This is a genomic window from Streptomyces sp. CG4 (genome assembly GCF_041080655.1).
In the GTDB taxonomy this organism is placed as follows: Bacteria; Actinomycetota; Actinomycetes; order Streptomycetales; family Streptomycetaceae; genus Streptomyces.
This window is the reverse complement of the sequence record NZ_CP163525.1, coordinates 2864970-2921842: the sequence shown is the minus strand read 5'-3', so window position 1 is coordinate 2921842 and position 56873 is coordinate 2864970. Positions and strand designations below refer to the sequence as shown.

The window sequence follows — 56873 nt, the reverse complement described above, 5'->3', positions numbered from 1 at the left end:
CGGCACCGACGTCGACCGCTCGGTGAAGACCGAGCCCGAGGACCGCAAGCCCGGCATCGTGATGGTCGTCGGCGTCAACGGCACCGGCAAGACCACCACCACCGGCAAGCTCGCGCGCGTGCTCGTGGCCGACGGCCGTACCGTCGTCCTGGGTGCCGCCGACACCTTCCGTGCCGCCGCCGCCGACCAGCTGCAGACCTGGGGCGAGCGGGTCGGCGCCCACACCGTGCGCGGCCCCGAGGCCGGCGACCCCGCCTCCGTGGCCTTCGACGCGGTCAAGGAGGGCAAGGAGATGGGGGTCGACGTCGTCCTCATCGACACCGCCGGCCGGCTGCACACCAAGACCGGTCTCATGGACGAGCTGGGCAAGGTCAAGCGGGTCGTGGAGAAGCACGCGCCGCTCGACGAGGTGCTGCTCGTCCTGGACGCCACCACCGGGCAGAACGGCCTGGTGCAGGCCCGCGTGTTCGCGGAGGTCGTGGACATCACCGGCATCGTGCTGACCAAGCTCGACGGTACGGCCAAGGGCGGCATCGTCGTCGCGGTCCAGCGCGAGCTGGGCGTGCCGGTCAAGCTGGTCGGTCTCGGCGAGGGCGCGGACGATCTCGCGCCGTTCGAGCCGGAGGCGTTCGTGGATGCCCTTATCGGCGACTAGTCACCCACCCGGGAATTTCCCTGGGTGGTCAGTCGCGGTCAGCGAAGAAGTGCCCGCCCTCAAGATGCAGTTGAGGACGGGCACTTCGCTTTCTCCGGATGGGCTGCTGCGAGGGGCTGCTGCAAGAGGCTGCTGCGAGGGGCTACGGCGGAGTCACGCCCGTTCCCGCGACCGGTGCGCCACATACGCCAGCGTGCCCAGCAGCAACCGTGCCGCCGGTGGCCGTGTCGCCGAGTCCAGCGCGGGCGGGCGCAGCCAGCGCACCGGGCCGAGGCCGCCCCGGTCGGAGGGCGGCGCGGTGAGGTGCGTACCGGGGCCGAGGCCGCGCAGGTCCAGGGCCGAGGCGTCGTCCCAGCCCATGCGGTAGAGCAGCCGGGGGAGTTCGGCGGCGGCGCCGGGGGCGACGAAGAACTGGGCGCGGCCGTCGGGGGTCGCGATGACCGGGCCGAGGGGGAGGCCCATGCGCTCCAGGCGGACCAGGGCGCGGCGGCCGGCGGCCTCGCAGACCTCGATGACGTCGAACGCCTGGCCCACCGGCAGCATCACCGCGGCGCCCGGGAACTCGGACCAGGCCTTGCTCACGTCGTCCAGCGTGGCCCCGGCCGGCACAGAGGGAGCGAAGTCGAGCGGATGCGCGCCCGGCGCGGGACAGTCGGCGTGCCCGCACGAACAGGCGCCCGCCGCGGCGCGCGCCCCCGGCACCACGTCCCAGCCCCACAGCCCGGTGAACTCGGCGACAGCGGTGCACTCCGACGTACGGCCGCGCCGGCGCGTACCGGAGCGGATCTCGCGAATGCCTCCGATCGTGAAGCCCATGCCCCCTCCAACGGGTCAGCGCGCCGGTGGTTACGACACGGAACGAGGCGAAAGCGGAATGTAACGCTACGGCTCCGCCTGCCCGTGCCGACGCGAGGTCAGGCGGCGCCTTGAAGCGCGGCCAGTGGCGCGTCGGGGCCTGTGCGCCCCCAGTGCGCGTCACTCCGCCCACTTCCGGCCGTCCTATGTCAAGTGAATCGCGTGCGGGCGGGCGTGAGTTCATTCGAAGGGGTGGCGAATGGTGGCGTTTCCGGGATCCCCGTGGCTGAGCGGGTGATCGTAGGATTACTGTGAGTGTGCGAGTCCGGGAGGCATATGCATCCAGGGGTATGCCGGAGGCGAGTCGTCAGCTCGTTCGACGGGTGAGAACCGGCGGACGGGAAGCCGTATTTTCCGGCATTCTGATAGGGCTTGGCGCGTGGCGGTCTCCCTGACGGGCGACCCAGGATCGCAACGACGACAAGTGGTCTCAGGGATGGGGGCGTTCCAGTGAGCGGCAACGGCGGTAGCGGGGTGAACGCTGACAAGCGCCCCAACGAGCTGCTCGGCTCGTGGTTCGTGCGCAGCGGCTGGTCCAAGGGCGAGCTGGCGCGCCAAGTGAACCGCAGGGCCCGCCAGTTGGGGGCCAACCACATCTCCACCGACACCTCGCGCGTGCGACGCTGGCTGGACGGGGAGAACCCGCGGGAGCCAATCCCGCGCATCCTCTCGGAGCTGTTCTCCGAGCGCTTCGGCTGTGTGGTCTCCATCGAGGACCTCGGCCTGCGCGCCGCCCGGCAGTCACCCTCCGTGTCCGGAGTCGACCTGCCCTGGACGGGCCCGCAGACGGTCGCCCTGCTCAGCGAGTTCTCGCGCAGCGATCTGATGCTGGCCCGGCGCGGCTTCCTCGGCACCTCCCTGGCGCTGTCCGCCGGCCCGACCCTCATCGAGCCCATGCAGCGCTGGCTCGTGCCGACGCCCGCCTCCGCGGTCCCCGTCGCGCCGGAGCCCGTGCTCGACTCCCGCAGGCCCGGCCGGCTGTCCCGGCCCGAGCTGGACCTGCTGGAGTCCACCACGCGGATGTTCCGGCAGTGGGACGCCCAGTGCGGCGGCGGCCTGCGCCGCAAGGCGGTCGTCGGCCAGCTGCACGAGGTCACCGACCTGCTCCAGGAGCCGCAGCCCGAGGCCACCACCCGCAAGCTCTTCAAGGTCGCCGCCGAGCTGGCCGAGCTGGCCGGCTGGATGTCGTACGACGTCGGGCTCCAGCCCACCGCGCAGAAGTACTTCGTCCTGGCCCTGCACGCGGCCAAGGAGGCCGGTGACAAGCCGCTCGGCTCGTACATCCTGTCCAGCATGAGCCGCCAGATGATCCATCTCGGTCGGCCCGACGACGCCCTGGAGCTGATCCACCTCGCCCAGTACGGCAGCCGCGACTGCGCGAGCCCGCGCACCCAGTCCATGCTGTATGCGATGGAGGCCCGCGCCTACGCCAACATGGGCCAGCCCGGCAAGACCAAGCGCGCGGTCCGCATGGCCGAGGACACCTTCGCCGAGGCCGACGAGTGGGACGAGCCGGACCCCGACTGGATCCGCTTCTTCTCCGAGGCCGAGCTGTACGGCGAGAACTCCCACTCCTTCCGCGACCTCGCCTACGTCGCCGGGCGCAGCCCCACCTACGCCTCTCTCGCCGAGCCGCTCATGCAGCGGGCGGTGGAGCTGTTCGCCAAGGACAGTGAGCACCAGCGGTCGTATGCGCTGAATCTGATCGGCATGGCCACCGTGCACCTGCTCCAGCGCGAGCCCGAGGAGAGCACGGCTTTTGCCACCCGGGCCATGGACATCGCCAAGAAGGTCCGGTCCGAGCGTGTGAACACTCGTATTCGAAAGACCGTCGACACGGCCGTACGCGATTACGGCGACCTCGCGGTCGTCGTCGACCTCGGCGATCAGCTCGCCGTCGACCTGCCGGAGACCGCGGAAGCGGTCTGACACCCCCGGCCACCCGTCCCCGGCCGCGGCCGGTCCTCCCGAACTGCCCGACTCGGCTCCCCCGCGCCAGGTCATCGGAGAGGCCCGCCGCGGCCGGTTCGCCGCTCCGGCCGGATCACCCGGAGGAGGTTGCGTCACGATAACGATCGGCACGGCCGAGATCCGGCAGTTCATGTACGCGTAACACGCAAGGCGTCTTCGTCACTCCGGCGAAACAACGAGGGGCGTCCACCGAAACCGCGCTGCGCCAATCTCATGGCGCATAACCGGCCCACCCCCCGCCACCACCGGACCGCCCAGGCACCGCCCGCACGGGGCCGTAGAAACCGACGAGGAGACGCCGATGGCTCCAGCCATCACGCTTGCCGCGGAGGCACCCAAGCTGTCGTCCGCGAACACAGGCTTCATGCTCATTGCTTCCGCCCTGGTGTTGATCATGACCCCGGGACTGGCCTTCTTCTACGGAGGCATGGTCCGGGTCAAGAGCACCCTCAACATGCTGATGATGAGCTTCATCGCCATGGGCATCATCACGATCCTCTGGACGCTCTACGGCTTCTCCCTCGCCTTCGGCACGCACAACGGCCTGATCGGCTGGAACTCCGACTGGTTCGGGCTCAGCCACATCGGCCTGACGGAGCTGTGGCCCGGGTACACCATCCCGATCTTCGTCTTCATGGTGTTCCAGATGATGTTCGCCATCATCACCCCGGCCCTGATAAGCGGCGCGCTCGCCGACCGCGTGAAGTTCTCGGCCTGGTGCCTGTTCATCGCCCTGTGGGCCACGATCGTCTACGTCCCGGTCGCCCACTGGGTCTGGGGCGCCGACGGCTGGGCCTTCAAGCTCGGCGTGATCGACTTCGCGGGCGGTACGGCGGTCCACATCAACGCGGGTGCGGCGGCCCTCGGTGTCATCCTCGTCATCGGCAAGCGCGTCGGCTTCAAGAAGGACCCGATGCGCCCGCACAGCCTCCCGCTGGTCATGCTCGGCGCCGGTCTGCTGTGGTTCGGCTGGTTCGGCTTCAACGCGGGCTCCTGGCTCGGCAACGACGACGGCGTCGGCGCGCTGATGTTCGTCAACACGCAGGTCGCCACGGGCGCCGCCATGCTGGCCTGGCTCGCCTACGAGAAGATCCGGCACGGCGCGTTCACCACGCTGGGCGCTGCCTCCGGCGCGGTCGCCGGTCTGGTCGCGATCACCCCGTCCGGCGGCGCGGTCTCCCCGCTCGGCGCGATCGCCGTCGGCGCCATCGCCGGTGTCGCCTGCGCCGCGGCCGTGGGCCTGAAGTTCAAGTTCGGCTACGACGACTCCCTGGACGTCGTCGGCGTCCACATGGTCGGCGGCATCCTCGGCTCCCTGCTGATCGGCTTCTTCGCCACCGGAAAGGGCCAGTCCACCGCGACCGGCGTCTTCTACGGCGACCACTCCTTCACCCAGCTGTGGAAGCAGTGCGCCGGTGTCGGCGCGGTCCTCGCCTACTCGCTGGTCGTCTCCGCGATCCTCGCCTTCCTCCTCGACAAGACCATCGGCATGCGGGTCACCGAGGACGAGGAGATCTCCGGTATCGACCAGGCCGAGCACGCCGAGAGCGCCTACGACTTCAGCGGCACCGGTGGCGGTGTCATCGGCTCCGCCGCGCACTCCTCGGCCCTGGCCGCCGCCACGCAGACCAAGAAGGTGGACGCATGAAGCTCATCACCGCCGTCGTCAAGCCCCACCGACTGGATGAGATCAAGGAGGCCCTGCAGGCCTTCGGCGTGCACGGCCTGACGGTCACCGAGGCCAGCGGCTACGGTCGTCAGCGGGGCCACACCGAGGTCTACCGCGGTGCCGAGTACACCGTCGACCTGGTCCCCAAGATCCGCATAGAGGTACTGGCCGAGGACGACGACTCCGAGCAGCTGATCGACGTCATCGTCAAGGCCGCCCGCACCGGCAAGATCGGTGACGGCAAGGTCTGGTCCCTGCCGGTCGAGACGGCCGTACGGGTCCGCACCGGCGAGCGCGGCCCCGACGCGCTCTGACGGACAGCAGAAAAAGAACGGGAGCCACTGGGTGACGGGAACGGACGTGCGCACGGAAGCAGAGGACTCGGGACCCAGCGGCTACGCGGCGGCCCGGCTGCGCCTCCTCACCGAGGGGGCGCGGTCCGGGCCGCCGCGCCGTGCCGCCCTCGCGGAACTGACCGACGACTGGCTCGGCGGCCTGTTCACCGCGGCCGCCAAGGACCTCAGGGGCGCCTCCCTCGTCGCGGTCGGCGGCTACGGCCGTGGCGAGCTGTCCCCGCGCAGCGATCTCGACCTCCTGCTGCTGCACGACGGCTCCGACCCCGGCGCCGTCGCCGCCCTCGCCGACCGCCTCTGGTATCCGATCTGGGACCTCGGCCTCGCCCTCGACCACTCCGTGCGCACCCCCGCGGAGGCCCGGAAGACCGCCGGAGAGGATGTGAAAGTCCAGCTCGGCCTCCTGGACGCCCGCCATCTCGCCGGCGACCTCGGCCTCACCGCCGGGCTGCGCACGGCCGTCCTCGCCGACTGGCGCAACCAGGCCCCCAAACGCCTCCCCGAACTCCAGGAACTGTGCGCCGAACGCGCCGACCGGCAGGGCGAGTTGCAGTACCTGCTGGAACCCGACCTGAAGGAGGCCCGCGGCGGCCTGCGGGACGCCACCGCGCTGCGCGCCGTCGCCGCGTCCTGGCTCGCCGACGCCCCGCGCGAGGGCCTCGCCGACGCGCGCCGACGCCTGCTCGACGTACGGGACGCGCTGCACCTGGCGACGGGCCGCGCCACCGACCGGCTCGCGCTCCAGGAGCAGGACCAGGTGGCGGCCGAGCTGGGCCTGCTGGACGCGGACACGCTGCTGCGGCAGGTGTACGAGGCGGCGCGCGTCATCGCGTACGCCAGTGACGTCACCTGGCGCGAGGTGGGGCGCGTGTTGCGGGCGCGCGCCGTACGACCGCGCCTGCGCGCCATGCTGGGCGGCGGCAAGCCGGTCGTCGAGCGCTCCCCGCTGGCCGAGGGGGTGGTGGAGCAGGACGGTGAGGTGGTGCTCGCCCGTGCCGCGCGCCCCGATCGCGACCCCGCGCTCCCTTTGCGCGCCGCGGCCGCCGCCGCGCAGGCCGGCCTCCCGCTCTCCCTGCACGCCGTACGGCGCATGGCCGCGACCGTGCGCCCCCTGCCCACGCCCTGGCCCGCCGAGGCCCGCGAGCAGCTGGTCACCCTGCTCGGCTCCGGCCGCCCCACCGTCGACGTCTGGGAGGCGCTGGAGGCGGAGGGCCTGATCAGCCGCCTGCTGCCGGACTGGGAACGGGTCCGCTGCCGCCCGCAGCGCAATGCCGTCCATATCTGGACGGTCGACCGGCATCTGATCGAGACGGCCGTCCGCGCCTCCGAACTGACCCGCCGCGTCAGCCGCCCCGATCTGCTCCTGGTCGCCGCCCTGCTGCACGACATCGGCAAGGGCTGGCCCGGCGACCACTCGCTGGCCGGCGAGATCATCGCCAAGGACGTGGCCGCGCGGATCGGCTTCGACCGGTCGGACGTGGCCGTGCTGTCCCTCCTGGTCCGCCACCACCTGCTCCTCATCGAGACGGCCACCCGCCGCGACCTGGACGACCCCGCCACGGTCCGCTCGGTCGCCGAGGCGGTCGGCACCCAGAGCACCCTGGAGCTGCTGCACGCGCTGACCGAGGCCGACGCCCTCGCCACCGGACCGGCGGCCTGGTCCTCCTGGCGCGGCTCCCTCGTCGCCGACCTGGTCCGGCGGGTCTCCGCCGTACTCGCCGGAGACGTCCCCGAGGAGCCGGAGCCCGCCGCGCCCACGGCCGAGCAGGAGCGGCTGGCGATCGAGGCGTACCGCACCGGCGGCCCGGTCCTCGCGCTGCGCGCCCAGCGAGAACCGGTCACCGAGGAGGAGTCCGCCCAGGAACCGCTCGGCGTCGAGCTGCTGATCGCCGTACCCGACCAGCCCGCCGTGCTCCCCGCCGTCGCCGGTGTCCTCGCTGTGCACCGCCTCACCGTGCGCACGGCGGAGCTGCGCACCCTGACGCTGCCGGACGACGTCGAAGACGGCGCGGTGCTGCTGCTCAACTGGCGGGTGGCCGCCGAGTACGGCTCCCTGCCCCAGGCCGCCCGGCTCCGCTCCGACCTCGTCCGCGCCCTGGACGGCACCCTGGACATCGCCGGCCGGCTCGCCGAGCGCGACGCGGCCTACCCCCGCCGACGCGGCTGGATCGCCCCGCCCGCCCGGGTGACGGTGGCCCCGGCCGCCTCCCACCACGCCACGGTCATAGAGGTCCGCGCCCAGGACGCCCCGGGCCTGCTGCACCGCATCGGGACGGCCCTGGAGAAGGCGGGGGTGCGGGTACGGAGCATGCATGTGAGCACGCTGGGCTCCAACGCCGTGGACGCGTTCTACGTCACCACGGGGGCGGGGGAGCCGTTGCCGGGGGAGGACGCCGGATCCCTGGCCCGGGTGCTGGAGGCGACCCTGCGCGGATGAGCCGGGGGACGACCTTCCCCGGTGTCTTCGGCGCCGGGATACCCTGGAGGGCGATTCCCATCAAGACCGTCACCGACCCCGAGGACCGCGAGCGCCGTGTTCGACACTCTCTCCGATCGCCTGTCAGCGACTTTCAAGAACCTGCGCGGCAAGGGACGGCTCTCCGAGGCGGACATCGACGCCACCGCGCGCGAGATCCGCATCGCGCTCCTCGAAGCGGATGTAGCCCTCCCTGTCGTGCGCACGTTCATCAAGAACGTCAAGGAGCGCGCCCTCGGTGTCGAGGTCTCCAAGGCGCTGAACCCGGCCCAGCAGGTCCTGAAGATCGTCAACGACGAGCTGGTCACCATCCTCGGCGGCGAGACCCGGCGGCTGCGCTTCGCCAAGCAGCCGCCCACCGTGATCATGCTCGCGGGTCTGCAGGGTGCCGGTAAGACCACCCTCGCGGGCAAGCTCGGCCGCTGGCTGAAGGAGCAGGGCCACTCCCCGCTGCTGGTCGCCGCCGACCTCCAGCGCCCGAACGCCGTCAACCAGCTGAGCGTCGTCGCCGAACGCGCGGGCGTGGCGGTCTTCGCGCCCGAGCCGGGCAACGGCGTCGGTGACCCGGTGCAGGTCGCCAAGGACTCCATCGAGTTCGCGAAGTCCAAGGTCCACGACATCGTGATCGTGGACACCGCGGGCCGCCTCGGTATCGACCAGGAGATGATGCAGCAGGCCGCGGACATCCGCGACGCCGTCTCCCCGGACGAGATCCTGTTCGTCGTCGACGCGATGATCGGCCAGGACGCCGTCAACACCGCCGAGGCCTTCCGCGACGGCGTCGGCTTCGACGGCGTGGTGCTCTCCAAGCTCGACGGCGACGCCCGTGGTGGTGCCGCCCTGTCGATCCGCGAGATCACCGGCAAGCCGATCATGTTCGCGTCGAACGGCGAGAAGCTGGACGACTTCGACGCCTTCCACCCGGACCGGATGGCCTCCCGCATCCTCGACATGGGTGACCTGCTCACCCTGATCGAGCAGGCGGAGAAGACCTTCAGCCAGGAAGAGGCCGCCAAGATGGCCTCGAAGCTGGCGTCCAAGAAGGGCCAGGACTTCACCCTGGACGACTTCCTGGCCCAGATGGAGCAGGTCAGGAAGATGGGCAGCATCAGCAAGCTGCTCGGCATGCTTCCGGGCATGGGCCAGATCAAGGACCAGATCCAGAACATCGACGAGCGGGACGTCGACCGCACCGCCGCGATCATCAAGTCGATGACCCCGGGTGAGCGCCAGGACCCGACGATCATCAACGGCTCCCGCCGCGCCCGTATCGCCAAGGGTTCCGGTGTCGAGGTCAGCGCGGTGAAGAACCTGGTCGAGCGGTTCTTCGACGCCCGCAAGATGATGTCCCGCATGGCCCAGGGCGGCGGGATGCCGGGCATGCCGGGGATGCCGGGCATGGGCGGCGGCCCCGGCCGCACCAAGAAGCAGCCGAAGAAGGCCAAGGGCAAGCAGCGCTCCGGCAACCCGATGAAGCGCAGGCAGCAGGAGCTGGAGGAGGCCCAGCGCCGCGAGGCCGCCGGACAGGCCGGTGGCGCGTTCGGGCTGCCGCAGCAGGGCGGCCAGGACTTCGAGCTGCCGGACGAGTTCAAGAAGTTCATGGGCTGACGGGTTCAGGGACTCCACGGGTCGAGTCGCCCCGGGGTTCACCTCTGCGCGTGCCAGGGGTTGGTCGGTGTCGTACGGTCCGCATATGACCAACCCCGCGCCGCCACGCAAGTCGCCCGACCAGCCCTGGCGCACCGAGGGCGCCCCCGACGAGCCGCCGCAGCAGCCGCCCGGCGGGCGCGGGATGCGGGGCGGCTGGTGGCGCCTGATCCTCACCGCGCTGATCGTGTACCTGATCGCGAACCTGGTGCTGTCGTACTTCGACCAGGAGACCGAGCCGACGATCGCGTACACCGAGTTCAGCAGGCAGGTGAACGACGGCAATGTCGCCAAGATCTACGCCAAGGGCGACTCGATCCAGGGCCAGCTGAAGAAGGAACAGAAGAACCCCGAGGGCGGCGGGAAGTACACCAAGTTCAACACCGAGCGGCCGTCCTTCGCGAACGACAGCCTCTGGTCGAACCTGACCAAGCACAACGTCACGGTGACGGCGGAACCGGTCGTCCAGCACCGCAGCTTCCTCTCCAACCTGCTGATCTCGCTGGCACCGATGCTGCTGCTGATCGCCGTGTGGATCTTCATCGCGCGGCGGATGAGGGCGGGGCTCGGCGGTGGTGCGGGCGGCATGCTGGGCCGCAAGGCGCCGCCGAAGCCGGTCGAGCTGGTGCCGGGCGAGAAGCGCACCACCTTCGCGGACGTGGCCGGCATCGACGAGGTCGAGGGCGAGCTGAACGACGTCGTCGACTTCCTGAAGAACCCCGACGCCTACCGCCGTATGGGCGCCAAGATGCCCCGCGGTGTGCTGCTGGCGGGCCCGCCCGGCACCGGAAAGACGCTGCTCGCGCGGGCGGTCGCCGGCGAGGCGGGCGTGCCGTTCTTCTCCGCGTCCGCGTCCGAGTTCATCGAGATGATCGTGGGCGTCGGCGCCTCCCGCGTGCGAGAGCTGTTCGCGGAGGCCCGCAAGGTCGCGCCGTCGATCATCTTCATCGACGAGATCGACACCATCGGGCGGGCCCGCGGCGGCGGCGCGTCGATGGGCGGGCACGACGAGCGCGAGCAGACCCTGAACCAGATCCTCACCGAGATGGACGGCTTCTCCGGTTCGGAGGGCGTCATCGTCATCGCGGCCACCAACCGTGCCGACATCCTCGACCCGGCGCTGACCCGCCCCGGCCGCTTCGACCGGGTGGTCCAGGTCTCGCCCCCGGACCGCGGCGGCCGCGAGGCCATCCTGGAGATCCACACCCGTGACATCCCGATGGCGCCGGACGTCGACCTCGCCCAGGTCGCCCGTACGACCCCGGGCATGACCGGCGCGGATCTGGCCAACCTCGCCAACGAGGCCGCCCTGCTCGCGGTGAAGCGGCAACAGGAACGGGTGCACCAGGCCGACCTGTCCGACGCTCTGGAGAAGGTCCAGCTCGGCGCGGAACGGCCGCTGGTGATGCCCGAGGAGGAACGCCGGCGCACCGCCTACCACGAGAGCGGACACGCCCTGCTGGGCATGCTCCAGCCGGGCGCCGACCCGGTCCGCAAGATCACCATCGTGCCGCGCGGCCGCGCCCTCGGCGTCACCCTGTCCACCCCGGACGCGGACAAGTACGCGTACACCGAGGAGTATCTGCGCGGCCGGATCATCGGCGCGCTCGGCGGGATGGCGGCCGAGCACGTCGTATACGACGTGATCACCACCGGCTCCGAGAGCGACCTGGAACAGGTCACCAACATCGCGCGCGGAATGGTGTCCCGCTGGGGCATGAGCGAGGAGGTCGGCCGCCTCTCCGCGCTCCCCAACGACGCCCAGCAGGCCTACGGCCTCGCCGCCGCCCCGCAGACCCTCGACGTGATCGACACCGAGATGCGGCGGATCGTGGACGAGTGCTACGAGGAGGCGTGCCGCAAACTCCGCGACCACCGCGGCCAGTTGGACGCCCTCGCCGAGGCGCTGCTGGCGAACGAGACGCTGGAGGAGGCGGACGCGTACCGGATCGCCGGGATCACGCGCCTGACGAAGGACACCGAGGTCTGAGCGTGGGCTGCGTCCCCGTGGGGGGAGCGATCGGCCACGACTTTCACGTCACGCGCGCGATCAGGTACCGGAAGACGTTCGGCATCCACACGGTCCCGTCCGGACGCCGGTACGGATGGAGGGCCTCCGTCAGCTCCTTGTCGACCTGCTTGGCGTCGGCCGCCGCGATCGCCGCGTCGAACAGTCCGGTCGACAGCAGCCCGCGTACCGCACTGTCGACATCGGCGTAACCGAACGGGCAGGCCACCCGCCCCGAGCCGTCCGGCTTCAGCCCGGCCCGCTGGGCGACCTCCTCCAGGTCGTCCCGCCGGGCCGGCCGCCAGCTGCGCGCGCTGCGCAGGGGATCGGCCAGTTTCGTCGCCACCCGCAGCACCGAGGAGGTGGCGCAGCGCTCCGGCGGACCCCAGCCGGCCAGCACCACGGCGGCCCCCCTCGCGGCCGACGGCAGCGCGCCCGCCAGCAGCTCACCGAGCCCCTCGGAGTCCCCGGCGAGGCACCCGATCGGCTCGAAGACGGTCACCAGGGTGTACGCGACCGTCTCCGCGCCTGCCGCGGCACGGGCCATCCCGTCGAGAAGCCGTACGGCGGCACGCACGCGTGGCTGCCTTCTTCCACCGCGCGGACCGTGGCGGTGTCCGCCGGGGACGCCGCTTCTGTCGCGAGGCGCGTCCGGCAGCAGGCGTTCGCGGGCGAGAGCGAGCCGTTCGGGTGAGGCGGCGTCGACACCGGTGACCGCGGCGCCTCTGCCGGCCGCCAGCAGCAGCGCGAGCCCGGAGCCGCAGCGCAGGCCCAGCAGCCGGGTGGCGGGGCCCACTTCGAGTCGTTCGTAGACGGCTTCGTAGAGCGGCACCAGCATCCGCTCCTGGATCTCGGACCAGTCACGCGCGCGTGCGCACAGGTCCACGCGGGGTGCGGAATCCGCGTGGGACGCGTGCTGCCGCACGAGCGTAGGTGTCATAGGTAAGCGCCCCAATCCGCCGACAGTTCGCCGCTGTGCCCGGTTGCGTGGCTCCGCGCGCCGTGCGCGCGCACTTGCCACGTATGCCAGGTAACTCCCGGCGCGCGACCCCGTCCAGGGGGTGTGGGGCCCCGCTTGGGGTGCGGGCGCCGGTGTGGCGAGATTTCACATCCCGGCAATCTGGATGGCCATACGGTGTCCGCTTCGGGGGAACGAGCCGGTGCCGGGGGGTCGGGCAGCGCGCGGTAACGTCCCGCGCGTTCCGCACGCTGACCCAAGTGAGGCCCCGCGCCGAGAGCGACCGAAAGGGCTCTTGCGCAGGCGCCGAAGGCTAGAGGGCCGGCCGTACTGGCCAACCGAAGGGGCGGCCCGAAGGGCCTCCGTTGAGGGCGGTGGTGGGCGACGGGCGGGCGTAGTGCGGACTACGCACCGGCTTGGTAGGAGCTGTGAGGCTTCTCCGCAGATCAGCGCACCCGCCCTCGTCCGGACGCATCAGCGGCAACTGACGGGTACGTGCAAATTATTTGGGATGCCCCGGAATAGGAACACAGCGGCACCCCCGCTCGTTGTCATTACGTGAGCACGACACAGACACCACCTGTTCTCGCCGCAGAGCTGGCACAGGCGTGGGCCGACATTCAGCGGTACCACCCCGAGCTGCCGGACCTTGCCGCGCCAGAGTCCCTGATCGGGGAGTCGTCGTCCGCGTGCGGTCACGAACTCTCCTTCGAGCGACTGCTTCATGAGGCAGTCCACGGCATCGCCGCCGCCCGTGGGATCCGCGACACCTCCCGCGCCGGCCGTTACCACAACCGCCGTTTCCTCGCGATCGCCGAGGAGCTGGGCCTCGACCACCCCGAGGAGCCGCACCCGAGCAGCGGCTTCTCCCTGGTCACGCTCAACCCCGAGGCCAAGCGGCGCTACCGCCCGACCATCGAGCGGCTCCAGCGCGCGCTGAGAGCGCATACGGCGGCCACCTCCTCGGACACCTCCCGCACCTTCCGTGGCCCGGCCGCCCGGCACGGCTCCTCCGGCGGTGGCGTCCGCGTCAAGGCGGTCTGCGACTGCGGCCGCAACGTCCGCGTGGTCCCCTCGGTCCTGGCCCAGGCCCCCATCGTCTGCGGCGGCTGCGGCAAGCCGTTCCGCATCCCGGAGGTCGCGGGCGCGGCGTAGCGGCGGACGGCCGCACATCACCGGCATCTCGTGGGTGCCGGTACGTGACCTCCGTCCTGCGCGGGGTGCCGCGGGGAGCCCCGCGCAGCGCACCCGACGTGATCTCACCTCCACGCCGGGTGCCTCCGAGGCATGCCCAGCCGCAGTCCACGCCCCTCGGCCCGAAGCGGCCCGCAGGGTATGGCACAATGGCTAGCTGTACTCGACAGCCGCACAGGACCCCTCTCTCCTCCGGCTGACGCGTCCGTCGGGCACTCGGGTACCGCAACCCCACGCGGCAGACTCGCCGTGCCCAACCACGTCAAATCCAGGAGAACCCACTCCCGTGGCAGTCAAGATCAAGCTGAAGCGTCTGGGCAAGATCCGTTCGCCTCACTACCGCATCGTCGTCGCCGACTCCCGTACCCGCCGTGACGGCCGGGCCATCGAGGAGATCGGCAAGTACCACCCGACCTACAACCCGTCGGTCATGGAGGTGGACGCCGAGCGCGTGGCGTACTGGCTGGGTGTCGGCGCGCAGCCGACCGAGCCCGTTCTCGCCATCCTGAAGAAGACCGGCGACTGGCAGAAGTTCAAGGGCGAGCCGGCTCCCGCGCCGCTGCTCGTCGCCGAGCCGAAGTCGGCCCGTCCGTCGTTCGAGGCCCTCGCCGGTGAGGACGAGGGCAAGGGTGAGGCGATCACCCAGAAGAAGAAGGCTGAGAAGAAGGACGAGGCGGCTGCCGAGTCCGACTCGACCGAGGCCTGAGCAGCATGCTCGAAGAGGCGCTTGAGCACCTCGTGAAGGGCATCGTCGACAACCCTGACGATGTGCAGGTCGCCTCGCGCAACCTGCGCCGCGGGCGCGTGCTGGAGGTCCGGGTGCACCCCGACGACCTCGGCAAGGTGATCGGCCGCAACGGCCGTACCGCGCGCGCTCTGCGCACCGTCGTGGGCGCCATCGGCGGTCGCGGTGTCCGCGTCGACCTCGTCGACGTGGACCACGTCCGCTGACGCTTCATCGCAACCGGCTCGGGCCGGGGAGGGCCACTGGGCCGTCCCCGGCCCGAGCCGTATGCGCGGGCCGGCCGTATCCGCAGGATGCGTGAGCAGGAGATGACAGGAGAATTGGACACGTGCAGCTGGTAGTCGCGCGGATCGGCCGTGCCCATGGCATCAAGGGCGAGGTCACCGTCGAGGTACGCACCGACGAGCCCGAACTGAGGCTCGCCCCGGGCGCCGTCCTGGCCACCGACCCGGCCTCCGCCGGGCCGCTCACCATCGCCACCGGCCGCGTCCACAGCGGCCGCCTCCTGCTGCGCTTCGAGGGCGTCGGCGACCGCACCGGCGCCGAGGCCCTGCGCAACACCCTGCTGATCGCCGAGGTCGACCCCGAGGAACTGCCCGAGGACGAGGACGAGTACTACGACCACCAGCTCATCGACCTCGACGTGGTCACCGAGGACGGGACGGAGGTCGGCCGGATCACCGAGATCTCGCACCTGCCCTCCCAGGACCTGTTCATCGTGGAGCGCCCCGACGGGACCGAGGTGATGATCCCGTTCGTGGAGCAGATCGTCACCGAGATCGACCTGGCGGAGCAGCGGGCCGTCATCGCGCCCCCGCCGGGCCTGATCGACGACCGCGCCGAGATCGACTCCTCCAGGGAGGAGCCCGGAGACGAGTCCGGGGAAAAGTCCGGGGAAGAGTCCGGGGACAACCGCGCATGAGGCTCGACGTCGTCACGATCTTCCCCGAGTACCTGGAGCCCCTGAACGTCTCCCTGGTCGGCAAGGCACGCGCGCGTGGACAGCTGAACGTCCAGGTGCACGACCTGCGCGCATGGACGTACGACCGGCACAACACGGTCGACGACACGCCGTACGGCGGTGGCCCCGGCATGGTCATGAAGACCGAACCCTGGGGCGACGCCCTAGACACGATCCTCGCCGACGGCTACGAGACCGGCGCCCAGGCGCCCGCGCTGATCGTGCCCACCCCCAGCGGCCGCCCCTTCACCCAGGAACTCGCCGTCGAGCTCTCCGAGCGCCCCTGGCTGATCTTCACCCCGGCCCGCTACGAGGGCATCGACCGCCGCGTCATGGACGAGTACGCGACCCGTATGCCGGTGTACGAGGTGTCCATCGGCGACTACGTCCTCGCCGGCGGCGAGGCGGCCGTACTCGTCATCACGGAGGCCGTCGCCCGGCTGCTGCCCGGCGTCCTCGGCAACGCCGAGTCCCACCGCGACGACTCCTTCGCGCCCGGCGCGATGGCGAGCCTCCTGGAGGGCCCCGTCTACACCAAGCCGCCCGTCTGGCGCGGCCGGGACATCCCGGACGTGCTGCTCAGCGGCCACCACGGCAGGATCGCCCGCTGGCGCCGCGACGAGGCCCTGCGGCGTACGACCGCCCACCGGCCCGACCTCATCGAGCGCTGCGACCCCAAGGCCTTCGACAAGAAGGACCGCGAGATGCTGTCCATCCTGGGCTGGGAACCGGACCCGGCGGGGGAGCCGTACGGCCGATTTTGGCGGCGGGCCGAGGGCGTGGAACAATAGACCGCTGTTGTGCGCCCGTCCGGCGTGCGCCCCTGCCACAGGGGGACACGACGTCCGCCCCGACCCGCACACGGCTTCGTGCAAACACCTAGTTGCCGTTGATGACCTGTGGCATCAGCGAAGAAAGCAGACGAAATGTCTCACCTGCTCGACTCCGTCGACTCCGCGTCGCTGCGCAGCGACATCCCGGCCTTCCGCCCGGGTGACACCGTCAACGTCCACGTCCGCGTCATCGAGGGCAACCGCTCCCGTGTGCAGCAGTTCAAGGGCGTTGTGATCCGCCGTCAGGGCTCCGGTGTCCGCGAGACCTTCACGGTCCGCAAGGTCTCGTTCTCCGTCGGCGTCGAGCGCACCTTCCCGGTGCACACCCCGATCGTCGAGAAGATCGAGCTCGTCACCCGTGGTGACGTGCGCCGCGCCAAGCTGTACTACCTCCGTGACCTGCGCGGCAAGGCCGCGAAGATCAAGGAGAAGCGCGAGAGCTGAGCGCCTTCCCGGCGTCACATCGGAGCCGGATAGCATCTGGCTCCGATGGACACCGAAGCACAGCCGACGGAACGCGACCGCTCCTCCCACCCGGATTCCCCGGGGCCGGAGGAACGGTCGCGTTTCGCGTTGGTGACGCGGGTCGCCGACTGGCTGCCGGGCGGCCGGATCACTCTCACCCTCTTCGCCTGCCTGGCGTTTTTGCTGGTCCTCAACACGTTCGTGGTGCAGCCGTTCCAGATTCCGAGCGGATCCATGGAACAGGGTTTGAGGATCGGGGACCGCGTTCTCGTAAATAAGTTGGCGTACCGTTTCGGTGCTCAGCCGCGCCGCGGCGACGTGATCGTGTTCGACGGCAACGGGTATTTCGGGCACGCCGACTACGTCAAACGCGTGGTCGGGGTGGGGGGAGACCACGTGGTCTGCTGCGACAAGAAGGGAAGGATCGAGGTGAACGGCCGCGCGGTCGACGAGTCCGCGTTCCTCTATCCCGGGGACACCGCCTCCGGCGTGCCCTTCGACGTCGCCGTGCCGGACGGCCGTCTCTTCGTCCTCGGCGACCACCGCAGCGACTCCAGCGACTCCCGGGACCATCTCGGTTCCCCCGGCGGAGGCATGATCCCGGTCGGTGACGTCATCGGCCGCGCCGACTGGATCCTGTGGCCCTCCGGCCACTGGAGACACCTCACCCGGCCCTCCGCCTACGCGCGTGTGCCGCAGCCGCCGAGCGGGGCGGGTGCGCATGGGTAACCGCGGCAAACCGCGCGGGGTGCCCACCAGCCCCGCCGACAATCTGCTGCCCACCGGATCGCGCCGCGCCTCCGTGCCCGGCGGCGGCCGTACGCGGGCCGAGCGGCGCAAGCTCCAGCGCAAGGTCAAGCGCAAGCGCCGCCGTTCAGCCGTGCGGGAGATCCCCCTTCTGGTCGGTGTCGCCGTCCTGATAGCGCTGGTCCTGAAGACGTTTCTCGTCCAGGCGTTCGTGATCCCGTCCGGCTCGATGGAGCAGACGATCCGGATCGGCGACCGCGTCCTGGTCGACAAGCTCACCCCGTGGTTCGGTTCCAGGCCCGAGCGCGGGGACGTCGTCGTCTTCCACGACCCGGGCGGCTGGCTGGCCGACGAGCAGACGGCCAAGAAGCACGACCCGGTCGTCGTCAAGCAGCTCAAGGAAGGCCTCACCTTCATCGGCCTGCTGCCGTCCGACAACGAGAAAGACCTGATCAAGCGGGTCATCGGAGTCGGTGGCGACCACGTCAAGTGCTGTGACGCGCAAGGCCGGATCACCGTCAACGGCGTACCGCTCACCGAGGGCGGTTACATCTATCCGGGGGACGCCCCGTCCGCTCAGTCCTTCGACATCACCGTCCCCAAGGGCCGGCTGTGGGTGATGGGCGACCACCGCGGCAACTCCGCGGACTCCCGTTTCCACCAGAACACGGCCTACGGCGGCACGGTGTCCGAGCAGTCCGTCGTCGGCCGGGCCGTCGCCATCGGCTGGCCCATCGGCCACTGGACACGCCTGCAGGAACCTAAAACCTTCGCAAGCGTGGGTAACTCCGTGTCGGGTGCGACCGCCGGTCCCCAGGTGTCGCATAGGGTTGCCCCCGAGAATCCGAACGGACTGACCCAGCTCCCGACCCCTGCGGAACTCCCGCTCGTTATGGGAGTAGTGGGCCTGCACCGCATGCGGGGCAGGCAGCGGCACAGAGTAAGGAGTTGGCGTGGGGGATGTGGCGGTTGGCGCACGGTCGGGGCACGACGGCGAGGAGCACCGCGGACACCCCGTGGAAGCGAACGCCCCCGTGCCGGACGGCGCCATGACCTCAGGGAATGACCCGGCGGGCGGCCAGGACGGGCCCGGCGAGGAGCAGCGGCCGCCCGCCGGGGCCGCGGGTGCGGGCGAGCCGGCCGGCCGGCCGAAGAAGCAGCCGCGCTCCTTCTGGAAGGAGCTGCCGATCCTCGTCGTGATCGCGCTGGTCCTGGCGCTGCTGATCAAGACGTTCCTGGTGCAGGCGTTCTCCATCCCGTCCGCCTCGATGCAGAACACCCTCCAGGTGGGTGACCGCGTGCTGGTCGACAAGCTCACCCCGTGGTTCGGCTCCCAGCCCGAGCGCGGCGAGGTCGTGGTCTTCCACGACCCGGACGACTGGCTGGCGGGCGAGCCGGCGCCGACCCCGAACGCCGTGCAGCAGGTCCTCAGCTGGATCGGCCTGATGCCGTCCGCCAATGAGAAGGACCTGATCAAGCGTGTGATCGGCGTCGGCGGCGACACGGTCCAGTGCAAGGGCACCGGCCCGCTGCTGGTCAACAACAAGCCGCTGAACGAGCCGTACGTCTACCCCGGCAACACGCCGTGCACCGATGACGACCTGGGCGGCCAGTTCAAGGTGAAGGTCCCCAAGGGCTACATCTGGGTGATGGGCGACCACCGCCAGAACTCCCGCGACTCGCGCTACAACCAGTCCGACAAGCACCACGGCATGGTCCCGGTCGACGACGTCGTGGGCCGCGCGATCGTCAAGGCCTGGCCGATCACCCGCTGGGGCACCCTGCCGGTCCCGGACACCTTCGACCAGCCCGGACTATCCCAGCAGTCCTCGGCATCCGCCGCCCTGACGGTGGCCCCGGAGGGCGTGGCCTTCGCGGCGGTCCTGCCGGTGGCGGTGTGGCGGCGCCGCCGGGCGGTGAAGTCGCAGCGCGACTGACGATCCGAGCGGACGACACCCCGGGGCCCCGATCCAGCCGACCCAGCTGGCTCGGGGCCTCGTGTCCAGGTCTGCCGAGTCGGGCAGGTGGGTGGGCAAGCCCAGGTACCGCCGGGTAGGGTCCGGGGCCATGGGTGGCGAGAGCACGACGCGTACAGCCCCGCACAGCCGCGGGACAGGCACGGCACGGCCCGGCGGCAGCCGGCTCGGACAACGACTGTCCGGAGCGGCCGTGGCCCTGGGCCTGGTGCTGTTCCTCGGCGGATTCGCCTGGGCGGCGGTCAGCTACCGGCCGTTCACCGTGCCCACCGGCTCCATGACGCCCACGATCCACGCCGGCGACCGGGTGCTGGCGCAGAAGGTCGACGGCGCCGAGGTGCGCCGCGGTGACGTCGTCGTCTTCGAGGACAAGAGCTGGGTCACGGGCGCCAAGGTGGTCAAGCGCGTGGTCGCGGTCGGCGGCGACACCGTCTCCTGCTGCACAAACGGCAAGCTGACCGTCAACGGCAAGCAGATCGACGAGCCCTATCTGCCCAAGGGCAGCCTGGCCGAGAACCAGAACTTCCCGACGGTGACCGTCCCCAAGGGCCGTCTGTTCCTGCTCGGTGACGAGCGCCAGGGTTCCCTGGACTCCACGGCCCACCTCACCGACGCGGCCAAGGGCACGGTCTCCGGCGACGCCGTGACCGCCCGTGTGGACGCCGTCGTATGGCCCTGGACGGGCGCGCTCAAGCGCCCCACCGGCTTCGAGGCCCTCGGCGCCCTCTCGCAGCCCGGCCCGTTGGGCACGATCGAGCTGCTGATCGTCGCCGGCGCCGTCCTGGTCCTGGCAGGCGGTGCCTATGGTCCGATCGCGGGCCGCCTGGGCCGCTCCCGCGCCCGGGGCACCCGCCCGGAGGCGGCCGGTGTCCGCTGAGGCCACGCGGACCGGCGAGGAGGCGTACGAGGGGGGTCTGCGCAAGGTGGCCCGGGTGGTCCTCCTCGACCCCGAGGACCGCATCCTGCTGCTGCACGGCCATGAGCCCGACGATCCGGCCGACGACTGGTGGTTCACTCCGGGCGGCGGTCTGGAGGGCGCCGAGACACGCGAGGAGGCCGCGCTCAGGGAGCTGGCCGAGGAGACCGGCATCACCGACGTCGTACTGGGCCCGGTGCTGTGGCAGCGCAGGTGCTCGTTCCCGTTCGCGGGCCGCCGCTGGGACCAGGACGAGTGGTACTACCTGGCCCGTACGACGCAGACGGCCACCGCCGCCACGGGCCTTACGGAGCTGGAGCGACGCACTGTCGCCGGAGCGCGTTGGTGGACGTGTCAGGAACTGGCCCGGGCACGTGAGACGGTGTATCCGACCAGACTCGCCGGGCTGCTGCGCACACTGCTCGACGAAGGTCCCCCGGCCGGTCCTGTGACCCTTGACGCGGAAATCGTCTGAGGGGTCGGCGGACTGGCGCACAATGGTGGGATCGCACGGCTGAAGGGGAACATGCCATGAGCGCCGAGGACCTCGAGAAGTACGAGACCGAGATGGAGCTGAAGCTCTACCGGGAGTACCGAGACGTCGTCGGTCTGTTCAAATACGTGATCGAGACGGAGCGGCGCTTCTACCTCACCAACGACTACGAGATGCAGGTGCACTCGGTCCAGGGTGAGGTGTTCTTCGAGGTGTCGATGGCCGACGCCTGGGTCTGGGACATGTACCGGCCCGCCCGCTTCGTGAAGCAGGTCAGGGTCCTCACGTTCAAGGACGTGAACATCGAGGAGCTGAACAAGAGCGACCTGGAGCTGCCGGGCGGGTGAGACCCGGAGTTTCCCGGCCTGTGATCCGCTCTCGGCCCGTGATCCGCTCTCGCCCGTGCGGGTGACGAGGTTTTCCACAACCGCCGAGCCGTCCACCAAGATCAACAACTGAGGCCGGGATGCGTGACCGTTGGCGCCGGAGGTGGTGCCGGCATGAGCAACGCACGCAGTGCCCTCGGCAGGTACGGCGAGGATCTGGCCGCGCGGCGGCTGACCGAGGCCGGAATGGCGGTCCTGGAGCGCAATTGGCGTTCCGGCAGGACCGGTGAGATCGACATCGTGGCCAGGGACGGTGACGTCCTGGTCGTGTGCGAGGTGAAGACCCGCAGGGGAGGCTCCTTCGAGCATCCGATGGCCGCGGTGACCCCCGAGAAGGCGGCCCGGCTGCGCGAGCTGGCCGAGCGCTGGATCCAGACCCACGGAGGGGCCCCGCCGGGCGGCGTCCGCATCGACCTCGTCGGCGTCCTGCTGCCCCAGCGCGGCGCCCCGTCCGTCGAGCACGCGCGGGGGGTGGCCTGAATGGGCTTCGCCCGCACCTGCTCGGTGGCCCTCGTCGGCGTAGAGGGCGTAGTCGTGGAAGTCCAGGCCGACCTCGAACCCGGCGTCGCGGCCTTCACCCTCGTCGGCCTCCCGGACAAGAGCCTCACCGAGAGCCGCGACCGGGTACGGGCGGCGGTGGTGAACTCGGGCGGCGAGTGGCCGCAGAAGAAGCTCACCGTCGGACTCAGCCCGGCGTCGGTGCCCAAGGCCGGCTCCGGTTTCGACCTGGCCGTCGCCTGCGCGGTGCTCGGCGCCGCCGAACGCATCGATCCGCGCGTCCTCGCGGACATCGTCATGATCGGGGAGCTGGGCCTGGACGGCCGGGTCCGGCCGGTCCGTGGCATCCTGCCGGCCGTCCTCGCCGCGGCCGACGCCGGTTACGACCAGGTGGTCGTCCCCGAGTGCGCCGCCGCGGAGGCCTCGCTGGTCCCCGGCGTCTCGGTGCTCGGCGTGCGCAGTCTGCGGCAGCTCGTCGCGGTCCTCACCGACGAGCCCGTCCCCGAGGAGGAGCCGGACGAGCAGGGACGTCCCGACCCCCTCCTCGCCGGTCTGCGGATGCCCGGCACGGGTGCGGCCACCGGCATGCACAGCGTCGGCGCCACCCAGCACGACCACGATCACGACCTGGCGGACGTCGTCGGCCAGACCTCGGCCCGCACGGCCGTGGAGGTCGCCGCCGCCGGCGGACACCATCTCTTCCTCGAAGGGCCGCCCGGCGCGGGCAAGACCATGCTCGCCGAGCGGCTGCCCGCCGTCCTGCCCCGGCTGACCAGGGCGGAATCACTGGAGGTCACAGCGGTGCACTCGGTGGCCGGGCTGCTGCCGCCGGGCAAGCCGCTCATCGACGTCGCTCCCTACTGCGCCCCGCACCACTCGGCCACGATGCAGTCGCTCGTCGGCGGCGGCCCCGGCATCGCACGACCCGGTGCGGTCTCCCTGGCACATCGTGGCGTGCTGTTCCTGGACGAGGCTCCCGAGTTCCACAGCCAGACCCTGGACGCCCTGCGACAGCCGCTGGAGTCGGGGCACATCGTGATCGCGCGCAGCGCGGGTGTCGTCCGCTTCCCTGCCCGCTTCCTCATGGTCCTGGCGGCCAACCCCTGTCCCTGCGGACGCTTCTCGCAGCGCGACTCCCTGTGCGAATGCCCGCCGTCGGGGATCCGCCGCTACCAGTCCCGGCTCTCCGGCCCCCTGCTGGACCGGGTGGATCTGCGCGTCGAGGTCGACCCGGTCACCCGGGCCGAGCTCACCGAACCCGGTGCCCGGGGCGAGTCCACGGCGACCGTGGCAGGGCGGGTACGGCAGGCCCGCGAGCGCTCGGCGGCCCGCCTGGCCGGAACCCCGTGGCGCACCAACAGCGAGGTGCCGGGCCGGGAACTGCGCAGCCGCTACCAACCCGTGGCCAGCGCGATGGACGAGGCCGAGCGCAGCCTCGAACGGGGCGTGCTCACGGCCCGCGGCCTCGACCGGGTTCTGCGCGTCGCCTGGACGGTCGCCGACCTCGTCGGACACGACCGTCCGGACGGGACCGACGTGGCCCTGGCCCTGCAGCTGCGCACCGGAGTCCCGCGCGGGGTGCCGATGGCCATCGGGGCGCTGGCATGACCACGGGCGAGGAGCCCGGAGACGAGGTGCTCGGGCGGGTCTTTCTCGGCCGGGTCGTCGAGCCGGGGGACGAGGTCGGGGGGCGGTGGGTGCGGGAGTTCGGGGTGCGGGAGGTGGCGCGGCGGTTGCGGGAGGGGGTCGAGGCGTTGCCGGGGGTGAGTCCGGTGCGGTGGGGTGGGCTGGTCGCACGGGCTCGGCGGGCCGAGCCGGAGCGGGATCTCGCCGTGGCGCGGGCCGCCGGCGCCCGGTTCGTGGGGCCCCATGACGCGGAGTGGCCCCGGCAGCTCGACGATCTCGGCGACGCCCGGCCGATCGGGCTGTGGGTGCGCGGCCGGCCCAGTCTGCGGATGTGGGCGCTACGGTCCGTGGCCGTGGTGGGCGCCCGAGCCTGCACCGAGTACGGCACCCATGCCGCCGCCACCCTCGCCGCAGGGCTGGCCGAGCGCGGCTGGGTGGTGGTCTCGGGCGGCGCCTACGGCATCGACGGCGCCGCCCACCGAGGCGCCCTCGCCGCCCGCGGAGCCACCGTCGCGGTCCTGGCCTGCGGTGTCGACCGGCCCTACCCCCGCGGTCACACCGCGCTGATCGAAAGGATCGCGGAGCAGGGACTGGTGGTCGGCGAGCTTCCCCCGGGAGACCATCCGACGCCCAGCCGGTTCATCCTCCGCAACCGCGTCATCGCCGCCCTGACCAGGGGCACCGTCGTCGTGGAGGCCGCCTGCCGCAGCGGCTCGCTGGCCACCGCGCGGGCCGCGCAGCGCCTGGGCCGGTTCACCATGGGCGTCCCCGGCCCCGTCACCAGCGCACTCTCGGCCGGCGTGCACGAACTGCTGCGCGGCGAGGCCGCCCTGGTCACCGATGCCGCGGAGATCGTGGAGCTGGTGGGTGACATGGGCGAGCTGGCGCCGCCCCGGCACGGCCCCGTGCTCCCGCGCGACCTGCTGGAACCCGCCGCCCGCGCCGTCCTCGCCGCCCTGCCCGGCAACCGCGCGGCCTCCGTCGAGGAGATCGCGCTCGGCGCGCCGACCACGCGGGACGAGGCCATCGCGAGGCTGTACGAACTCCGAGCACTTGGTTACGTCGAACGACACGACGACGGCTGGAAGTTGACACGCCAGGCGGTGATGTCGGTCCGTACCGGTCGCGGTTCGTCCTGACCGAGCGTGTTCGGCCGTCCGGGGGAACCCCCGACGCCCTTGACGTTTCCCGGAGTTGGCCCTCCGGCCGATCACGCAGAGCGAGCCGCGCAACGGGCGCGTGAGGCCCGCCGGAGCGCCCCGCGCACGGGTGGAGCCGCACTGTTCGCACACCGCGACAGCTCAGTCACGCTACGCTCACAAAGGAGCCGACGCAGATCCAGCCAACTCGACACCAGACCGACAGCTCACCCAGGTAGCCCACTCCCCTCACCGAACCCCACCCCGACCCACTTCACAGCACTTCACGGCACTTCACGGCAGAACGGCACAAGGCGACGAATGCCCCAGCACACCTCCGGGTCCGACCGGGCGGCGATCCCCCCAGCCGCCCGCGACGGTGGCAGCGAGCGGCCGCCCGCTCCCTCGACGCTCGACGAGCTGTGGCGGTCGTACAAGGCGACGGGTGACGACCGGCTGCGGGAGCAGCTGATCCTGCACTACTCGCCGCTCGTGAAATACGTCGCGGGAAGGGTGAGCGTCGGGCTGCCGCCCAACGTGGAGCAGGCCGACTTCGTCTCCTCGGGTGTCTTCGGGCTGATCGACGCGATCGAGAAGTTCGACATCGACCGGGAGATCAAGTTCGAGACGTACGCGATCACCCGGATCCGGGGCGCGATGATCGACGAGCTGCGGGCGCTGGACTGGATCCCGCGGTCGGTACGGCAGAAGGCGCGGAACGTGGAGCGCGCCTACGCCACCCTGGAGGCCCGGCTGCGGCGCACTCCGCACGAGGGCGAGGTCGCGGCGGAGCTGGGTATGGAGGTCGATGAGCTCCATGCCGTGTTCAGCCAGCTGTCGCTGGCCAACGTGGTCGCGCTGGAGGAGCTGCTGCATGTCGGCAGCGAGGGCGGGGACCGGCTCAGCCTCATGGACACGCTGGAGGACACCGCCGCCGACAATCCGGTGGAGGTGGCCGAGGACCGGGAGCTGCGGAGGTTTCTCGCACGGGCCATCAACACGCTGCCCGAGCGGGAGAAGACCGTGGTCACGCTGTACTACTACGAGGGGCTCACCCTCGCCGAGATCGGCAATGTCCTCGGGGTCACCGAGAGCCGGGTCAGCCAGATCCACACCAAGTCGGTGCTGCAGCTGCGGGCCAAGCTGGCGAGCTTCGGGCGCTGAGTCCTCCCTTTCCGGGACGGGGTGTCCGTAAAGTGGTTGACGTGCCAAGGATTCGAGCGGCCTCCGTGGCCGAGCACCGGTCGATGCAGCGAGCCGCCCTGCTGGACGCGGCCCGGTCTTTGCTGTCCGAGGGCGGGACGGAGGCGCTGACCTTCCCGGCTCTCGCCGAGCGCACGGGGCTGGCGCGGTCGTCCGTGTACGAGTACTTCCGCTCCCGGGCCGCCGTGGTCGAGGAGTTGTGCGAGGTCGACTTCCCCGTGTGGGCGGCGGAGGTCGCGGCGGCGATGGAGCGGGCGGCGTCGGCCGAGGGCAAGGTCGAGGCGTATGTGCGACAGCAGCTGGCCCTGGTGGGGGACCGGCGGCACCGGGCGGTCGTCGCCATCTCCGCGAGTGAGCTGGATGCCGGGGCACGGGAGAAGATCCGGGCGGCGCACGGCGGGCTGGTCGCGATGATCGTCGAGGCGCTCGGGGAGATGGGGCATGCGCAGCCTCGGCTGGCGGCGATGCTGCTGCAGGGGGTCGTGGACGCGGCGGTGCGGAGGATCGAGCTGGGGGCGGAGGAGCCCGCGGCTGTGACCGAGGCTGCTGTGGGGATGGCGCTGCGCGGTGTGCGGGGCTGACCCCGGCCGCACCGGGCTCCGTCCCGGCGCTTGCCGCTGCCCTGTGCTGTGACGGGGCGGCGTGGGTTCGCTTGCCGGCGCCCGACGAGTGCCCGGTGCTGCCGTCGGGCGACGGACCGTTTCGCTTGCCCGCGCCGACGGGGGCGCCTCCCCCAGAGGGGGACCTCACCGGCGCGGCGCCTATCCGTGCCGCCTGGGATCCCCCAGAACCTCAAGGCGCTGGGGGAGGCACGACTGCCCGCAGCCAGCGCGGCCATGCCCGCAGCCAGACCGGCCATTGCCCCCAGCCGGGGCGGCGGCCCCATGACGGTCACCACCAGGTGGGCGCGGCCGCGCGCGCCTGCCCCCGGCTACTCCGGAATCGGTACCCCCAGCACCGGCAGCAGTCTCGACGGCCCTCTGTGCATGAGCCACGGCGGGAGCAGGGCCAAGGGGTCCAAGTAGGTCTCGCCCCGCAGCAGGCCCCAGTGCATGCAGGAGGTTGGGCAATGGGAACCCGTCGCCTCGACCGACCCCACCACATCGCCCGCTCCCACCTCGTCGCCCTTCTTCACCGACGGGGTCACCGGCTCATACGTCGTACGAAGGTCCGTCCCTTTCAGCTCCACCGAGACCACCCCCCTCCCCGCCACCCGCCCCGCGAAGGAGACCCGGCCCGGTGCGATCGCCCGTACCGGAGAACCGGCCGGGGCCGCCAGGTCCACACCGCGATGGCCGGGGTTGTACGGGGTCGGCGGGGGCTCCCAGCCGCGTAACACCAGGGGACGTGTACCTACCGGCCAGGTGCGGGCGATGGCCGGGACCGGGGCCTGTGGGGCCTGTGGGGCCGGTGCGGGGGGTGGGGGAGCGGGGGCGGCCCAGGCCCAGGGAGGCAGCACGGCCGCCAGTACCAGGCCGAGCAGCAGAGCCGCCGGCAGCAGGGCGTATCGGGTCAGTCGTCGCATGCCGCAACCGTCCCGCACTCCCGCCGATCACGGCCGGAGTCTGTGGACCGATCCCCGGTTGTGGACAGCGGCGTCACCCGGTGCCCCGGCGGTCCCGTACACTTCTTCTGGCGATCCGGGTCACCGGGTCGACTTCGCACGCCCCGACACCGAGTCGTCATTCGGCCGGTGTCAGCGCCTCTCGGTCCTCAGCGGCAAGGCGCGTCGCGGGCGTCAGGCGCGGGAGCCGTCCGGCATCCGCGGCACAACCGAGAACCAAGGAGAATACGGCCATGGCCGTCGTCACGATGCGGGAGCTGCTGGAGAGCGGCGTCCACTTCGGTCACCAGACCCGTCGCTGGAACCCGAAGATGAAGCGCTTCATCTTCACCGAGCGCAACGGCATCTACATCATCGACCTGCTCCAGTCGCTGTCGTACATCGACCGCGCCTACGAGTTCGTCAAGGAGACCGTCGCCCACGGCGGCACGGTCATGTTCGTCGGCACGAAGAAGCAGGCGCAGGAGGCCATCGCCGAGCAGGCCACCCGCGTCGGCATGCCCTACGTCAACCAGCGCTGGCTGGGCGGCATGCTCACCAACTTCTCGACCGTCTACAAGCGTCTGCAGCGCCTCAAGGAGCTCGAGCAGATCGACTTCGAGGACGTCGCCGCGTCCGGTCTGACCAAGAAGGAGCTTCTCGTGCTCTCGCGCGAGAAGGCCAAGCTGGAGAAGACCCTCGGCGGTATCCGCGAGATGCAGAAGGTGCCGAGCGCCGTCTGGATCGTGGACACCAAGAAGGAGCACATCGCGGTTGGCGAGGCCCGGAAGCTGAACATCCCGGTCGTCGCGATCCTCGACACCAACTGCGACCCCGACGAGGTCGACTACAAGATCCCGGGCAACGACGACGCGATCCGCTCCGTCACCCTGCTCACCCGTGTGATCGCCGACGCCGTCGCCGAGGGCCTCATCGCCCGTTCCGGCGTGGCCGCCGGTGAGAAGGGCGAGAAGGCCGCGGGCGAGCCGCTGGCCGAGTGGGAGCGCGACCTGCTCGAGGGTGAGAAGAAGGCGGACGAGGCTCCGGCCGCGGAAGCTGCGGAGGCTCCGGCCGCCGAGGCCGCTCCGGTCGAGGAGAAGGCCGCCGAGGGCGAAGAGAAGGCCGCCGAGGGCGAGCAGGCCTGACGCAGGCGTCGACAGCGGGGGCGGTACTGCATCCAACAGCGCCTTCGGCGCGGTGAAGTCCGCCCCCGTTGTTCACCCGTAGGTCGGTACGACGTATGCGGTCCTCGACTACATGTGGAACGCAAACCGTGCGGATCTGAAGATCTTCCAGACTTCGAGAAAGACTCACAGACTCATGGCGAACTACACCGCCGCCGACGTCAAGAAGCTCCGTGAGCTCACCGGCGCCGGCATGATGGACTGCAAGAAGGCGCTGGACGAGGCCGACGGCAACGTCGACAAGGCCGTCGAGGCGCTGCGCATCAAGGGCCAGAAGGGCGTCGCCAAGCGCGAGGGCCGCTCCGCCGAGAACGGCGCCGTGGTCTCCATCATCGCCGACGACAACTCCTCCGGCGTACTGGTCGAGCTGAAGTGCGAGACGGACTTCGTCGCCAAGGGCGAGAAGTTCCAGGCCGTGGCCAAGGCCATCGCCGAGCACGTCGCCAAGACCTCCCCGGCCGACCTCGAGGCCCTGCTCGCCTCCGAGATCGAGGCCGGCAAGACCGTCCAGGCGTTCGTGGACGAGGCCAACGCCAACCTCGGCGAGAAGATCGTCCTGGACCGCTTCGCGCAGTTCGCCGACGGCTACGTGCTCGCCTACATGCACCGCACCATGCCCGACCTGCCCCCGCAGATCGGTGTCCTGGTCGAGCTGGACAAGCCGAACGCCGAGGTCGCCAAGGGCGTCGCCCAGCACATCGCCGCCTTCGCGCCGAAGTACCTCTCCAAGGAGGACGTGCCGGCCGAGGTCGTCGAGGCCGAGCGTCGTATCGCCGAGGAGACGACCCGCGCCGAGGGCAAGCCCGAGGCCGCCCTGCCGAAGATCGTCGAGGGTCGGATCAACGGCTTCTTCAAGGACGCCACGCTGCTCGGCCAGCCCTACGCGCTGGACAACAAGAAGTCGGTCCAGAAGGTGCTGGACGAGGCCGGTGTCACCCTGAAGCGCTTCTCGCGCATCAAGGTCGGCATCTGAGTCCGTACCGCGATCGACTCGCGACCCACAAGGAGATCCCGGGACCATCCCCGGTGAAATCCCGATAGGGTCGTAAGCAGTCGTCCGCGTACACCGCCACACCCCGGCGTGCGGCGGACGGCAGCAGAACTGACGAGGAGGCCATTGCCGCGCATGGGAGCGAAAAGCGACCCCATCGGCAATGGCCTTCTTCGTATGTGCAACACGTGAAAGAGGCGGGATCTCCCATGACCACCAAGGCCCAGAAGAGCGACGACGGCAAAGTACGCGGCCGGTTTCTGCTGAAGCTGTCCGGAGAGGCCTTCTCCGGCGGCGGGGGCCTGGGCGTGGACCCGGACGTGGTGCACAAGATCGCCCGTGAGATCGCGGCCGTGGTCCGGGACGGCGCGCAGATCGCGGTCGTCATCGGCGGCGGCAACTTCTTCCGCGGCGCCGAGCTGCAGCAGCGCGGCATGGACCGGGCCCGCTCCGACTACATGGGCATGCTCGGCACCGTGATGAACTGCCTCGCCCTCCAGGACTTCCTGGAGAAGGAGGGCATCGACAGCCGGGTGCAGACCGCCATCACCATGGGCCAGGTCGCCGAGCCGTACATCCCGCTGCGCGCCGTGCGCCACCTGGAGAAGGGCCGCGTGGTCATCTTCGGTGCCGGTATGGGCATGCCGTACTTCTCCACCGACACCACCGCCGCCCAGCGCGCCCTGGAGATCGACGCCGAGGCACTGCTCATGGGCAAGAACGGCGTGGACGGGGTCTACGACTCCGACCCCAAGACCAACCCGGACGCGGTCAAGTTCGACGCCCTCGGCTACGGCGAGGTCATCACCCGCGACCTGAAGGTCGCCGACGCCACCGCCATCACGCTGTGCCGCGACAACAAACTCCCGATCCTCGTCTTCGAGCTGCTCGCGGAGGGCAATATCGCCCGCGCCGTCAAGGGTGAGAAGATCGGCACGCTGGTGGGTGACCAGGGCAGCCGGGACTGACCGGCAGGCCCCCGTCGCCCGGGGTGCGCCACCTGACCCGCCGCCCTTTCCGGGGGACGGGCGGGACGCGCCCTGGCCGGGGGATGGACAATGTCCTGCCGGTCCGGAACCGTGCAGGAAGAAGACGCGACGCAGCCGGCCGCCGCCCGACAGAGGAATCGCAGCCGGGCCTTACTCAAGACACGCAGGAGCAAGTGGTGATCGAAGAGACCCTCCTCGAGGCCGAGGAGAAGATGGAGAAGGCCGTCGTGGTCGCCAAGGAGGACTTCGCCGCGATCCGCACCGGCCGTGCGCACCCGGCGATGTTCAACAAGATCGTGGCCGACTACTACGGTGCGCTGACGCCGATCAACCAGCTGGCCTCGTTCTCCGTGCCGGAGCCGCGCATGGCGGTCGTGACGCCGTTCGACAAGAGCGCGCTGCGCAACATCGAGCAGGCGATCCGCGACTCCGACCTGGGTGTCAACCCCAGCAACGACGGCAACATCATCCGGGTGACGTTCCCCGAGCTCACCGAGGAGCGGCGCCGCGAGTACATCAAGGTCGCCAAGGGCAAGGCCGAGGACTCCCGGGTGTCCATCCGCTCCGTGCGCCGCAAGGCCAAGGACGCCTTCGACAAGGCGATCAAGGACGGCGACATCGGCGAGGACGAGGGCCGTCGTGCGGAGAAGGAGCTGGACGAGCTGACGGCGAAGTTCGTCGCTCAGGTGGATGAGCTCCTGAAGCACAAGGAAGCGGAGCTGCTCGAAGTCTGATGAGCGACTCTTCCTGGGGGGCGCCGCCACCGGCGGGGCAGGCCGGCTACTGGGGGCCCACCGAGGGTGGGCCTGTCCAGGGGGCTGCCCCGGCGGGTCCCGCGTACGATGCGCCTGTGGCCCAGCACACTCGCCCCATGCCCATCGTGCCCGACGAACCCGCGTACGGCCGAGACCAGGACGACGACCGGGGGGCCGCTCGGCCGAGTGGTCCCTTGTTCCAGGACGAGTTCCGCCCCGGGTCCCGCCCGGGGTCCGCGCGGACCCGGACCGTCCCGGCCGCGAACCAGAATCCGGAGCCCATGCCCGACGCCCACCAGCCGGCGCCAGTGCCGCAGAAGAAGAGCGCGGGCCGTGACCTGAGCGCGGCCATAGGGGTCGGGATCGGGCTCGGTGTGGTGATCATCGCCTCCCTCTTCATCGAGAAGGCCGTGTTCGTCGGCGTGATCGCGGTCGCCGTCGTCGTCGGCCTGTGGGAGCTGACCAGCCGGCTGCGGGAGCGCAAGGAGATCAGGGCGCCGCTGGTGCCGCTCGCGGTCGGCGGCGCGGCGATGGTGGTCGCCGGGTACGTCCGTGGCGCCGAGGGCGCCTGGGTCGCCATGGCCCTCACCGCCCTGGCCGCCCTGGTCTGGCGCATGACCGAGTCGCCGGAGGGCTATCTCAAGGACGTCACGGCGGGTGTCTTCGCGGCGTTCTACGTGCCGTTCCTGGCCACGTTCGTCGCGATGATGCTGACCGCGAAGGACGGCCCTTGGCGCGTCCTCACGTTTCTTTTGCTGACGGTCGTCAGCGACACCGGCGCGTACGCGGTCGGCTGGCGCTTCGGCAAGCACAAGCTCGCCCCGCGCATCAGTCCGGGCAAGACCCGCGAGGGCCTGCTGGGCGCGGTGCTGTTCGCGATGGTCGCGGGCGCGCTGTGCATGCAGTTCCTGATCCACCACGGCACCTGGTGGCAGGGCCTGTTGCTGGGCCTCGCGGTCGCGGCCAGCGCCACACTGGGCGACCTCGGCGAGTCCATGATCAAGCGCGACCTGGGCATCAAGGACATGGGCACCCTGCTCCCGGGCCATGGCGGCATCATGGACCGACTGGACTCACTCCTGCCGACGGCTCCGGTGGTGTGGCTTCTCCTGGTGATTTTCGTCGGCTCGGCCTGAGCCTGTGCCGCACGGCCTACGGGCCCTCGTCCTCGGTGGAGGGTGGGGGCCCGTTGTGATGCGGACAGAGTGATGCGGACGTAGTGATGCGGACGGACGTCAGACCGTGGGGGTGGCGCGGATCGCGGCGATGTCGAACTGGAGGCGGACCGTCTCGCTGACCATCGTCCCGCCCTGGGCCAGCCGGGCGTCGTAGGTCAGACCCCAGTCCAGGCGGTTGATGGTGGTCGTGCCGTCGAAGCCGGCCCGCTCGTCACCGAAGGCGTCGGTCACATGACCGATGTAGGTGAGCTCCAGCTCCACGGGGCGGGTGGTGTCCTTGATGGTGAGATCGCCGGTCATCCGGTAGACGTCCTTGCCCGTGAGCCGCACGGCCGTGCTCGTGAACGTCATCCGCGGATGGGCCGCGGCGTCCAGGAACTGCCGGCCGACCAGATGGGCGTCGCGCTGCTCGACGCCGGTGTCGACGCTGGCGGTGTACAACACGAGATCGGCCCGGGAGCGGGCCGGATCACGGCCGTCGAAGTGCAGGCGGCTCTCGTACTGCGTGAAGGCGCCGCGCACCGTCGTCACCATCGCGTGCCGCACCGAGAACCCGATCCTGCTGTGCGCGGGATCGATCAGCCAATCGCCGGTGAGGTCCGCCAGTTCGGGGTCGGGCAGGACGGCGGTGGCACGGGCACTGGCCACCGGAGCGGCGGTCGCCACGGCAGCGGCGGACGGCTGCGCGCGCCGGTGGAAGGAGTTGCGGCCGAATAGGTTCATGGCTCATGTGGTTACGTCAGCGCCCGGAGCGGGACAAGCCCCGACCAGGAAACCCGACCGTTCGTCAGCAGAACTTCACAGTCCGCCCGGCCCGTGCCCGCGCACCCCGCCGGCGAGCCCGGCCATGCACATGCCGAGGGCGGGAAAACGCTACCGCGAGGGTCACCCGATTCGATCTGAGACACTGGTACAGCCATGCCTAAGCCCGGAGAACTCACTTTCGTCGCCCCGCGCGGAGCCAAGAAGCCGCCGCGGCACCTCGCCGATCTTTCGCCCGCCGAGCGCAAGGACGCGGTGGCCGAGATCGGGGAGAAGCCGTTCCGCGCCAAGCAGCTCTCGCAGCACTACTTCGCGCGGTACGCGCACGACCCGGAGCAGTGGACCGACATCCCCGCCGGGTCGCGCGGGAAGTTGCAGGAAGCGCTGTTCCCGGAGCTGATGACCGTCGTACGGCATCTGTCGACCGACGAGGGGACCACCCGCAAGACTCTGTGGCGGCTGTTCGACGGCACGCTCGTCGAGTCGGTGCTGATGCGGTACCCGGACCGGGTCACCATGTGCATCAGCTCGCAGGCGGGCTGCGGCATGAACTGTCCGTTCTGTGCCACCGGGCAGGCGGGTCTGGACCGGAATCTGTCCACCGCCGAGATCGTCCACCAGATCGTGGACGGCATGCGGGCGCTGCGGGACGGCGAGGTGCCCGGCGGGCCCGCGCGGCTGTCCAACATCGTCTTCATGGGCATGGGTGAGCCGCTCGCCAACTACAACCGGGTCGTGGGTGCGATCCGGGCCCTCACCGACCCCGCACCCGACGGCCTCGGGCTCTCGCAGCGCGGGATCACCGTCTCGACCGTCGGGCTGGTGCCGGCCATCCACCGGTTCGCCGACGAGGGTTTCAAGTGCCGGCTCGCGATCTCCCTGCACGCCCCCGACGACGAGCTGCGCGACACCCTCGTCCCCGTGAACACGCGGTGGAAGGTGCGCGAGGTGCTGGACGCCGGGTTCGAGTACGTCGAGAGGAGCGGGCGCAGGCTGTCCATCGAGTACGCGCTCATCCGCGACATCAACGACCAGGCCTGGCGCGGTGACCGGCTCGGCCGGCTGCTCAAGGGCAAGCCCGTGCACGTCAACCTCATCCCGCTCAACCCGACGCCGGGTTCGAAGTGGACCGCTTCCCGGCCCGAGGACGAGAAGGCCTTCGTCGAGGCGATCGCCGCCCATGGTGTGCCCGTCACGATCAGGGACACCCGGGGGCAGGAGATCGACGGAGCCTGTGGTCAGCTCGCGGCCACCGAGCGGTAATCTGGCCGGCGGCACTCATATCTTCATATCGACATCTGCATATCGGACACCTTCATATTCCGACAGGGGAGCGCCACAGCGCTGAGAGTGCGGCGGACAGGGCCGCAGACCCTCTGAACCTCGCCCAGGTCATTCTGGGTAGGAAGTTCGGTCATCACTCAAGCTGTTGCGCCCTGCCCGGACCTCCGGGCAGGGCCGCGTTCTTCCTGGCCAACCCCCAGGAGAACATCCAGTGCACAACAAGACCTTCGTGGCCGTGGCGGCCGGCCTCGGCCTGATCACGCTGTCCGCCCTGACCGGGTGTGGATCGACAGCCACCAAGTCGTCCTCGGACTCCAAGACCGTCACCCTCGTCAGCCACGACTCGTGGGCCGTCTCCAAGAGCGTGCTGGGCGACTTCGAGAAGCAGTCCGGATACAAGGTCCACGTCCTCAAGGACGGCGACGCCGGGCAGGCCGTCAACAAGGCGCTCCTGACCAAGGACAACCCGCAGGGCGACGTCTTCTTCGGCGTCGACAACACCCTGCTCTCCCGCGCCCTCGCGGGCGGCCTCTTCCAGCCGTACCAGGCCAAAGGCCTCGCCAAGGTCGGCGCCGCCTACCAGCTCGACCAGGACAAGCACCGGGTCACGCCGGTCGACTACGGCGACATCTGCGTCAACTACGACAAGGCCTACTTCAGCGAGCACAAGCTGACCCCGCCGCAGTCCTTCGCCGACCTGGCCAAGCCCGAGTACAAGAACCTCCTGGTCACCGAGAACGCCGCGACCTCCTCGCCCGGCCTCGGCTTCCTGCTGGGCAGCGCCGCACAGTTCGGTGACAACGGCTGGCAGGACTACTGGAAGAAGCTCAAGGCCAACGGCGTCAAGGTCGTCGACGGCTGGGAGCAGGCCTACTACCAGGAGTTCTCCGGTTCGTCGGAGGGGAAGAAGGCGGGCGGTGACCGGCCGCTCGTCGTGTCGTACGCCTCCTCCCCGCCCGCCGAGGTGATCTACGCCAAGAAGCGGCCCAGCACCGCCCCGACCGGCGTGGCGAGCGGCACCTGCTTCCGGCAGATCGAGTTCGCCGGACTGCTGAGCAACGCCAGGAACCCCAAGGGTGCCCAGGCGTTCATCGACTTCCTGGTCTCCAAGGAGTTCCAGGAGGACATGCCGCTGAACATGTACGTCTACCCGGTGCTGGACGGCGCGAAGGTGCCCGCCGAGTTCACCGAGTACGGCCCGGCCGCCCAGCACCCCGAGACCATGGCTCCCGGCAAGATCACCGCCAACCGTGACCAGTGGGTCAAGTCGTGGACCTCGCTCGTACTGAAGTAGCTGAAGCAGCTGAAGCAGCCGGACCCCGGCGGGGGAACGCGGCGCGGCTCGGCCTGATGGCCCTGCCCGTCGCGTTCTTCGCCGTGTTCTTCGCCTGGCCCGTGGCCGCGATCGTCGCGCGCGGCCTGAAGGCGGACGGCGCCTGGCAGTTCGGGCGGATCACGGACGTGGTCACGCAGCCGGACATCCGGCACGTGCTGTGGTTCACCATCTGGCAGGCGCTCGCCTCCACCGCGCTCACCCTGCTCCTCGCGCTGCCCGCGGCCTATGTCTTCGCCCGGCTCGACTTCCCCGGCAAGCGGCTGCTGCGGGCCGTCGTCACCGTGCCGTTCGTGCTGCCGACCGTCGTCGTCGGCACGGCCTTCCTGGCCCTGGTCGGCCGGGGCGGCCTGCTGGACGACCTGTGGGGCGTACGGCTGGACACCACGGTGTGGGCGATCCTGCTGGCACACGTCTTCTTCAACTATGCGGTCGTCGTCCGGACGGTCGGCGGGCTGTGGGCCCAGCTCGACCCCCGCCAGGAGGAGGCCGCCCGGATGCTGGGCGCCTCGCCGCTCGGCGCCTGGCGGAAGGTGACCCTGCCGGCCCTGGCGCCCGCCGTGGCCGCCGCCGCGCTGATGGTGTTCCTGTTCACCTTCACCTCCTTCGGCGTCGTCCAGATCCTCGGCGGCCCCACCTTCTCCACGCTCGAAGTGGAGATCTACCGGCAGACCTCCGAGATCTTCGACCTCTCCACGGCCGCTGTCCTCACCCTCGTCCAGTTCGTGGCCGTCGGCGCGATCCTCGCCGTGCACGCCTGGACGGTACGGCGCCGGGAGACCGCCCTGCGGCTGGTGGACGCCGAGATCACCGCTCGGCGGCCGCGTGGCGCGGGCCAGTGGACCCTGCTCGCCGCCGTCCTCGTCACCATCGCGCTGCTCCTCGCCCTGCCGCTCGCCGTCCTCGTCCGCCGCTCCCTCGACGCACCCGGCCTCGGCTACTACCGCGCACTGACGAACGCCGACGGCGGTACGTTCCTGGTGGCGCCCGTGCACGCGGTGTGGACCTCACTGCAGTACGCCGGCGCCGCCACCGCCATCGCCGTGGTGATCGGAGGTCTCGCCGCCGCCGCGCTGGCCCGCCGGGACGCCGGTCGGCTGGTGCGGGGCTTCGACGCGCTGCTGATGCTGCCGCTCGGCGTGTCCGCCGTGACCGTCGGCTTCGGCTTCCTGATCGCGCTCGACAAGCCGCCCCTGGACCTCAGACAGTCCTGGATCCTCGTCCCGCTCGCGCAGGCGCTGGTGGGCGCCCCCTTCGTCGTACGGACCATGCTGCCCGTGCTGCGTGCCGTCGACGGACGGCTGCGCGAGGCGGCGGCCGTGCTCGGGGCCTCGCCGTGGCGGGTGTGGCGGGAGGTGGATCTGCCGCTGGTGCGGCGGGCGTTGCTGGTCGCGGCCGGGTTCGCGTTCGCCGTCTCGCTCGGCGAGTTCGGGGCGACCGTGTTCATCGCCCGGCCCGACAACCCGACGCTCCCGGTCGCCGTGGCCCGGCTGCTCAGCCGCCCCGGCGACCTCAACTACGGCCAGGCGATGGCCCTTTCGACCCTTCTGATGGTGGTGTGCGCCGCCGCGCTGCTGATCCTGGAGCGGCTGCGCACCGACCGGACCGGGGAGTTCTAGATGCCGAAGAAGCCGACGGGGGAGTCCTGATGCTGCTCAGCCTCGCTGCCGCGACCGTCCGCTTCGGCGGGCGGGCCGTGCTCGACGCGGTCGACCTCGACGTCGCCGAGCACGAGGTGGTGTGCGTCCTCGGGCCCAGCGGCAGCGGGAAGTCCACCCTGCTGCGGGCGGTCGCCGGGCTCCAGCCCCTGTCCGGCGGCCGGGTCGTGCTCGACGGCCGTGACCAGACGGGCGTGCCCGCGCACAAGCGGGGCGTCGGCCTGATGTTCCAGGACCACCAGCTCTTCCCGCAGCGGGACGTCGGCGCGAACGTGGCGTTCGGGCCGCGCATGCAGGGCGCCACCAAGGGCGAACGGGACACGCAGGTCGGGCAGTTGCTGGAACTGGTCGGACTGCCCGGTGCCGCCCGTCGGGCCGTGGCCTCCCTGTCCGGCGGCGAGCAGCAGCGCGTGGCCCTCGCCCGCGCGCTCGCGCCGAAGCCCCGGCTGCTGATGCTGGACGAGCCGCTGGGCCAGCTCGACCGCTCGCTCAGGGAGCGACTGGTGGTCGAACTGCGCGAGCTGTTCGGCCGGTTGGGGACGACCGTGCTCGCCGTGACCCACGACCAGGGGGAGGCGTTCGCGCTGGCCGACCGGGTGGTGGTGATGCGGGACGGGCGGATCGCACAGTCCGGTACGCCGCTTCAGGTGTGGCAGCGGCCCGCCGACGCCTTCGTGGCCCGCTTCCTCGGCTTCGACAACGTGGTCGAGGCGACCGTCGCCGGTACGGCCGCCGTCAGCCCCTGGGGCAAGCTGCCGGTGCCCGACGGCTCCCCGCAGGGCGCGCGCACGCTGCTGGTCCGGCCCGCCGGGGTACGGCTCGTGGCGGCCGATGCCGGCCTGCCCTGCACGGTGACCGCCCGCACCTTCAAGGGCACCCATGTGGCCGTCCACCTCCAGCCCGGCGACGGCGGTCCGCGCCTGGAGGCGGCCTGTGCGTTGCGGGACGCGCCGGAGGTCCAGGACGCGGTCGGCGTGGAGTTCGACACGGCCGAGATCGTCGTGCTGCACTGATCATCCGACCCCTAGGCTGGGGGCATGACTTTGCTCGCGCATGACCGTTACTGCGATGAAATCACCCACCAGGTCGAGCAGTTGAGGGCCGTGGTGACCTCCGGCGCCGACCTCTCCGCGACCGTGCCGACCTGCCCGGACTGGTCGCTGGAGGATCTCGTACGGCATATGGGTGGCGCCCTGCGCTGGGTCGACGCCCTGGTGCGGAGCCGTGCGCAGGAGAACATCCCGCCCGAGCGGATCCCGCTGGCCAAGGGGCCGGAGAAGCGGGGCGACGCGGCGGCCCTGGACCATTGGCTCGCGGAGACCGGGGACCTGGTCGTCGGCGCGCTGCGCGAGGCCGGGCCGGACACCGAGGTGTGGACCTTTGCCGGATCGGCGAACGTGGGGTTCTGGGCGCGCCGGATGACCCACGAGATCACCGTGCACCGCGCCGACGCCACGCTCGCGGCCGGGCTGCCGTACGAGGTCGCGCCGGACGTCGCCGCGGACGCGCTGGACGAGTGGCTCCAGCTCGTGGAGTGGGTGCAGCGGAACCTGCCGAAGGACCCGGCGCGGGACCTGAGCCGACCGGGCGGCTCCATCCATCTGCACGCCACCGACACCGACCCCGAACTGAACGCCGAGTGGCTGGTTGAGCTGGGCGAGGAGGCGATCAGCTGGCGGCGCGGGCACGAGAAGGCCACGGTCGCCCTGCGCGGCCCGCTCACCTCCGTGCTGCTCGCCTTCTACCAGAGGCTGCCCCTGGACACACCCGGGCTGGAGATCCTCGGCGAGCGCGAGCTGCTGGAGTTCTGGGTGGACCGGGCGAAGTTCGGCTGAGCCGGGCCCCGCACACCGAGCCCCGTACAGCCGTATGCGGGCATACGGCCGCGGCCCGTCCCCTGGGGATAGGGGGACGGGCCGCGGTGTGTAGCGGAGCTGCTCTCCGAGGGCGGGGCGTCAGCCGTTGCCGCGGGTCCCACGACGGCGCATGCCGAAGAAGACCGCGCCGCCGCCGACGACGACCAGCGCGCCTGCGACGCCGGCGATCAGACCGGTGTTGGAGCTGGCGCCGGTCTCGGCGAGGTTCGAGCTGCCGGCCGCCGGGGACGGCGCGTTGCTCGGCGCGGCGCTCGCCGGGGCGGAGCTGGAGGCCGACGGAGTCGGGGTCGCCGACCCGGCCGGGCTGGACGTCGACGGTGACGGCTTCGGGGAGGCCGGCGTGGTCGGGGTGGGGCTCTCGCTCGTGCAGGCGGTGGCCGGGGTCGTCAGGCCGCCCGCGATGTCCTTGTCGACGTACGGGCCGGCCGTGACGTGGACGCGGTACGTCGCGTTCGCCTTCCACTTCTCCGAGAAGGTGACCGAGGCGCCCAGGACGGAGCCCTTGACCTGCTGCTCGCCGATCTGCTTCTCGACCCCGCCGTTGTTCGTGCGGAACACGGTGATGGTGGCGGGGGTACCGGAGGCGTCGGTGTCGGTGACGACGATGACGCCCTGGTCGCCGTTGCACTTGGCTTCGGCCTTGAACTCACTGATGTCGCACGCGAACGCGGAGCTGGACAGACCCAGCACCACCGCGGCCGAGGCGGAGGCAACTCCCAGAATGCGTACGGAACGGCGTACGCTGCGGCGGGTTATGGACACGTTTGTCCTTTGCATAGTGCATAACTGCGGGGGGTTTGAGGGGGGTTGGGGCGACAGATGAGGTGAGGCCCCAACTTCCCCAGGAGGCTCACAGGTTTATAAGCGCTCCGTAAGCAGTGTCAATGCATATGCCGCCACTGGCAGTTGGCTTTACCTGCTTATTAAGCAGGGGGACGTTTGAGGGAGCCGGTCAGCCCTGGATCGCGGCCGGATCCATCCACATGACCTCCCAGGTGTGGCCGTCGAGGTCGTCGAAGGCGCGGCCGTACATGAAGCCGTGGTCCTGGGTCCGGCCGGTGGCCTTGCCGCCCGCCGCGATCGCCTTGTCGACCAGCTCGTCCACCTTCTCGCGGCTCTCGGCGCTCAGACAGACGAGCACCTCGCTCGTCGTGGTGGCGTCGGCGATCTCCTTCTGGGTGAAGGTCGCGTAGAACGGCTTGGTGAGCAGCATCGCGACGATGGTGTCGCTGATCACCACGGAGGCGGCGTTCTCGTTGCTGAACTGCGGGTTGATGGTGTAGCCGAGTTCCGTGAAGAACTTCTTCGAGGCGTCGAGGTCGTTCACGGGCAGGTTCACGAAGATCATCTGCTGGTACATGAGGGTTTCTCCCGTGGTGAGTTCGTGCTGGAGCCAGTGTGTTCGGTGGGTAGACCGGGGGTCCCGGGAGAACTCATCGGCCGCCGGGAACTTTTTTTCGGCCCGTGGGCGGCTCAGCGGTCCACGGGGAGGGCCGACAGGGCGGCGATGAGGAGGGTGAGCGGGCCGAACAGCGCCAGCAGGGCCGCCGCGCGCAGGGCCGCGGCCGCGCGCAGCGTCCCGACCGGAGCGCCCAGCCGCAGCAGTGCGGCGGTCGTTTCGGCCCGGCACTGGCGGGTCTCCACGGCCGCGGTGAGCACGGTGGCGATCGTGCAGCCGGTGACCAGCGAGGCGCCGAGGGTGGTCAGGGGGCCGAACGACGGTGCCGAGCCGGCGTACAGCGTGGTCATGGCGTAACCGGCGGACGTGACGGCGCTGACGACGCCCAGGGGGCGGCCGATGCGGGTGGCCTCCGTCATCAGGACCCGGCCGGCGAGGAGGCGCAGGGCGCCGGGGCGGGTGGACTGCAGGAGCAGGCCGCACAGGTGGGTGAGGCCGGGCGCGGCGAGGACCAGGCCGGTGGCGGCGAGGAGCCAGCCGGTGAGCACGGCGATGTTCGAGCGCTCGGCGTAGGCCTGGACGGTGAGGCCGGTGGTGAGGACGGCGATGCCCCAAGGGAGTCCGACGGGAGCGTCCTTGGGGGGCCTGCGGGTGACGTCGGTCCAGCCGGCGTCCGGGGACGGGGACTCGGGGTCGGTTGCGCCGCCCGGCGCCGACGGGGTGCCGTCGTTCGCCGGGCCGGGAGCCGCGCCGGCGCCGCGCCTGCCCGTGGGCTGCGGCTGGGTCGGCCCGCCGTCGCCGGCCGACCCGGCCGGTCCCACCGCCGCACGGCCGCCCGCGAACCGACGGCTGTGCCGCCCGCCGCCCTCGGCTTCGCCGGCCGCCCACGTCGCCGCACGACGGTCCGCGAAGCGATGGCTGTGCTGCCCGCCGTCCTCGGCTTCGCCGGCCGCTTCCGTTGCCGTGCGACGGTCCGCGATCCGGCGGTTGTGCTGCCCGCTGTCCTCGGCCTGGTCGGCTGCTCCCGTCGCCGCACGACGGTCCGCGAACCGGCGGCTGCGTCGCCCGCCGTCGTCGGCTTCGTCGGCCGCTCCCGTCGCAGCGCGACGGTCCGCGGCGGGCGGTTGCGATGGCCCGGCGTCACCACGGCCGCCCGCGGACCCACGACCCTGCTGCTCGCCGTCGCCGTCGCCGTCGCCGTCGCCCGCGGTCCGGTGGTCCGCCGCCGACCGGCCCTCGGTAGCTGTCCTGCGGCCCAGGCGGGCGCCGAAGCGGCCGTACGCGCCGAAGGTCTCCCGGGCCGCCGGGTGGCCGTACGCGCCGAAGCGGCCGTACATACGGAGGATCGGGGTGGCGGGGCGGGGGTCTCTCGGGCGGAGGGCGACGGCCACGGTGGTCGAGGCGGCGGCCGGGAGCAGGGCCAGCAGGGTCGCGGCCGCCGGGACGGGGAGGGGCCGGCCGGCGGCCAGGAAGTCCGCGGCCGCGCCGTCGAAGGGCAGGCCCGTCAGGTCGCCGCGCAGATGGAGGAAGGCCAGCAGGGCCAGCAGCGAGCCGAGCGTGCAGGACAGGGCCGTGGTCAGCGCGGAGACCGCCATCAGGCGGGCCGGGCCGAGGCCCACGGCGGACAGGCCGGGCCGCGGCCGGGTGCCGGGGTCGGTGCGGGCGACGGCGAGCGCGAAGTACACCGTGGCGGCGAACGGCACCACGGACCAGGCGAGCCGCAGCGCGGCGGCGTCCGCACGCTCCGGGCGGCCCAGGGCGTAGCCGAGGCAGGCCAGCATCAGGAATCCGGTGCCGCCGGCCGCCGCGGCCACCAGCAGGCGGCGCAGCTGGACGGCGGGCCGGGCCGCACGGGTCAGACGGAGAGCGAGCACGCGGCCCGGCCTTCCGTGTCGGGGACGTCCGGCAGCCGCAGGGTGCGCACACTGCGGCCGTCCAGCAGGGCCACGGTGCGGTCGGCGAGGGCGGCGGTCTCGGCCTCGTGCGAGGCGAGGACCACGGTGATGCCGTGCGAGCGGGCGGCCGTGGTGAGCGTGCGCAGCACATGGGTGCGGTCGGCGCGGTGCAGCGGTGCCGTCGGCTCGTCGGCGAAGAGGACCATGGGGGCCGGGGCCAGCGCCCGGGCGATCGAGACGCGCTGCCGTTCGGCCTGGTGCAGGGCGTGCGGGCGGTTGCGGGCCTTGTCGCCGACGTCGAGCCGCTCCAGCCACTCCAGCGCGGCGACCTTGGCCCTGCGGCGCCCGGCGCCGCGCAGCATCAGGGGGAGCGCGACGTTCTCCCAGGCGTTCAGCTCGGGGACCAGGACCGGCGCGGGGTCGATCCAGCCGAAGCGGTCCCGGCGCAGCCGCTCGCGGCGCATCGGGCCCAGGGTGTGCAGGGGCGTGCTGTTGAACCACACCTCGCCCTCGCGCACCGGCACCAGACCCGACAGACAGCGCAGCAGGGTCGTCTTGCCACTGCCGCGCGGGCCGATGACGGCGAGGATCTCGCCCTCGCGTACGGCGAGCGAGACCCCGGCGAGCCCGGGCGACCCGTCGGGGTGCCTGAAGTGCAGCGCGCGTGCCCAGAGCACGTCGTTGTCCGGCGGGGCCTCCATGGTCGTACACCTCGGTTCTGATCCGCTATTCCCGTGCCTGTTCCCTCGTGCGGGGGAACGAACGCTGGGCTGATCGGTCACTGGAACGCTAGGCAGCCGTTACCGGAGGGCCGGACAGTACACGGCCCCGGGCCGCCGTTCTCACTCGAACGGGGGCACCGGGGCCGGTGTTGATCATCCGGAAGGATCAAAGGATCATCCGGGCGTGATCCGGAGTGTGATCCGGAGCGTGATCAGAGCTTCGTCCACGCCTCCGTGAGGGTGGCGCGCAGGATCTGCTCGATCTCGTCGAAGGTCTCCTGGTTGGAGATCAGCGGCGGGGCGAGCTGGATGACCGGGTCGCCGCGGTCGTCGGCACGGCAGTAGAGGCCGTTGTCGAACAGCGCCTTGGAGAGGAAGCCGTACAGGACGCGCTCGGTCTCCTCCTCGTTGAAGGACTCCTTGGTGTTCTTGTCCTTCACCAGCTCGATGCCGTAGAAGAAGCCGTTGCCGCGGACGTCGCCGACGATCGGCAGGTCGTGCAGCTTCTGCAGCGTCTGCAGGAACGCGCCCTCGCTGTCCAGCACGTGCTGGTTGATGTTCTCGCGCTCGAACAGGTCGAGGTTGGCGAGACCCACGGCCGCCGAGACCGGGTGGCCGCCGAAGGTGTAGCCGTGCAGGAAGGTGTTGTCGCCCTTGTAGAACGGCTCGGCAAGGCGGTCGGAGATGATGCACGCGCCGATCGGGGAGTAGCCCGAGGTCATGCCCTTGGCGCAGGTGATCATGTCCGGGACGTAGCCGAACTTGTCGCAGGCGAACATCGTGCCCAGGCGGCCGAAGGCGCAGATGACCTCGTCCGACACGAGCAGCACGTCGTACTGGTCGCAGATCTCGCGCACGCGCTGGAAGTAGCCGGGCGGCGGCGGGAAGCAGCCGCCGGCGTTCTGCACCGGCTCCAGGAAGACCGCGGCGACGGTGTCCGGGCCCTCGAAGAGGATCTGCTGCTCGATCTGGTCGGCGGCCCAGCGGCCGAAGGCCTCCGGGTCGTCGCCGAAGAGCGGCGCGCGGTAGATGTTGGTGTTCGGCACCTTGTGCGCGCCCGGGACGAGCGGCTCGAACGGCGCCTTCAGACCGGGCAGACCCGTGATGGACAGGGCGCCCTGCGGGGTGCCGTGGTAGGCGACCGCACGCGAGATGACCTTGTACTTGGTGGGCTTGCCGGTCAGCTTGAAGTACTGCTTGGCGAGCTTCCAGGCCGTCTCCACGGCCTCGCCGCCGCCGGTGGTGAAGAAGACCTTGTTGAGGTCGCCCGGGGCGTAGTCGGCGAGGCGCTCGGCCAGCTCGACCGCCTTGGGGTGGGCGTAGGACCACACCGGGAAGAAGGCCAGCTCCTGAGCCTGCTTGAAGGCGGTCTCGGCGAGTTCCGTGCGGCCGTGACCGGCCTGGACCACGAACAGACCCGCGAGACCGTCGAGGTAGCGCTTGCCCTTGTCGTCGTAGATGTAGGTGCCCTCACCCCGGACGATGGTCGGGACGGGGGAGTTCTCGTACGAGGACATGCGGGTGAAGTGCATCCACAGGTGGTCGTACGCGGTGCGGCTGAGGTCCTTGGTGCTCACGGTTATCGGGTCCTCACGGTTATCGGGTTCCCCACATGTAGGTCTGCTTCTTGAGCTTCAGATAGACGAAGCTCTCGGTGGAGCGCACTCCGGGCAGGGACCGGATGCGTTTGTTGATGACGTCCAGCAGGTGGTCGTCGTCCTCGCAGACGATCTCGGCGAGGATGTCGAACGAGCCCGCGGTCATCACCACGTACTCGACTTCCGACATGTCAGTGAGCGCGTCCGCGATCGACTCGACATCACCCTCGACGTTGATCCCGACCATCGCCTGCCGGCGGAAGCCCACGGTGAGCGGGTCCGTGACGGCGACGATCTGCATCACGCCCTGGTCCAGCAGCTTCTGGACGCGCTGGCGTACGGCCGCCTCGGACAGGCCGACGGCCTTGCCGATCGCGGCGTACGGCCTGCGGCCGTCCTCCTGGAGCTGCTGGATGATGGCGAGGGAGACGGCATCCAGCTGGGGGGTGCCGCTCCTGGACTCGCGGGACGAGTCCCTCTGGTCTGCGCTTCGACTGGCCACGACCTCACTGTGCACGAGGTCTCGACAGTTTCGCAACCCTTAGGCGATGAAATTCGTTGTTTGAGAGTCCGAGTCTTGCGGATTTCGCAGAACTGATGGTGGTGGGGGTGTTGAAAACGTGGGCTTGACGGCTAGGGTGGGTGTCTCAGTAATCGGACAGCGAGTACCTGATCAGGAGGCCGGCAGTGAGCACCGAGCTGCGTCGTCTGCGCAACTACATCGACGGTGAGTTCCGGGACGCCGCCGACGGACGGACCACCGAGGTGGTCAACCCGGCGACGGGCGAGGCGTACGCGACCGCGCCGCTGTCCGGACAGGCGGACGTCGACGCCGCGATGGCGGCCGCCGCCGCGGCCTTCCCGGCCTGGCGCGACACCACTCCCGCCGAGCGCCAGAAGGCTCTGCTCAAGATCGCCGACGCGTTCGAGGAGCGCGCCGAGGACCTGATCGCGGCGGAGGTGGAGAACACGGGCAAGCCCACCGGGCTCACCCGCTCCGAGGAGATCCCGCCGATGGTCGACCAGATCCGCTTCTTCGCGGGCGCGGCGCGGCTGCTGGAGGGCCGCTCGGCCGGTGAGTACATGGAGGGGATGACCTCGATCATCCGCCGTGAACCGGTCGGCGTCTGCGCCCAGGTAGCCCCCTGGAACTACCCGATGATGATGGCCGTGTGGAAGTTCGCCCCGGCCATCGCCGCGGGCAACACGGTCGTCCTGAAGCCCTCGGACACGACCCCCGCCTCCACCGTCCTCATCGCGGACATCATCGGCTCGATCCTGCCCAAGGGCGTCTTCAACGTCATCTGCGGCGACCGCGACACGGGCCGCCTCATGGTCGAGCACTCCGTGCCGGCGATGGCGTCGATCACCGGCTCGGTCCGCGCGGGCATGTCGGTGGCCGAGTCGGCGTCGAAGGACGTCAAGCGGGTCCACCTGGAGCTGGGCGGCAAGGCCCCGGTCGTCGTCTTCGAGGACACCGACATCGCCAAGGCCGTCGAGGACATCTCGGTCGCGGGCTTCTTCAACGCCGGCCAGGACTGTACGGCCGCGACCCGCGTCCTGGTCCACGAGTCGATCCACGACGAGTTCGTGTCGGCGCTGGCGAAGGCGGCCGCCGAGACGAAGACGGGCCAGCCGGACGACGAGGACGTCCTGTACGGCCCCCTGAACAACCCGAACCAGCTCAAGCAGGTCTCCGGCTTCATCGACCGCCTCCCCGCCCACGCCAAGGTCCAGGCGGGCGGCCACCAGGTCGGCGACAAGGGCTACTTCTACGCCCCGACCGTCGTCTCCGGCCTGAAGCAGGACGACGAGATCATCCAGAACGAGGTCTTCGGCCCGGTCATCACCGTCCAGTCCTTCTCCGACGAGGACCAGGCCGTCCAGTGGGCCAACGGCGTCGAGTACGCCCTCGCGTCCTCGGTGTGGACCAAGGACCACGCCCGCGCGATGCGCATGTCCAAGAAGCTCGACTTCGGCTGCGTGTGGATCAACACCCACATCCCGCTGGTCGCCGAGATGCCCCACGGCGGCTTCAAGAAGTCCGGCTACGGCAAGGACCTTTCGGCGTACGGCTTCGAGGACTACACGCGCATCAAGCACGTGATGACGTCGCTGGGCGAGTAACGCAACGCCGGGTTCGGCCACTTGTCGGCCGCGGGTGCGTGGGGGCTGGTCGCTCATCGATTCAGCCCCCACGCCTCCGGGTTGTCCGGTCGACGTCGACAAGGTGTCCGACAGGCCCCGCCTTGCTCGACGCAGCGTCGATTGCCCCTGTGCCCGGCGGGACGACATGCTTCCGGGGTGTCTCAGACTCCCTCCCGCAAGCCCCAGTTGTCCCGCCGTTCCCTTCTGCGCGCCCTCGGTGGCACCGCCGCGCTCGGCGCGCTGGCCGGCTGCGGGGTGCCCGCCGCCTATGTCGCGCCCGGCGACCGGGCCGTCGCCGACGAGTCGACGGCCGACAAGAAGCTGACCTGGGCGAACTGGCCGCTGTACATCGACACCGACGACAAGGACCCCAACCGGCGGCCGACGGTGGAGGCGTTCGAGAAGCGCACCGGGATCACGGTCGACTACGTCGAGGAGATCAACGACAACGACGAGTTCTTCGGCAAGATCAGCCCCGCGCTGATGAACCATCAGTCGACCGGCCGCGACCTGATCGTCATGAGCGACTGGATGTGCGCGCGGTTCGTCCGGCTGGGCTGGGTGCAGCGGATGGACCGGGCCCACCAGCCGAACGTGGCGAAGTATCTCGACCCCCTGCTCCGCTCACCGGCCTTCGACAAGGGCCGCCTCTGCACGGTGCCCTGGCAGTCGGGCATCACCGGCATCGCCTACAACCGCAAGAAGCTGGGCCGCGAGATCCGGCAGGTGCGGGACCTCTGGGCGAGCGACCTGAAGGGCCGCGTGACCCTCCTCTCCGGCCTCGACGAGTCCTTCGCGCTGCTCATGCAGGGCAACGGCGTGGACATCACCCAGTGGACGGCGGACGACTTCCACCGCGTCTGCGACGACGTGGAGCGCGAGATCCGGCGCGGCCAGATCCGCCGCTTCACCGGCAACGACTACACCAAGGACCTGGTCAGCGGCGACGTCCTCGCCTGCCAGGCGTACTCCGGCGACGTCATCCAGCTCCAGGCGGACAACCCCGACATCCGCTTCGTCGTGCCCGAGGAGGGCGCCGAGCTGTGGTCGGACTCCCTGATGATCCCCAACCGGGCCCGCCACAAGGCCAACGCCGAGCGCCTGATCGACTACTACTACGACCCCGAGACCGCCGCGAAGCTCGCCGCCTGGGTCAACTACGTCTGCCCCGTCCCGGCCGCCAAGGAGGTCCTGGCGGCCTCGAAGGACAAGGACACCGCGGCCCTCGCCGACAACCCGCTGATCTTCCCCGACACCACCATGCGCAAGCGCCTCGCCATCGCCCGGGACATCACCTCCACCGAGCGGGTGGAGTTCGCGAAACGGTGGAACAAGATCGTGGGGCTGTGACCACGCGGTCCTCGCCGGCATGGGGATTGCGGTGACGCCGTGCGGGGCCGTACGAGCGAGGGGAGCCGGGGACATGACGGTATGGGGGCTGGTCGTCGAGACGACCGTGAGTGCCGGTGATCGCAAGCACGTCGAGGCTTACGTACCGGCACATGTCCACGGGACTCGGGCCGAGGCGCTCGCGGAACTGGAGCGGCGGGCCCGGAGCTACTCGCCCGAACACCCCAGAAGCCCCAGGCGCCGTCGGTTGTTCCGGGAGGGTGACGGATTCCTCCTGGTCGTCGACGGGGCGTGGCAGTCGTTCGCCCCCCGGTTCACGGTGGCGGAGCTGCTGGACGACTCCGCCGCACCCGCCGCACCAGCCGCCCCGGAACCCGAGGACGCGCCGGGCGAGCCCGGTACCGGATCGGATGAGCCGGCGGAACGGATCGAGGGGGCCGAGCGGTACGACGACGGGGTACCGGTCAAGCCGACCTGGCTGGGCCGCGACGACCTGCCGTGAGCGCACCCGTCGACGGTGCCCCGCTGTGGCAACTGGCCGTCGTGGTCGGCAGGTTCCCCGATGTCCGAAGGAACTCGGCCGCGTCTCCGCCCACGGGATCCCGGTATTGATCATCGTGGCGCACGGCACGCACGCCGCCACGCACGCGCGCACGGGACGAGGCCGGCCGTGACCAGCCGGACGAGCGGTTTTCGGCCTCCGTCGGCCGGTCGGCCGTGGTCGAAGCCGCGTCGGCCGCGCTGGAGGTGCTGACGGCCGATTGACGCATGGCTGACGGAGTGTCCTTGCTCCTACGATGGAAGCCACCGTCGGGGGAGGGTGGACATGACGAGCAGTACGCCGCAGGGGGCCGGGCGCCGGCTGGAGAACGGGATCGCGTGGGCGGTCCGGAACGCGGACGGGATCGTTGCCATCGTCGTCGCCGTGGTCGTCGGGCTGATGGACGTCCTCAACAACAACATGGACCCGAACATCGTCTCCGGCGCCACGCTGCTGGTGCTGGCGGCGCTGGTGTACGGCTCGCTCACCGAGCGCCGGCGCCGCATGGCCGACGTCCGCGCCGCGACCGCCGGGACCAGCCGGGCCATCGAGGACCTGGCGATGGTGCGGGCGCTCTCCGGCGCCGAGACCGCGCTCGCCCACGAGCAGGCCCGGCGCACCACCACCCGCTGGGTGTTCAAGGGCGGCACCGGCACCTATCTGCGCGCCGTCACGTTGCCCGAGTGCGTGCTCGAAGGGCAACGGCAGCGGCGCTCCCTCAGCATGAAGATCGACATCATCAACCCCGCCGACGACCACGTGTGCGCCGCCTACGCCCGCTTCAGGAGCACGTTCGGGCCAGGGTCCGGCGGCGACCTCGCCGAGTGGACCGTGGAGCGCACCCGCAAGGAGGCCTACGCCACCGTCGTCGCCGCCGGCTGGCACCGGCAGCGGCTGGACACCCTGGAGATCGACGTCCACCTGTCCTCGGTGGCCCCGGCACTGCGCTTCGACCTCTCCGACACGTGCCTGATCATCACCCAGGACGACCCCAGCCGGGTCAGCCTCTACGTCGCGCGCGACCGGCCGCTCTACGACTACTACGTCACCGAGCTGCACCAGAGCCGCGAACAAGCCGTCAAGCTCGACCTGCGCGAGGCCTCCCCGCTCTCCGAAGAGCCCACCGTGGACGAGGTCAGACGCCTGCTCGACCGCCTCGGCCTGCCACTCCCGCCGAGCTACACCGATCGTGACGTCGGCGACATCATCGACAAGGCGCTGCGCGCGGAGAACCCGTACCGCAGGTGAGCGCCGTGTTCCGGCCAAGGGGGAAGGAACATGGACTACCCGGCCCTCGAACGGGCCGCTCGGCGGCACGCGGGCGCCGAGCTGATCCGGCACGCCGTGTCGGAACTGGACCGGATCGCCTCGGGCCGTCGCGCCCTGCAAGCGGTACGCCATCCACTGGGCTTCGTCTGCCTGCCCGTCCTGCGCGACGGCGACGACGGCGTCTGCGTCCACGTCTTCGGCACTCCGGAGGCGGAGCCCGACCGGTCCGTGCCCCAAGTGCACTGCCACAGCTGGGACTTGACCAGCACGGTGCTCTTCGGGCGGCTCGACAACCGGCGGATCGACGTGGACGACGACACCGGCGAACCGACCCACCGGGTCTTCGAAGTACTCAGCGATCCCTCCGGCGTGGACGAACTACGGCCCACCGGGCGGCTGGTGCGGTTACGGCCCGGTGTGGAACAGACCAGCGCGCGGGGGCAGAGCTACACCCTCCCGGCGGGTGAATTCCATACCAGCGTGGTGCCGGACGGGCGCCCCACCGCCACCCTGGTCCTGGGGCGCACCCTGCCCGGCCGGCCGGACCTCTCGCTGGGCCCGCCGTCCGCCCCGGGGCACCGCATGGTCCGCCGGACGTGCGACGCGACCCAGACCGCCCGGATCGCTCGGGCCGCCCTCAGGAGGATCCATGAGCCCGAACCCTGACCCGTCGTCCGATCTGTCGTCCGACCCGCCGTCCGATCCGTCGTCCGCGTCGGCCGGTTACGCCGTCGAGCACCGTACGGCCGTGGGCGCCGCCGAGGAGGCCGGGGCGCTGCTGCGGTCCCGCTTCCCCGACGGGTTCGCCGCCCACGCCAAGGGCCAACAGGGCGACGTCGTCACCGACTTGGACGTGGCCGCCGAGCAGCTGGTGGTCGGCCGGATCCGGGACCGCTTCCCGCACGACCGCATCCTCGCCGAGGAGTCCGGCGAACTCGCCGGTGACGGCGGCGGCCGCACCTGGCTGATCGATCCCCTCGACGGCAGCAACAACGTCGTCATCGGGCTCCCCGTCTACGTCGTCGGTGTCGCCCTCTGCGTCGAGGACACGCCCGTCGTGGGCGTCGTCCACGATCCGCTGACCGCCCGTACCTGGTCCGCTCGGCGGGGCGGCGGGGCCCAGGGGCCGGGCGGGCGCCTCGCCGTCCCGCCGCGCGCTCGCCCGCTCTCCGCCGCGGGCCCCCTGCTCGCCTGGACCCAGGGCCACGCCGTCTCCCGCGACGACCCCGTCGCCTGCGCCCTCCGCCACACCCTCGAACTCCGCTCCCGCCGCCTGCTCCAGCTCTGGGCACCCCTGGTCGCCTGGGCCATGCTGGCCCGCGGCGACATCGACGGCTTCGTGGGCTACCGCGCGGAGGCGATCGACCTCCCCGCCGGTGCGCTGCTCGCCCGCGAGGCCGGCGTCGCCCTGCGGCACCTCGACGGCGCGGAGTTCGGCGGCGGCTTCGGCGGCCCCGACACGGGGCGTTCCTTCGTCGCCGGGCGCCCGGAGATGCTGCCGCACCTCCTCGACCTCGTCAGCCCTTTCTCTCCCGGCACCGAGGGCACGCACATGGGGGGAACCGTCCCGACAGGTCCAGCGGCGCGGCGTTCTTCGGCGGCCGGTACGTCACCGTCGGGCCCCACGTCCGGCCTCCGTCCCGGGAGACCGCCAGCGTGAGGTACACGCCGACGAACCCGTCCTCTTGCTTGTCCTGCATTCCCGCGCCTTTCACTTTCCGTGGCGATACGTGCACAGAGTGAGGTGGGCGGGAGTACCTTCGGAAGATGACGGAGCGTGACAACGGCGTCTGCAAGAGGGGGAGTTGAAAGGTGGCCATCGAGGACAACCCGATCTCGCGGGAGAAGTACGGGGCGGAACTCAGGCAGCGGAGGGAGGCGGCGGGTCTCACGCAAGAGGAACTGGCCCAACGTGCGCTGATGTCCCGCACGCACATCGCCCACATCGAGGCGGGGCGGCGCAGGCCGGATGTGAAGGATGCGCAGCGGCTGGATCAAGTGCTGGAAACCGGCGGGTTCTTCGAGCGGTTTCTGCCGACGCTGGACGGCAGGAGGGTGGCCGAGCACTTCGAGGAGGCGCTGGAGTTCGAGGGCCAGGCGATCGAGATCCGCGAGTATGCGCCCAGCCTGGTGCCGGGTCTCCTGCAGACCAAGGAGTACGCGTACGAGGTCTTCAGCTCCGGCTATCCGCGCAAGAGCGACGAGGAGCTTGACAAGCTGATGGCCACGCGGCTGGAACGGGCGCGCATTCTCGACAACTTCCACTCGCCCGAGGTCTGCTGGCTCCTCGATGAGGCAGTACTGCGGCGTGCGGTCGGAGGTCCGGCCGTGATGTGCCGGCAGCTGGGTCACATCGTGGAGTTGAGTGAGAGCCGCCGTATCCGCGTCCACGTGCTCCCGTACTCCGTGGGTGCCCATGCCCTACAGGCGGGATTTCTCTCCCTCATGTGGTTCGAAGACCTTCCGCCCATTGCTTATGCGGAGGGCGTGAAGAACGGGCGGATCATGGAACTGCCATCCATGGTGCGCGAGTGCCAGGAGCTTTACGATCAAGCATTGGGCGACGCCTTGTCGCGCCGAAAGTCCCTGGACCTACTCAGGTCTGTCGCGGAGGGTTACGAACATGAAGTGCAGCGAGCACACCATTCCTGACACCTCGGCGCTGTCCGGCTGGCGCAAGTCGTCGTACAGCGGCGGCAGCAGCGACAACTGCCTCGAAGTGAACGACACCGCCGCCCCCACCCACGTCCCCGTCCGCGACAGCAAGAACCCGACCGGTCCCGCCGTCGTCTTCTCGGCGCCCGTCTGGGCGGCATTCGTCGGTGCTGTCAAAAAGTAGGGTGCTGATAGTCGGGGCGGGGCTGGCCGGTACCGCCACGGCGATCCGACTGCTCCGCTTCGCCCGCAGGCCGCTTGAGGTCGTGCTTCTCGAAAAGCGTCCCGACTACCGGTCCGCCGGCGTCGCGTACCACCGGGAGGGCAACCCCTGGGACCATGTGTTCAACATCCAGGCGGGCCGGATGTCGCTGTTCCGGGAGGACGTTCTCGACTTCGTCCGCTGGGCCAACTCCGAGGCGGACCGCAGGGGCTGGCCGGCGCAGTGGGCCGAGCACGAGTTCGTGGAGCAGGGCCCGGCGCCGAGGAGGATCTTCCAGGACTACCTGACCGAGCGGCTGGCCGAGGCCCGGCGGGAGGCCTGTCCCGGTGTCGTACTCGTCGAAGCGGACGGCGAGGCGGTCGACATGAACGTACGGTCGGCCGGTGTCGATGTGACGGTCCGCCGGCCGTCCGCGGGCGGCCTCGGGGCCGGGCCGGGGCCGGAACCGGCCCTGCTGTCCGTGCTGTCCGCCGATCACGTCGTACTCGCGACCGGTCTCGAACTCAGGGAACCGCCCTTCGCCGCCGAGGTGCTCACACACCCCTCCTTCGTGCGGAATCCGTTCTCCGAGGCCGGCGTCCGCAAGCTGGAGACGCTGCCGTCCGAAGCGACCGTCGCGATCGTCGGATCCGTGCTGAGCGCGTACGACTCGGCGGGTCTGCTGCTGCGCCAGGGGCACACCGGGAGGATCCATCTGATCTCCAGGACCGGGACGGTGTTCCGGACGTACCCGGCCGGCCACGAGCACCGAGTGTTACGACTGCCCTGCCCGAGCGCGCTGCTGGAGCCGTACCGGAACCGGGAGGAGTTCGTCGCCCGGGTCTGGTCCGAGTGGGAGGCGGCGTGCTCGACGGTCGCCCGGGAGCACCCCGGAGTGCATCCGTCGGTGATCGCGGAGCGGGTGGCCAAGGCGTGGGAGCCGTATCTTCCCGAGGTCGTCGAGCGCATTCCCTCGGCGGAACTGCGGGGCCTGCTGGACGAGTTCAGTACCGCGATAGCCGCGTTCCGGGTCGGTGCGGTGGAGTACACGATGGCGGTCATCGAGCGTGCGATGCGCCCCGCGGACGGGCCGGTGAAGCTGGTCGTCGGTGCGGTGGAGAGGGTCACGCCGGTGGCGTCGGGGCGGCTGGTCGTCTCGGTCGCGACCGCGGAGCGGAGACGCTCCATCGAGGCCGACCTGGTGGTGTCCCACTTCGGCAGGGAGTGGGACTACAGCAGGGTCGGCCGGCCGCTCTGGCGCAATCTCCTCCGGAAGGGGATCGCGGTACCCCATGAGCGCACCGGGCGCGGCCTGGAGGTCGACGCACAGGGAACGCTCCTGGGCCCCGACGGGGAGCCGGCCGGCCCGATCTCCGCGGTCGGTGTGCCGAGAGAGGGCGACGAGCTCGTGCGGAACGGCCGGACCGGTGCGTTCGCCTTCAATCTCGCCGCCATCAAGAACCAGTCGATCGCGGTGGCCGCGCGCGTGGTCGCGGAACTGGAACTGCGGGAGGACGGGCCGGCACAGGACATGGATCAATTCCGCTGCGACGTGGGCGAGTTGGGGGAAGCCGCGCGGGGCGGGTTCGAGGAGGCGGTGCTTCTGGAGGTGCGGAGGCTGGCCACGCGGACGCGACGCGAGCGGGAGCTGCTCGATTCCCGGGTGGACGCCTGCATCCGGGCCATCGGCGGACGCCCGGCCCTCCCCGGTCCCCTCGGTCCTCCCGGTCCTCCCGGTCCTCCCGGTCTTCCGGGACTTCCGAAGGAGGCCTTCCGGCGCGAACGGCTGATGAGGGTGGTCGTCAACCGGGCGGCCGTCGGGCGGCTCACCGACGTCTCCGTGACACCACTGCAACTGCGCCGGCAACTGGGGTTGGCGAACGAACCGGGGGCCGCGGACGCCGAAGATCCGAGGGACTGACAGTCCCAGAAATCCGCCATTTGCTCGCCGCGGTCTTCCGCGCACCGGCCATGACAGCTGCCAGACTGCTGGTCAGGGCACGAAACCGCACTGGAGTACCAGGTGAACGGGCGACGGATTCAAGGGTTCCTGCTGGCCGGTGGGGCACAGAGTGTGCTGCGCGGTACGTGCAACCGCACCAGAAGGCCACGCGAGGGATCCATCCTGGTCGCCCCCGGCCTCGACGTGGGGCTGTACGACGCGATCGTGACGGCGCGGGCGGTCGTCTGCGGTTCGGGTGGGCTGACCGGCCATATGCAGTCCCTCTGCCGGGGCAGGGGAATTCCCGTGCTCCGCGTCGACGAGGCGGATCTCACCGACCTGGTCGGCGAAGTGACGCTGGACCTGGAGAGCCAGACGATCGTCGTCGGGCCCGATGCGAGGGCCGAGGCCTCGGGGTCGTGGGCCCCGGGCCCCGGGCCGGCCGATCTCGGCTCGGCGTGTGCGGTCATCGCGGATCTGCAGGACGTCCGGACCATCAACGCGTGCGGGCCCGTCGCGGAGCGGGTCGACTGCTTCTTCATCCGGGAGGAGTTCCTCTGCCTGGCGGCGGCCCTGCGTCCGCTGGACTCCCTGGCCGGCGGCCCCGCCCGGATCGCGGGCTACGGGCAGTCCGTCGCGGACCGGCTGTGCGGCTACGCCGACGCACTCCTGCCCGGCCAGCGACTGGTCCTGCGGCTTCTCGACCTCCGCTCCGACCACGCGGCCGGCGTCACCGAGCTGGCCCCGGTGCCGGTCGAACCGAACCCCGAGCTCGGTCTGCACGGCGCTCGCTGGCTCCTGGGTTCGACCGCCTACCGGGACGCGCTGCACACCGTGCTCGGCTCCCTGCGGGAGCGGCTCGGCGCGGACGCGGGCCGCGTGCACCTGTCCGTGCCCTTCCTCACCGATGAGCGGGAGTTCACCCGGATCAGGGCGCACCTGGAGGTGCCGGAGGAGGTGCCCTTGTCGGCGTTCGTCGAGACGCCCGCGGCGGTGCACGCCGCCGGGGCGCTCTGCGCGGCGGGCGCCAGTGAACTGTTCGTCGGCACGAAGGACCTGGTGCAGTTCTGTCTCGCCGCGGACCGGACCAACCACCTGGTCGCCGACTCCTACCAGACCCGGCACCCCGCCGTCCTGGACGCGATGCGCAGGGTGGTGGAGTCCGCGCGTGCCGCGGGAACCCCGGTGCGGGTCTTCGCGCTGGGTGCGGATCTCGCCCACTACCTGGAACACCTGCCCGCGCCGGACGGCTACATGATGTGTACCGCCGAACTCCGGCAGCTGCTCCTCCAGGGGCAGTCCTGACACCGGGCCGGGAGGCGATGGCGGCCGGCCGGCGGGCAGGCGAAGGCGACACGCTCAGCGCGTCAGCGCCAGCGCCGCCACCGCCGCGACCACCGTCGTCGTCGCCAGCACCGCGCCCGTCCCCATCAGGCGCCCCATCGGCACCCGTACGCCGTACGCATGGCAGCGCTCGTACCACAGGAGCGTCGCCAGGGACGCCCACGGGGTGATCACCGGGCCGGCGTTGGTGCCGACCAGCAGGGCGAGGAGCTGGTCGTGGTTGGCGACCGGGACCGCCGCCTCTCCGGCGAGGTAGACGGGGAGGTTGTTGAGGGCGTTGGACAGGCCGCCGCCCACCGCCGCCGCGCGGAACAGGCCCAGCGTGCCGCCGTCGTCGCCGACCGCCGAGGCCAGCAGCTCATGCAACCCGTGTGCGTTGACCGTCTCGACCACCAGGAACATGCCGGGCACCATCACCAGCAGCCGCCAGGGGATGAGCGACAGCCGGATCGCGGAACGGTCGCGCACCGCGAAGGCCGC

General features: G+C 70.9%; 55 protein-coding genes and 1 riboswitch (2 of these 56 cut by a window edge). Of the genes, 44 read left to right on the top strand and 11 right to left on the bottom strand.

Going from position 1 to position 56873, the window contains the following annotated elements; all coding sequences use genetic code 11:
- Nucleotides 1-655: the 3' portion of a signal recognition particle-docking protein FtsY gene (gene ftsY, locus AB5L52_RS13130; RefSeq protein ID WP_351024449.1), read on the top strand. The gene continues 560 nt to the left of window position 1, outside the view; only the last 655 of its 1215 coding nucleotides appear in the window; its start codon lies beyond the left edge, outside the window; the stop codon is at nt 653-655.
- 153 nt (nt 656-808) lie between these two features.
- Here ftsY and AB5L52_RS13125 read toward each other — a convergent pair whose 3' ends face one another.
- Complete coding sequence (locus AB5L52_RS13125; RefSeq protein ID WP_351024452.1) at nt 809-1471, bottom strand: bifunctional DNA primase/polymerase; 663 nt, start codon at nt 1469-1471, stop codon at nt 809-811.
- Nucleotides 1472-1960: 489 nt separating this feature from the next.
- Between AB5L52_RS13125 and AB5L52_RS13120 the strand changes: the two genes are divergently transcribed.
- The 6 genes from AB5L52_RS13120 to ftsH all read left to right on the top strand — a co-directional run bounded on the left by AB5L52_RS13120 (nt 1961) and on the right by ftsH (nt 11616).
- Nucleotides 1961-3439, top strand: coding sequence for a hypothetical protein (locus AB5L52_RS13120; protein WP_351564835.1), 1479 nt, complete (start codon nt 1961-1963; stop codon nt 3437-3439).
- Nucleotides 3440-3782: 343 nt separating this feature from the next.
- Complete coding sequence (locus AB5L52_RS13115) at nt 3783-5129, top strand: ammonium transporter (RefSeq protein ID WP_351024457.1); 1347 nt, start codon at nt 3783-3785, stop codon at nt 5127-5129.
- Nucleotides 5126-5464: a P-II family nitrogen regulator gene (locus AB5L52_RS13110; RefSeq protein WP_043680493.1), complete on the top strand. Its 339-nt coding sequence runs from the start codon at nt 5126-5128 to the stop codon at nt 5462-5464. Before AB5L52_RS13115 ends, AB5L52_RS13110 begins: the two co-directional genes overlap by 4 nt.
- A 31-nt stretch (nt 5465-5495) precedes the next feature.
- A complete protein-coding gene (locus AB5L52_RS13105) occupies nt 5496-7940 on the top strand; it encodes a [protein-PII] uridylyltransferase (RefSeq protein WP_369364127.1) in 2445 nt (814 codons plus the stop codon).
- Between the two features lie 96 nt (nt 7941-8036).
- Nucleotides 8037-9587 carry a signal recognition particle protein gene (gene ffh / locus AB5L52_RS13100; RefSeq protein WP_351564829.1) on the top strand — a complete coding sequence of 517 codons (1551 nt, stop codon included), beginning with the start codon at nt 8037-8039 and terminating at the stop codon, nt 9585-9587.
- An 85-nt stretch (nt 9588-9672) separates the two neighbouring features.
- Nucleotides 9673-11616: an ATP-dependent zinc metalloprotease FtsH gene (gene ftsH, locus AB5L52_RS13095; protein ID WP_351024466.1), complete on the top strand. Its 1944-nt coding sequence runs from the start codon at nt 9673-9675 to the stop codon at nt 11614-11616.
- A 43-nt stretch (nt 11617-11659) separates the two neighbouring features.
- On the opposite strand, the gene AB5L52_RS13090 is transcribed toward ftsH, so the two are convergent.
- Nucleotides 11660-12574 carry a class I SAM-dependent methyltransferase gene (locus tag AB5L52_RS13090; RefSeq protein ID WP_351024469.1) on the bottom strand — a complete coding sequence of 305 codons (915 nt, stop codon included), beginning with the start codon at nt 12572-12574 and terminating at the stop codon, nt 11660-11662.
- Between the two features lie 576 nt (nt 12575-13150).
- On the opposite strand from AB5L52_RS13090, the gene AB5L52_RS13085 reads away from it, so the two are divergent.
- The 17 genes from AB5L52_RS13085 (at nt 13151) to AB5L52_RS13005 (ending at nt 26355) form a co-directional block, all read left to right on the top strand.
- On the top strand, nt 13151-13747 hold the full coding sequence (locus tag AB5L52_RS13085; protein WP_351024471.1) for a hypothetical protein: 597 nt from the start codon (nt 13151-13153) through the stop codon (nt 13745-13747).
- 325 nt (nt 13748-14072) lie between these two features.
- Entirely contained in the window at nt 14073-14492 is a 420-nt protein-coding gene (gene rpsP / locus AB5L52_RS13080; protein ID WP_351024473.1) for a 30S ribosomal protein S16, read from the top strand.
- Nucleotides 14493-14497: 5 nt separating this feature from the next.
- Nucleotides 14498-14737 (top strand): RNA-binding protein, encoded by a 240-nt coding sequence (locus AB5L52_RS13075; protein ID WP_003973401.1) that lies wholly within the window; start codon nt 14498-14500, stop codon nt 14735-14737.
- A 122-nt stretch (nt 14738-14859) separates the two neighbouring features.
- A complete protein-coding gene (gene rimM, locus AB5L52_RS13070) occupies nt 14860-15453 on the top strand; it encodes a ribosome maturation factor RimM (RefSeq protein WP_369364122.1) in 594 nt (197 codons plus the stop codon).
- Nucleotides 15450-16283 (top strand): tRNA (guanosine(37)-N1)-methyltransferase TrmD, encoded by an 834-nt coding sequence (gene trmD / locus AB5L52_RS13065; RefSeq protein WP_369364120.1) that lies wholly within the window; start codon nt 15450-15452, stop codon nt 16281-16283. The genes rimM and trmD overlap by 4 nt, the downstream gene beginning before the upstream one ends.
- A 135-nt stretch (nt 16284-16418) precedes the next feature.
- Nucleotides 16419-16769 (top strand): 50S ribosomal protein L19, encoded by a 351-nt coding sequence (gene rplS / locus AB5L52_RS13060; protein ID WP_069778487.1) that lies wholly within the window; start codon nt 16419-16421, stop codon nt 16767-16769.
- Between the two features lie 45 nt (nt 16770-16814).
- On the top strand, nt 16815-17519 hold the full coding sequence (lepB, locus tag AB5L52_RS13055; protein WP_351024483.1) for a signal peptidase I: 705 nt from the start codon (nt 16815-16817) through the stop codon (nt 17517-17519).
- Nucleotides 17512-18603, top strand: coding sequence for a signal peptidase I (gene lepB / locus AB5L52_RS13050; protein ID WP_351024486.1), 1092 nt, complete (start codon nt 17512-17514; stop codon nt 18601-18603). Before lepB (AB5L52_RS13055) ends, lepB (AB5L52_RS13050) begins: the two co-directional genes overlap by 8 nt.
- Entirely contained in the window at nt 18491-19474 is a 984-nt protein-coding gene (lepB, locus tag AB5L52_RS13045; protein WP_369364117.1) for a signal peptidase I, read from the top strand. The genes lepB (AB5L52_RS13050) and lepB (AB5L52_RS13045) overlap by 113 nt, the downstream gene beginning before the upstream one ends.
- Nucleotides 19475-19604: 130 nt before the next feature.
- Nucleotides 19605-20390: a signal peptidase I gene (lepB, locus tag AB5L52_RS13040; protein ID WP_351024491.1), complete on the top strand. Its 786-nt coding sequence runs from the start codon at nt 19605-19607 to the stop codon at nt 20388-20390.
- Nucleotides 20380-20904: an NUDIX hydrolase gene (locus tag AB5L52_RS13035; protein ID WP_351024494.1), complete on the top strand. Its 525-nt coding sequence runs from the start codon at nt 20380-20382 to the stop codon at nt 20902-20904. The genes lepB (AB5L52_RS13040) and AB5L52_RS13035 overlap by 11 nt, the downstream gene beginning before the upstream one ends.
- Nucleotides 20905-20960: 56 nt before the next feature.
- A complete protein-coding gene (locus AB5L52_RS13030) occupies nt 20961-21269 on the top strand; it encodes a DUF2469 domain-containing protein (RefSeq protein ID WP_003965949.1) in 309 nt (102 codons plus the stop codon).
- Nucleotides 21270-21392: 123 nt separating this feature from the next.
- Complete coding sequence (locus AB5L52_RS13025) at nt 21393-21788, top strand: YraN family protein (RefSeq protein WP_351024496.1); 396 nt, start codon at nt 21393-21395, stop codon at nt 21786-21788.
- On the top strand, nt 21789-23414 hold the full coding sequence (locus tag AB5L52_RS13020) for a YifB family Mg chelatase-like AAA ATPase (protein WP_369364114.1): 1626 nt from the start codon (nt 21789-21791) through the stop codon (nt 23412-23414). It abuts the gene before it with no gap.
- On the top strand, nt 23411-24571 hold the full coding sequence (dprA, locus tag AB5L52_RS13015; RefSeq protein ID WP_351024501.1) for a DNA-processing protein DprA: 1161 nt from the start codon (nt 23411-23413) through the stop codon (nt 24569-24571). Before AB5L52_RS13020 ends, dprA begins: the two co-directional genes overlap by 4 nt.
- 321 nt (nt 24572-24892) lie before the next feature.
- Nucleotides 24893-25735, top strand: coding sequence for an RNA polymerase sigma factor WhiG (whiG, locus tag AB5L52_RS13010; protein ID WP_351024504.1), 843 nt, complete (start codon nt 24893-24895; stop codon nt 25733-25735).
- Between the two features lie 65 nt (nt 25736-25800).
- Nucleotides 25801-26355: a helix-turn-helix domain-containing protein gene (locus AB5L52_RS13005; protein ID WP_351024728.1), complete on the top strand. Its 555-nt coding sequence runs from the start codon at nt 25801-25803 to the stop codon at nt 26353-26355.
- A 350-nt stretch (nt 26356-26705) separates the two neighbouring features.
- Here the strand turns inward: AB5L52_RS13005 and AB5L52_RS13000 are convergent, their stop codons facing one another.
- Entirely contained in the window at nt 26706-27299 is a 594-nt protein-coding gene (locus AB5L52_RS13000; protein ID WP_369364112.1) for a M23 family metallopeptidase, read from the bottom strand.
- A 272-nt stretch (nt 27300-27571) separates the two neighbouring features.
- Here AB5L52_RS13000 and rpsB point away from each other — a divergent pair, with 272 nt between their 5' ends.
- The 5 genes from rpsB to AB5L52_RS12975 all read left to right on the top strand — a co-directional run bounded on the left by rpsB (nt 27572) and on the right by AB5L52_RS12975 (nt 32372).
- Nucleotides 27572-28462 carry a 30S ribosomal protein S2 gene (rpsB, locus tag AB5L52_RS12995; RefSeq protein WP_351024510.1) on the top strand — a complete coding sequence of 297 codons (891 nt, stop codon included), beginning with the start codon at nt 27572-27574 and terminating at the stop codon, nt 28460-28462.
- 175 nt (nt 28463-28637) lie between these two features.
- On the top strand, nt 28638-29474 hold the full coding sequence (gene tsf / locus AB5L52_RS12990) for a translation elongation factor Ts (protein ID WP_351024513.1): 837 nt from the start codon (nt 28638-28640) through the stop codon (nt 29472-29474).
- 227 nt (nt 29475-29701) lie between these two features.
- The gene (gene pyrH, locus AB5L52_RS12985) at nt 29702-30460 is read left to right on the top strand and encodes a UMP kinase (protein WP_351024516.1); all 759 of its coding nucleotides are present in this window, start codon (nt 29702-29704) and stop codon (nt 30458-30460) included.
- A 197-nt stretch (nt 30461-30657) separates the two neighbouring features.
- A complete protein-coding gene (gene frr / locus AB5L52_RS12980) occupies nt 30658-31215 on the top strand; it encodes a ribosome recycling factor (protein ID WP_351024519.1) in 558 nt (185 codons plus the stop codon).
- On the top strand, nt 31215-32372 hold the full coding sequence (locus AB5L52_RS12975; RefSeq protein WP_351024522.1) for a phosphatidate cytidylyltransferase: 1158 nt from the start codon (nt 31215-31217) through the stop codon (nt 32370-32372). The genes frr and AB5L52_RS12975 overlap by 1 nt, the downstream gene beginning before the upstream one ends.
- Nucleotides 32373-32471: 99 nt before the next feature.
- On the opposite strand, the gene AB5L52_RS12970 is transcribed toward AB5L52_RS12975, so the two are convergent.
- A complete protein-coding gene (locus AB5L52_RS12970; protein ID WP_351024524.1) occupies nt 32472-33137 on the bottom strand; it encodes a YceI family protein in 666 nt (221 codons plus the stop codon).
- Between the two features lie 195 nt (nt 33138-33332).
- Between AB5L52_RS12970 and rlmN the strand changes: the two genes are divergently transcribed.
- From rlmN to AB5L52_RS12945, 5 genes are all read left to right on the top strand, one after another.
- Nucleotides 33333-34439 (top strand): 23S rRNA (adenine(2503)-C(2))-methyltransferase RlmN, encoded by a 1107-nt coding sequence (rlmN, locus tag AB5L52_RS12965; RefSeq protein WP_351024528.1) that lies wholly within the window; start codon nt 33333-33335, stop codon nt 34437-34439.
- 54 nt (nt 34440-34493) lie between these two features.
- Nucleotides 34494-34602: riboswitch (TPP riboswitch) on the top strand.
- A gap of 69 nt (nt 34603-34671) precedes the next feature.
- Nucleotides 34672-35754 (top strand): thiamine ABC transporter substrate-binding protein, encoded by a 1083-nt coding sequence (locus AB5L52_RS12960; protein WP_351024530.1) that lies wholly within the window; start codon nt 34672-34674, stop codon nt 35752-35754.
- 56 nt (nt 35755-35810) lie between these two features.
- Complete coding sequence (locus AB5L52_RS12955; RefSeq protein WP_351024531.1) at nt 35811-37412, top strand: iron ABC transporter permease; 1602 nt, start codon at nt 35811-35813, stop codon at nt 37410-37412.
- Nucleotides 37413-37441: 29 nt separating this feature from the next.
- Entirely contained in the window at nt 37442-38464 is a 1023-nt protein-coding gene (locus AB5L52_RS12950; protein ID WP_369364108.1) for an ABC transporter ATP-binding protein, read from the top strand.
- Nucleotides 38465-38488: 24 nt separating this feature from the next.
- Complete coding sequence (locus AB5L52_RS12945; protein WP_369364107.1) at nt 38489-39286, top strand: maleylpyruvate isomerase family mycothiol-dependent enzyme; 798 nt, start codon at nt 38489-38491, stop codon at nt 39284-39286.
- A gap of 120 nt (nt 39287-39406) precedes the next feature.
- Here the strand turns inward: AB5L52_RS12945 and AB5L52_RS12940 are convergent, their stop codons facing one another.
- From AB5L52_RS12940 to AB5L52_RS12915, 6 genes are all read right to left on the bottom strand, one after another.
- Nucleotides 39407-40090, bottom strand: a complete 684-nt coding sequence (locus AB5L52_RS12940) for an LAETG motif-containing sortase-dependent surface protein (RefSeq protein WP_351024540.1) — start codon at nt 40088-40090, stop codon at nt 39407-39409.
- A 190-nt stretch (nt 40091-40280) separates the two neighbouring features.
- Entirely contained in the window at nt 40281-40688 is a 408-nt protein-coding gene (locus AB5L52_RS12935; protein WP_351024543.1) for a VOC family protein, read from the bottom strand.
- Nucleotides 40689-40801: 113 nt separating this feature from the next.
- Entirely contained in the window at nt 40802-42601 is a 1800-nt protein-coding gene (locus AB5L52_RS12930) for a hypothetical protein (RefSeq protein WP_369364104.1), read from the bottom strand.
- Entirely contained in the window at nt 42583-43323 is a 741-nt protein-coding gene (locus tag AB5L52_RS12925) for an ATP-binding cassette domain-containing protein (RefSeq protein WP_351024546.1), read from the bottom strand. Before AB5L52_RS12925 ends, AB5L52_RS12930 begins: the two co-directional genes overlap by 19 nt.
- 233 nt (nt 43324-43556) lie before the next feature.
- Nucleotides 43557-44921 (bottom strand): aspartate aminotransferase family protein, encoded by a 1365-nt coding sequence (locus AB5L52_RS12920; protein ID WP_351024548.1) that lies wholly within the window; start codon nt 44919-44921, stop codon nt 43557-43559.
- 19 nt (nt 44922-44940) lie between these two features.
- On the bottom strand, nt 44941-45459 hold the full coding sequence (locus AB5L52_RS12915) for an Lrp/AsnC family transcriptional regulator (protein ID WP_351024551.1): 519 nt from the start codon (nt 45457-45459) through the stop codon (nt 44941-44943).
- Between the two features lie 170 nt (nt 45460-45629).
- On the opposite strand from AB5L52_RS12915, the gene AB5L52_RS12910 reads away from it, so the two are divergent.
- The 10 genes from AB5L52_RS12910 (at nt 45630) to AB5L52_RS12865 (ending at nt 56354) form a co-directional block, all read left to right on the top strand.
- Nucleotides 45630-47069 carry a gamma-aminobutyraldehyde dehydrogenase gene (locus tag AB5L52_RS12910; RefSeq protein ID WP_351024553.1) on the top strand — a complete coding sequence of 480 codons (1440 nt, stop codon included), beginning with the start codon at nt 45630-45632 and terminating at the stop codon, nt 47067-47069.
- A gap of 177 nt (nt 47070-47246) precedes the next feature.
- The gene (locus AB5L52_RS12905; protein WP_369364102.1) at nt 47247-48440 is read left to right on the top strand and encodes an extracellular solute-binding protein; all 1194 of its coding nucleotides are present in this window, start codon (nt 47247-47249) and stop codon (nt 48438-48440) included.
- Nucleotides 48441-48513: 73 nt separating this feature from the next.
- On the top strand, nt 48514-48942 hold the full coding sequence (locus AB5L52_RS12900) for a hypothetical protein (protein WP_369364100.1): 429 nt from the start codon (nt 48514-48516) through the stop codon (nt 48940-48942).
- 324 nt (nt 48943-49266) lie between these two features.
- Complete coding sequence (locus tag AB5L52_RS12895) at nt 49267-50229, top strand: hypothetical protein (RefSeq protein WP_351024562.1); 963 nt, start codon at nt 49267-49269, stop codon at nt 50227-50229.
- A gap of 30 nt (nt 50230-50259) precedes the next feature.
- Nucleotides 50260-50916 (top strand): hypothetical protein, encoded by a 657-nt coding sequence (locus tag AB5L52_RS12890; protein WP_351024565.1) that lies wholly within the window; start codon nt 50260-50262, stop codon nt 50914-50916.
- A complete protein-coding gene (locus tag AB5L52_RS12885; RefSeq protein WP_351024568.1) occupies nt 50900-51910 on the top strand; it encodes an inositol monophosphatase in 1011 nt (336 codons plus the stop codon). The genes AB5L52_RS12890 and AB5L52_RS12885 overlap by 17 nt, the downstream gene beginning before the upstream one ends.
- Nucleotides 51911-52062: 152 nt before the next feature.
- Nucleotides 52063-52902: a Scr1 family TA system antitoxin-like transcriptional regulator gene (locus AB5L52_RS12880; protein WP_369364097.1), complete on the top strand. Its 840-nt coding sequence runs from the start codon at nt 52063-52065 to the stop codon at nt 52900-52902.
- Nucleotides 52874-53089 carry a DUF397 domain-containing protein gene (locus AB5L52_RS12875; RefSeq protein ID WP_369364095.1) on the top strand — a complete coding sequence of 72 codons (216 nt, stop codon included), beginning with the start codon at nt 52874-52876 and terminating at the stop codon, nt 53087-53089. The genes AB5L52_RS12880 and AB5L52_RS12875 overlap by 29 nt, the downstream gene beginning before the upstream one ends.
- A complete protein-coding gene (locus AB5L52_RS12870) occupies nt 53076-55028 on the top strand; it encodes an FAD/NAD(P)-binding protein (RefSeq protein WP_369368864.1) in 1953 nt (650 codons plus the stop codon). Before AB5L52_RS12875 ends, AB5L52_RS12870 begins: the two co-directional genes overlap by 14 nt.
- Before the next feature lie 102 nt (nt 55029-55130).
- Nucleotides 55131-56354, top strand: coding sequence for a putative PEP-binding protein (locus AB5L52_RS12865; protein ID WP_369364093.1), 1224 nt, complete (start codon nt 55131-55133; stop codon nt 56352-56354).
- Nucleotides 56355-56408: 54 nt separating this feature from the next.
- Here the strand turns inward: AB5L52_RS12865 and AB5L52_RS12860 are convergent, their stop codons facing one another.
- Nucleotides 56409-56873, bottom strand: the final stretch of a protein-coding gene (locus tag AB5L52_RS12860; RefSeq protein ID WP_351024578.1) for an SLC13 family permease. Its footprint extends 816 nt past the window's final position; only the last 465 of its 1281 coding nucleotides appear in the window; its start codon lies off the right edge, out of view — the gene reads right to left on this strand; its stop codon occupies nt 56409-56411.

Excerpts from the sequence above, each read along its gene's own strand:
- AB5L52_RS13125 (WP_351024452.1), bottom strand. The coding sequence starts at position 1,471 with ATGGGCTTCACGATCGGAGGCATTCGCGAGATCCGCTCCGGTACGCGC.
- AB5L52_RS13115 (WP_351024457.1), top strand. The coding sequence starts at position 3,783 with ATGGCTCCAGCCATCACGCTTGCCGCGGAGGCACCCAAGCTGTCGTCC.
- AB5L52_RS13110 (WP_043680493.1), top strand. The coding sequence starts at position 5,126 with ATGAAGCTCATCACCGCCGTCGTCAAGCCCCACCGACTGGATGAGATC.
- ftsH (WP_351024466.1), top strand. The coding sequence starts at position 9,673 with ATGACCAACCCCGCGCCGCCACGCAAGTCGCCCGACCAGCCCTGGCGC.
- AB5L52_RS13090 (WP_351024469.1), bottom strand. The coding sequence starts at position 12,574 with ATGACACCTACGCTCGTGCGGCAGCACGCGTCCCACGCGGATTCCGCA.
- AB5L52_RS13075 (WP_003973401.1), top strand. The coding sequence starts at position 14,498 with ATGCTCGAAGAGGCGCTTGAGCACCTCGTGAAGGGCATCGTCGACAAC.
- trmD (WP_369364120.1), top strand. The coding sequence starts at position 15,450 with ATGAGGCTCGACGTCGTCACGATCTTCCCCGAGTACCTGGAGCCCCTG.
- rplS (WP_069778487.1), top strand. The coding sequence starts at position 16,419 with ATGTCTCACCTGCTCGACTCCGTCGACTCCGCGTCGCTGCGCAGCGAC.
- lepB (WP_351024483.1), top strand. The coding sequence starts at position 16,815 with ATGGACACCGAAGCACAGCCGACGGAACGCGACCGCTCCTCCCACCCG.
- lepB (WP_351024486.1), top strand. The coding sequence starts at position 17,512 with ATGGGTAACCGCGGCAAACCGCGCGGGGTGCCCACCAGCCCCGCCGAC.
- lepB (WP_351024491.1), top strand. The coding sequence starts at position 19,605 with ATGGGTGGCGAGAGCACGACGCGTACAGCCCCGCACAGCCGCGGGACA.
- AB5L52_RS13030 (WP_003965949.1), top strand. The coding sequence starts at position 20,961 with ATGAGCGCCGAGGACCTCGAGAAGTACGAGACCGAGATGGAGCTGAAG.
- AB5L52_RS13020 (WP_369364114.1), top strand. The coding sequence starts at position 21,789 with ATGGGCTTCGCCCGCACCTGCTCGGTGGCCCTCGTCGGCGTAGAGGGC.
- dprA (WP_351024501.1), top strand. The coding sequence starts at position 23,411 with ATGACCACGGGCGAGGAGCCCGGAGACGAGGTGCTCGGGCGGGTCTTT.
- whiG (WP_351024504.1), top strand. The coding sequence starts at position 24,893 with ATGCCCCAGCACACCTCCGGGTCCGACCGGGCGGCGATCCCCCCAGCC.
- AB5L52_RS13000 (WP_369364112.1), bottom strand. The coding sequence starts at position 27,299 with ATGCGACGACTGACCCGATACGCCCTGCTGCCGGCGGCTCTGCTGCTC.
- rpsB (WP_351024510.1), top strand. The coding sequence starts at position 27,572 with ATGGCCGTCGTCACGATGCGGGAGCTGCTGGAGAGCGGCGTCCACTTC.
- tsf (WP_351024513.1), top strand. The coding sequence starts at position 28,638 with ATGGCGAACTACACCGCCGCCGACGTCAAGAAGCTCCGTGAGCTCACC.
- pyrH (WP_351024516.1), top strand. The coding sequence starts at position 29,702 with ATGACCACCAAGGCCCAGAAGAGCGACGACGGCAAAGTACGCGGCCGG.
- AB5L52_RS12975 (WP_351024522.1), top strand. The coding sequence starts at position 31,215 with ATGAGCGACTCTTCCTGGGGGGCGCCGCCACCGGCGGGGCAGGCCGGC.
- AB5L52_RS12970 (WP_351024524.1), bottom strand. The coding sequence starts at position 33,137 with ATGAACCTATTCGGCCGCAACTCCTTCCACCGGCGCGCGCAGCCGTCC.
- rlmN (WP_351024528.1), top strand. The coding sequence starts at position 33,333 with ATGCCTAAGCCCGGAGAACTCACTTTCGTCGCCCCGCGCGGAGCCAAG.
- AB5L52_RS12955 (WP_351024531.1), top strand. The coding sequence starts at position 35,811 with ATGGCCCTGCCCGTCGCGTTCTTCGCCGTGTTCTTCGCCTGGCCCGTG.
- AB5L52_RS12950 (WP_369364108.1), top strand. The coding sequence starts at position 37,442 with ATGCTGCTCAGCCTCGCTGCCGCGACCGTCCGCTTCGGCGGGCGGGCC.
- AB5L52_RS12945 (WP_369364107.1), top strand. The coding sequence starts at position 38,489 with ATGACTTTGCTCGCGCATGACCGTTACTGCGATGAAATCACCCACCAG.
- AB5L52_RS12935 (WP_351024543.1), bottom strand. The coding sequence starts at position 40,688 with ATGTACCAGCAGATGATCTTCGTGAACCTGCCCGTGAACGACCTCGAC.
- AB5L52_RS12925 (WP_351024546.1), bottom strand. The coding sequence starts at position 43,323 with ATGGAGGCCCCGCCGGACAACGACGTGCTCTGGGCACGCGCGCTGCAC.
- AB5L52_RS12900 (WP_369364100.1), top strand. The coding sequence starts at position 48,514 with ATGACGGTATGGGGGCTGGTCGTCGAGACGACCGTGAGTGCCGGTGAT.
- AB5L52_RS12895 (WP_351024562.1), top strand. The coding sequence starts at position 49,267 with ATGACGAGCAGTACGCCGCAGGGGGCCGGGCGCCGGCTGGAGAACGGG.
- AB5L52_RS12890 (WP_351024565.1), top strand. The coding sequence starts at position 50,260 with ATGGACTACCCGGCCCTCGAACGGGCCGCTCGGCGGCACGCGGGCGCC.
- AB5L52_RS12885 (WP_351024568.1), top strand. The coding sequence starts at position 50,900 with ATGAGCCCGAACCCTGACCCGTCGTCCGATCTGTCGTCCGACCCGCCG.
- AB5L52_RS12875 (WP_369364095.1), top strand. The coding sequence starts at position 52,874 with ATGAAGTGCAGCGAGCACACCATTCCTGACACCTCGGCGCTGTCCGGC.